The following is a 57,671-nucleotide window of genomic DNA, read 5'->3' on the forward strand; positions in this document are numbered from 1 at the left end:
TACGGAGATGAGCTCGATTACGGAAACAATCGAATTTGATAAAAAATTGTCTGAGCCGGAGCATTTCGCTGATATTTTAATCGGCATGGCTGACAAATACAGAGCGCCCGGCAAAACTTTGCTGCTGGTCGGCACGAACGATTTGTACGTGCGTTTGATTATTGAAAACGCTAAAGTGCTGCGTGAGCATTATGTCTTTAATTACCCGACTGAAGATTTAATGAACCAATTGCAGATGAAAGCGAATTTCTACGCATTATGCAAAGAGCATGGCATTGATACGCCGACTACTTATTTTTACGACTGCAGCAAAGACGTGCCATTCGACGACAGCGATATGATGTATCCGGTTGTTGTTAAACCGAGCAATGGCATCGAATACAGCCGCAACAAATTCGAAGGGCAGGAAAAAGTCTATAAAGTGGACAGCCCGAAAGAATTATTCGAAGTCGTTCAAAAAATCAAAGCAAGCGGCTACCGTGATGAATTGATCATTCAGGATTTTATCCCTGGCGACGATACATACATGTGGGATTCCGTCATTTATGCCAATGCGAAAGGCCAAACGCAATTGGTGACGTATGCACAAGTTGTCTTGCAGGAGCACACCGTCACAGCTATCGGCAATTACACGGCACTCATCACGCGCTTTGACAAAGAAATGATGGAAAAACTCCAGCATTTTCTCGAAGCGGTCGGTTATACAGGATTCGCTAATTTCGATTTGAAATACGATTCGCGCGATAAGAAGTTTAAAGTCTTTGAAGTGAATATTCGTCAAGGGCGGTCTAGTTATTATGTGACAGCGCTTGGCCACAATATGGCAAAGTACTTAGTCGATGATTTGATCTACAAAATAGAGAAGCCGATTACGTATTTGAACGAAGATTTCTTGTTCACGGTTGTTCCAAAAGTGGTGTTGCGCAATTTCGTTCAAAATCAGGCGGTCCAAAAAGACATTAAGCGCCTGATTAAGGAAAAGAAATACGGCAATCCGCTATTTTATAAAAAAGATACTCATATGAAACGCAAACTGTATCTGTTTGCGCGCCAAGTGAATTATTATAAAAAATATAAAAATAATCAATGGTAAGTTTACAAAGGCTTAACACTAGCTTCATAATGGGGTGCTATTCTTTAATAGAACCCCCTTCAACCGCATGACTTGAAAAAGAGCCCCTCCCCGGGCTCTTTTTCTATTTTCATGAAACTATTTCACAATCATTCCGTATACATAATTATAAAGAAAAAAGGGGGAAACAACATGACTACGAAACGAGTGCTATCGATTATCGGGCTGTCGGTCGTCGGCATACTTCTATTGGTCGCGGTCTTTACATCCTGGTATACAGTCGATGAGTCTGAACAAGCGGTCATCATTACATTCGGCGAGGCGGGAGAGCCGGTAACTGAATCAGGGCTCCACTTCAAGATGCCTTGGCCGATCCAAAAAGCGGAAGTGATGTCAAAAGAAACTTACAGCCTTCAATTTGGTTATGACCAAAATGCAGAAGGGGAAATTACTACATACGACAAAGAAACTAAAATGATCACGGGAGATGAGAACATCGTCTTGACGGATCTGGTCGTACAGTGGAAGATCACCGACCCAAAAAAATTCCTGTTCAATGCAGAAGATCCCCGGGAAATGCTTCACGATGCCACATCCGCCTCGATCCGTTCGATTATCGGCAGTTCGTTGATTGACGATGCGCTGACTTCAGGTAAAGCAGAAATCGAAGCGGAAACACGCGACCTCTTGTCTTCACTCATTGAAGAATACGATATCGGCATTTCTGTCTTAGCAGTGAAATTGCAGGATGTTGAATTGCCAAACGAAGAAGTCCGCGCAGCATTTACGAACGTAACAGATGCCCGTGAGACGATGAACACAAAAATCAACGAAGCGAATAAATACGAAAACCAGAAACGCAACGAAGCTTTAGGTGAGAAATCGGCCATCAATTCCCGTGCGGAAGCACAAAAAGTGGAACGCGTCGAGCAAGCAACAGGGGACGTTGCGGTATTCGATAAACTGTACGCCGAGTACGAAGGCAACCCCGAAGTAACGAAACAGCGCTTGATTATGGAAACTTTGGAATCAGTCCTGCCGGATGCCAAACTTTATATTATGAATGATGATGAAGGAACAATGAAATATTTGCCGCTCGGTGAAATGCAGACCGTCGTACCGCCGGCAGCTGAAGAAGAAACAGAAGAAGGAGGCGGCAACTGATGGATCCAAAACAACCATTTGGAAACTCCAACACGACAGATATTTTCGGCAATAAAAACCGTGCCAAAAACCCGAGAGAACCTAGAGAGCCAATCAATTTCCGTAAACACTGGAAAACCATTGTCATCTCGGCAATCGTCTTTTTCACCTTGTTGATAGTGCTGACCAATATTTATGTCGTGAAAGAAAATGAATACCGCGTCGTTCGCCAGTTTGGCGAAGTCGTTAAAGTTCAAGAAGATCCCGGCATCAAAATGAAAGTTCCGTTCATTCAAAGCGTGACGACCATTCCGAAGTATCAGATGACTTATGATGTGACGGAAGCAGAAATCAATACGAGAGACAAAAAGCGAATTCTCATCGATAACTATGCGGTTTGGCATGTGACCGACCCCTTAAGCATGATTTCAAATGCCGGCACGATCATCAACGCTGAATCGCGCATGGAAGAGTTTATCTATTCTGTCGTGCGCACGGAGCTTGGCCAATTGAATTACGATGAAATCATTAACGATGAAAACTCATCGCGTGGCAGCTTGAATGACACGGTGACGACACGAGTCAATGAATTATTGGAAACAGACCAATACGGCATCGAAGTTGTAGATGTCCGCATGAAACGTACCGATTTGCCTGCGGAAAACGAACAGGCGGTATTTACGCGCATGATCTCAGAACGCGATTCAACTGCGCAGGATTACCTGTCGCAAGGCGACGCACGCAAGCGTGAAATCGAAGCTCAAGCCGACCGTGAAGCGCAGGAGGTCATTGCGACAGCGAAGAAAGAGGCGGCCTTGATTCAAGCAGATGGGGAAGCGGAAGCCGCACAGATTTACAATGAATCGTTCTCGAAAGATCCTGAGTTTTATGAGTTATACCGTTCACTCGAATCGTATTCGAAAACGGTCGGTGAAGATACGGTCATCATCATGCCGTCAGATTCGCCTTACGCAAGATTGTTATCCGGAAATCTTGAATAGCTAGTGAGCCGTCATTTCTCTTCTATTTGCCTGCGTGGTAAAATAAAGGGAATGACGGCTTTTTTTATGGAAAGGGGTAATTTTATGTCAAAGAAAATCTTATTGCTCGACGGCAACAGCTTGGCATACCGCGCTTTTTTCGCGCTGCCACTACTGACTAATGACAACGGTGTACATACGAATGCAGTTTACGGATTCACGACAATGCTGCAGAAGCTATTGGAGGAAGAAAAGCCGACACATATGATGGTGGCGTTCGACGCCGGGAAAACGACTTTCCGCAACGAAGCCTATTCAGAATATAAAGGCGGGCGGCAAAAGACTCCGCCGGAACTGTCCGAGCAGTTTCCCTATTTGCGCCAGCTGCTTTCCGCATACCAAATCAAACAATACGAACTCAATAATTACGAGGCGGACGATATTATCGGCACGCTGAGCCTGCAGGCTGAACAAGCAGGTGACCAAGTCGTTGTCGTATCAGGAGACAAGGATTTAACCCAGCTTGCCTCTGATTCGACCGTTGTCTATATCACCCGTAAAGGCATCACCGATATCGAGAAATACACCGTGGAACATATCCAAGAGAAATACGGCCTGAGCCCGCTGCAGATCATTGATATGAAAGGTTTGATGGGTGATTCCTCCGATAATATTCCGGGAGTTCCTGGCGTCGGTGAAAAGACAGCTTTGAAGCTGCTCGCAAAACATGGCTCAGTAGAAGGCGTGTACGAAGCGATAGAAGAACAAAAGGGCAAGATGAAGGAAAAGCTTGTGGAAAACGAAGAGCTTGCGCATTTGTCCAAAAAACTAGCCACGATCGAACGACAAGCGCCGGTCGAAGTGTCGATCGGCGAACTCGATTACACAGGACCCGACCAAGACGAATTGGTGCGTATCTGGAATGAACTTGGGTTTAAATCTTTATTGGAAAAACTAGATTATACGGCGGAGGAAACCGAGAAGAAAGAACTGCATTTCGAAGTGCTTGAAAGGGTCGATAAGAGCTTGCTTGAAGACGGCATGGCGGTCCATTTAGAGCTATATGATGAGCACTATCACAGCTGCGATTTACTGGGCGTCTCTTTGGCATCTGAAACAGCAACATATGTTATCCCGATGGAAGTGGCGGAGCAATCCGACGAATTCAAAACTTGGCTAGAAGATCCATCCGCGGCTAAGTATATGTCGGATTCAAAAGCGGCCACTGCGGCGTTTCTTAGAAAGGGCATAAAAATCGATGGAGTGGACTTCGACTTGATGCTCGGGGCTTATATCGTCAATCCGTCACTAAAGTATACCGACCTTTCGGATATCGTCCGGGAATACGGTTATTCGGACGTGTCGACTAACGAGCAAGTCTACGGCAAAGGCGCAAAGAAAAAAGTTCCTGAAGCTGAGGATTTGAATGAGCATATGGCTAGAAAAGCGAGAGCCATTTTCAACGTGCGGCCTGTGGTTGTTGACAAATTAGAAGAAAACGAGCAATTTGACTTGTATGATAAATTGGAGCTGCCACTTGCGAAAGTGCTCGGCCAAATGGAATCGCTTGGCGTCAAAGTGGATCGTGAACAATTGGCAGACATGGGGGTAGAATTGAAACGTAAACTCGGCATGATCGAGCAAGAGATTTACGCACTTGCCGGACAGGAATTTAATATCAATTCACCGAAGCAACTAGGAGTTATCCTATTCGAGCAGCTTGGCTTACCAGCGATCAAAAAGACCAAAACCGGCTATTCGACGGCTGCAGATGTGCTCGAAAAATTGGAAGGCAAGCACGAAATCATTCATCACATTCTTATGTATCGACAGCTTGGAAAATTATTGTCAACGTATATCGAAGGGTTACTGAAAGAGATTCACGAGGATGGCAAAGTTCATACGCGTTTCCAGCAAGCCTTAACGACGACTGGCAGGCTCAGTTCCACAAACCCGAACTTGCAGAACATCCCGGTACGCCTTGATGAAGGCCGCAAAATCCGCAAAGCCTTCGTCCCATCACAACCGGGGTGGGTCATGGTTGCGGCAGATTATTCACAGATTGAATTGCGTGTGCTCGCCCATATGTCGAAAGACGAAAGTTTGATTGAAGCATTCCAATCAGATATGGATATTCATACCAAAACGGCTAGCGACGTGTTCAATGTAGCGCTTGAAGACGTGACTTCGGATATGCGCCGCGCTGCCAAAGCGGTCAACTTTGGCATTGTCTACGGAATTAGTGACTACGGCTTGTCGCAAAACTTGAACATCACGCGAAAAGAAGCGGCTGAATTTATCGAACAGTATTTGGCCAGTTTTCCAGGAGTCCAAGGCTATATGACATCAATCGTCGAACAAGCGAAAAAAGACGGATTCGTCACGACCTTGATGAACCGCCGCCGCTATTTACCGGACATCAATAGCTCGAATTTCAATTTGCGCAGCTTTGCGGAACGGACGGCGATGAATACGCCGATTCAAGGAAGTGCAGCCGATGTCATTAAACAAGCAATGATTGAGATGGATACGGCACTTGAACGTGAAGGGCTTCAATCGAAAATGATTCTGCAAGTGCACGATGAGTTAATCTTTGAAGCACCTGCAGAAGAATTGGAGAAGTTGATGGCATTGGTTCCAGAAGTAATGGAGTCAGCGGTTAAGCTCAACGTGCCTCTGAAAGTGGATATTGCCACAGGAGATACTTGGTACGATACGAAATAAGGAGGAATGTAAGATGCCGGAACTTCCGGAAGTAGAAGGGGTGGTCCGGCAAATCCGCCCCGTATCGATCGGCAAACGCATCGTCTCTGTTGATGTGTCCGAGACGATCCGAAAATCGAAACACTTGGGAAAAGAAGCAATCTTAAAGCGAATCGGAGCAGATAGCTTTCAAGAACGCTTAACTGGTGCCCAAATACTCGCTGTCGAACGACGAAGCAAATATATTTATATGACCTTGAAAAGTGAGCAGGAATTTTTGCTCGTTAATCATCTGGGCATGTCGGGGGCATGGTTTTTCGTCGATAGCCTGCTGTCCATTCCAGAAGACAAGTTCAGGCGACACGTTCATGTAGTACTGACGCTTGATGACGGCAATTTACTGGCATTCTCAGACATCCGGAGATTTGGGGAAATGCGTGTGCTGGAAACAGAAGCGGATTTCCCTCCCTTATTGTTGATGGCGCCTGAACCTTTTGTCGATGAAGCACTAGAGTGGTTTTTGCAGCAGGCGGAAAGTCCGAAGTTCCGCAACAAGCCAATCAAAGAAGTCATCATGGACGGTACGGTCATCTCAGGATGCGGAAATATCTACGCAACAGAAGCGTTGTTTCGGATGAGAATTCACCCGAAACGCGCAGCGAGTCGGATCAGCCGTAAGCGGAAAGTCGAACTATTCCAAGCAATAGCCACGATTTTACTTGAAAGTATCGATGCAGGCGGCAGCACAATTTCCGATTACCGCAACATCAACGGCGAATCGGGCAGCATGCAGAATCGCTTTGGAATGTATGGCAAAAAAGCGTGCTCATTTTGTGGAACAGAAACAAAAACAGTGAAAATTGCAGGGCGGGCCTCTGTCTATTGCCCGTCTTGCCAGAAATGAGGAAAGCAAATGATTATTGGATTGACCGGCAGCATCGCGAGCGGTAAAAGCACCGTCTCGCAAATGCTCCAAGAACTGGGGTATCCGGTTGTAGACGCGGATTTGGTCGCCAGACAAGTTGTCGAACCGGGAACTCAAACATTAAAGAGCATCGAAGAAGTATTTGGCCCAGAAGTCATCCGAGCTGATGGTTCAATGGACCGCGAGCGAGTGGGCGCGATTATTTTCAACGATCCGGCTAGCCGAAAAAAATTAAATGACATTATCCACCCGGCTATACGCCGGGAAATGCTCAGACAACGGCAGGTTTTTCTTGAGGCGGGAAATGAAACCGTTATCATGGACATTCCGCTGCTATTTGAAAGCAAATTACAGCATATGGTCGATAAAATATTGGTCGTCAGCGTTTCGGAACAAGAGCAATTAAAACGGTTGATGGAACGCAATGGCTTGACCGAGCAAGAAGCAAAAGCGCGCATCGCTTCCCAATTACCGATGAGTGTCAAAGAAGAAGGAGCAGATGAAGTGCTCGACAACAACGGATCAATCGCCGACACTAAACGCCAATTAATGCGCATATTAGATAGGTGGCAGACAATATTATAAAAAAGTATGCGCTTTCTTTTGTTTCCAGGTTCTCTAAAATGAATAATGTGTTATACTATATAACGAATTGAAAATATAAGTATGACTTATTTAATTGGGGGACAAATACATGACAGTTTCGATTGCAATTAACGGGTTTGGCCGCATCGGCCGTATGGTTTTCAGACAAGCAGTGTTAATGGATGACGTGACAATTTCGGCGGTCAATGCCAGTTATCCGGCAGAAACACTTGCCCATTTGATTAAGTATGACACAAACCATGGTACTTTCTCTGGTGATGTAAGAGCAGAAGGGAATGTGTTAGTTGTAAATGGTAAGCGCATACAATTGGTCAGTGAACGCGATCCGTTGAAACTTCCATGGGGAGAAATGGGCGTCGATATTGTCATTGAAGCGACCGGCAAGTTCAACTCACGTGACCAAGCTGCGCTTCATTTGGATGCAGGGGCGAAAAAAGTCATCTTGACTGCACCTGGTAAAAATGAAGACATCACAATTGTCATGGGTGTTAATGATGACAAATTGGATGTGGAAAAACATCACATCATCTCGAATGCCAGTTGTACAACCAATTGCTTGGCACCTGTCGCTAAAGTGCTGAATGATGCGTTCGGCATTGAAAATGGTTTGATGACAACTGTTCATGCGTACACGAATGACCAAAAAAACCTCGACAACCCGCACAAGGATCTGCGTCGCGCCCGTGCATGTGCACAATCGATTATCCCGACCTCAACGGGGGCTGCCAAAGCCTTATCTTTGGTTTTGCCTGAACTCGAAGGCAAATTACATGGTTTAGCGCTTCGTGTGCCGACACCTAACGTGTCCCTTGTGGACCTCGTGGTTGATGTCCAGCAGGATGTGACGATTGAAGACGTCAATCGTGCATTCACGGAAGCGTCAGAAGGCGCACTTTCGGGCATTCTTGATTTGACGATGGAACCGCTTGTATCGATCGACTTCAACACCAACCCGAGTTCTGCAATCGTCGATGGTTTGACGACCATTGTTATGGGAGACCGTAAAGTGAAAGTGCTTGCATGGTACGACAACGAATGGGGCTATTCTGCCCGCGTTGTCGACTTGATGAAAAAAGTAGCCAATTCTATGGCGGTCACTTCAAAATAATGCAAAAAGATTCCGCTTTTCTTCTTATTAGAAAAGCGGAATCTTTTTTTCATTATTACGAAAAAAAATGCCCGCTGGCGCATTTATTTATTGCAATTCGAAAACATTCATCATATACTATGAATCGTAGCCAAAAATGGCTGCCACTTCTCAATTTCTATTTACTTGAAGAGCAAGGAATTAGGAGCGTATATTATTATTCTTATGGCTGCTTAAAGGGTTAGGACCTCTCTGGACTAACTTTCCCCCGTGGTAGTCAACTTTGAATATTTTGCGCAAAAACAAAATGTTATCAAAGGGGGAAACGAACCATGGAAACTATGGGACGTCACGTAATCGCAGAACTTTGGCAGTGTGATTTTGACAAATTAAACGATATGGACTATATCGAAAAGACTTTTGTTGATGCAGCACTCAAATCAGGTGCGGAAATCCGCGAAGTCGCTTTTCATAAATTTGCACCACAGGGTGTCAGCGGCGTAGTCATCATTTCGGAATCACACCTGACTATCCACAGCTTCCCGGAACACGGATATGCAAGTGTAGATGTCTATACTTGTGGAGATCTCGATCCGACCATTGCAGCAGATTACATCGCGCAAGCTTTGAACTCAAAACAGAGCGAAGTAACGGAAGTGCCACGCGGCATGGGACCAGTCGGCGCCGGAGCGACAAAAGTATCACTGACGGTGTAATGGACCGCTAATAAGGCAAAACACAAGCAGAGGAGAAATTCCTCTGCTTTTTCTAATGTATAGAGAATATTTTTGTTATACTGTTACTACTAGAAAGAGAATTATCGGGGAGATGTCTACCATGAAATGTCCAGCTTGCCAGCATAACGGCACCCGCGTTGTAGATTCGCGGCCAATAGATGAAATGAAATCAATCCGTAGGCGCCGTGAATGCGAAGCGTGCGGTTACCGCTTCACCACATTTGAGAAAGTGGAGGAAATGCCGCTGATCGTTGTAAAGAAAGATGGCTCCCGTGAAGAGTTCAGCCGCGAAAAAGTATTGCGCGGTTTAATCCGTGCTTGTGAAAAACGCCCTGTCTCCCTCGATGTGCTTGAAGGCGTCGTTTTCGATATCGAAAAAGAACTTCGCCGGAGCGGCAACCCTGAAGTGAAATCAGAAGAAGTTGGAGAATTGGTCATGAACCGTTTAGCGGACATCGACGAAGTCGCCTATGTCCGCTTCGCTTCGGTCTATCGCCAGTTTAAAGACATCACAGTCTTCATCGACGAGCTGAAGGATCTGCTTGACCGCAATCCTGGCGACAAGGACAGCAAATAAGGCGGTGACGAAATGACGATATACAAAGAACTGCAGGCCGCTGACTTATACCGAATTCGCATGCCGTACCCGTTTTCCAATTATGACCGTCAATTGTTAACACTGCTCTATCAGCCAATGATCGGTTCGGAGGCAATCTCACTTTATTTGACGTTGTGGGCGGATGGAGAAATGCACACCGCCGATTCCACACATTACAATCTGATGAATACGCTTGGGAAACCAGCCAAGGTGATTTTTGAATCGCGTATTCAGCTTGAAGCTATCGGTTTGTTAAAAACTTACCGAAAAGACGGAGATGACCGCTCCTTTATTTATGAGCTATGCCCACCGCTCGATCCCAAAACTTTTTTTGCAGATCCGCTCCTGTCGATGTTCCTGTTCAGTAAAATAGGGGAATCTTCTTATCGCCGTGTTCGCGACCGATTTGTCATTCAAGCACCGATTGCCGAAGGATACGAAGAAGTATCTAGGACCTTCACGGATATTTTTCAACCCGTGCATGCAAAGTCTGGCTATCCTGCAGATCAAAAAGAGTTAGAGGCACGAACAGATGGGGAATACGAAATGGAGCAGGATTTCGATTTCGCACTGCTGCGCCAAGGCTTATCCGAACAACTCGTGCCAAAGCGTGTATTAACGCCTGGCATCCGTCATTTTATCGCCAAATTGTCTTTCCTTTATGGGTTCGGGCCCTTGGAAATGCAAAAAGTGGTGTTGTTGGCGATTGAAGATGACTACCGGATTGATGAGGACGGGCTGCGTAAAGCCGCTTCGGACTATTATAAAATGACCGTAACGACGACTGCACCGAAACTTGAGCCAATCAAAAAGGCAGAGCCAAAAGTGCAGGAGCAAAAGCTGGACTCGCAACAAGCGCCGATCAATAAAGAAGACGAATTGATTGCTTATTTGGAATCGGCATCGCCGCTCCAAGTGTTGCGCGATATTGCGAATGGCAAAGAGCCGCTGCCGGCCGATGTGCAATTGGCGAACCAGCTCGTGACACAGCATGGCATGGAGCCGGCTGTCGTCAATGTATTGCTTCAATACGTCTTATTGCGGACAGATATGAAACTGACAAAAGCGTATGTAGAAAAAATTGCATCGCATTGGCTCAGAAAAAATGTCACGACAGCTAAACAGGCGATGGAATTTGCACGCATCGAGCATACGCAGTACATGAAATGGAAAAACGAATCAGGCGCCACGCCTAAGAAATCGGCATCTTCCGGCCGGAAACCGATCCGCGAAGAAAAGCTGCCTGAATGGTTCAATAAGAAAGACGAAGTGGAAACGCCGTCTCAAGGAACATCAAGCGAACAACTCGAACAGGAAAAACAAAAATTGCTGGCGAAGCTTGCGTTGAAGAAAAGGAAGGGTGATTAGATGGAACCGATTCGTGAAACGATGAAGCGAGTGGTCAATGCGCCCTCATTTTCCGAGCGCTATGATGCGATGAAAAAAGAAGTGCTGGAACATCCAGGGGTCCTTAAATTCCTTAAAGAACACGAAGAGGAAATTGACGGCCCGACAGTGGAAAAAGGCATGGGCAAGCTTTACGAGTATATTGACCAGTCGCATGACTGCAATAAATGCCCTAATCTTGGTGGCTGCATCAATCATTTAAAAGGATTCGAACCAAACCTCGTATTGGAACGCGGCAATATTGGCATCTCGTACACCAAATGCCGCTTAAAAACTGCAGAAGACAACAAACGCCATGCATCCTCTTTGATCCACAGCATGTATATGCCAAAAGAAGTCATGGCGGCGCGAATTGAAAACTTTGAGCTGGACGACCGGCGTCTGCCTGCTTTCCGAGCAGTCGATGAATTTCTGGAAAAATCGACAGGCCCTGATTCGCTGCCGGAAAAAGGCTTATACCTGTACGGGAAATTCGGTACCGGAAAATCATATTTGCTAAGTGCTGTCGCGAATGAACTGGCGGAAATCAATGTCAAAACGGTTCTCGTATTCGTGCCGGAATTTATGCGCGAGATGAAGCAAGCAATCGGTGACCATACCTTGCAGGAGAAAATCGAATACGTTAAAAAAGCCGATGTGCTGATGCTTGATGACATCGGAGCTGAGGCAATGTCGAGCTGGACACGTGACGAAGTGCTTGGCACGATTCTGCATTATCGGATGGCGGAGAGATTGCCGACATTCATGAGCTCAAACTTCAGCTATTCAGAACTCGCGCACCATTTAACGTACTCACAGCGTGGCGAGAAAGAAGACTTGAAAGCAGCGCGCATCATGGAGCGTATCGAGACATTGACCGTCCCGGTAAAACTAGAAGGCGAAAACCGTCGCAACAAATAATAGAAACTATTGCCTTTTGATTTTTTTCATCGTATAGTAAGAAACATCAATATTGATTTACATGCATTGACAAGGACATGAGCCTTTTCGCGCGGCACACAGAGAGGGAAGACACGGCTGAAAGCTTCCCGGCACAGCGATTTGGTTTACCCCCTTCGAGCAGCGCCTGCGAACTCTAGTAGCAGGTGACGGTACCGGCCTGTTAGCCGATGCAGAGCTTCATTTCGCGCGCGAAAAACTTACGCGGAAGAGAAGAAGGGTGGAACCACGAACAGAGCTTCGTCCCTTTTGGGATGGGGCTTTTTGTGTGGAAAAAAAGAAAAGCGAAGGCAGCCGAAAGCAGAAGCTAAGCTAAGAACGCGACGTCCTGTCGCAACGCTTAGCTGACCCACATCCTGTGGGCCTCAGACAGGCTTAAGACGCATTGGCGAAGCGGCGCTTTATGCCGCACAGCCAGGGTGGCTTGAGATCCCGAGGAGCTAAGTGCTGAAGCTAGACACCAAGAAAACCGGAAGCGGCGAACCAGACCCTGTGGTTCGGCCCATCCACCCAAACCATTTAAAGGAGAGATTCACATGGCAGACATGATTCACTTAACATTCCCAGACGGCGCAGTAAAAGAGTTCGCCAAAGGAACATCCACTGAAGAAATTGCACAATCGATCAGCCCGGGTCTTCGCAAAAAAGCAGTAGCAGGAAAGCTTTCCGGCCAGTTGGTTGATTTGAAAGCTCCTCTTGAAGAAAACGGCGACATTGCAATCATCACACCAGAATCCGAGGAAGCGTTGGAAGTACTTCGCCACAGCTCTGCGCATTTGATGGCACAAGCAGTCAAGCGCCTGTATCCGGATGCCAAACTTGGTGTGGGGCCGGTTATTGAAAATGGCTTTTACTATGATATTGATACAGAGTCAGCCATCACAGCCGAAGACTTGCCAGTCATCGAAAAAGAAATGAAGAAAATCATCAACGAAAACTTGGACATTGTCCGTGTAGAAGTGTCCAGAAATGAAGCGCAGCAACGTTTTGAAGCAATCAGCGATCCTTATAAATTAGAGTTGCTTGAAGCGATTCCAGAAGATGAGCAAGTGTCGATCTACGAACAAGGCGAATTCTTCGACTTGTGCCGCGGCATACATGTCCCGTCCACTGGCAAACTGAAAGAATTTAAATTATTGAGTGTTGCTGGTGCATACTGGCGCGGCAATAGCGACAATAAAATGCTGCAGCGCATTTACGGCACTGCATTCTTCAAGAAAGAAGAATTGAAAGCACATCTTGACATGCTCGAGGAAGCGAAAGAGCGCGACCACCGTAAAATCGGCAAAGAACTCAATTTGTTCATGAACTCCCAAAAAGTTGGACAAGGCTTGCCGATGTGGCTGCCAAAAGGCGCAACAATCCGCCGCATCATCGAACGCTATATCGTCGATAAAGAAGAACGCATGGGCTATGACCATGTGTATACGCCAGTGATGGGCAGTGTCGAATTGTACAAGACAAGCGGCCACTGGGACCATTATCAGGAAAATATGTTCCCAGTTATGCAGATGGACAATGAAGATCTAGTCCTGCGCCCAATGAACTGCCCGCACCATATGATGATCTATAAACAAGGCATCCATTCTTATCGTCAATTGCCGATCCGCATCGCGGAACTGGGGCTTATGCATCGCTACGAGATGTCAGGTGCTTTGTCTGGACTTCAGCGCGTGCGCGGCATGACATTGAACGACGCTCACTTGTTTGTGCGCCCAGACCAAATCAAAGAAGAATTCAAACGCGTCGTCAATCTTGTTATCGAAGTTTATAAAGATTTCGATTTGAAGGATTATTCGTTCCGCGTGTCGTATCGCGACCCGGCCGATAAAGAGAAATATTACGATGATGATGCGATGTGGGACCGTGCACAATCGATGTTGAAAGAAGCGATGGACGAGCTTGGCCTTGATTACTTCGAAGCAGAAGGCGAAGCGGCGTTTTACGGACCGAAACTTGATGTCCAAGTAAAAACTGCGCTCGGCAAAGAAGAGACATTGTCGACTGTTCAACTTGATTTCTTGTTGCCGGAAAAATTCGATTTAACGTATATTGGCGAAGACGGCAAGCAGCATCGCCCGGTCGTCATTCACCGCGGCGTCGTCTCGACAATGGAACGTTTTGTCGCATTCTTGATAGAAGAATACAAAGGTGCATTCCCAACATGGCTCGCACCGGTCCAAGTGGAGATCATCCCGGTGTCGCTCGATGTCCACAGCGAATACGCAAAAGAGCTTCAAGAGAAAATGCAGCAGCATAAACTTCGCGTCGATATCGATGAGCGGGACGAAAAACTCGGCTACAAGATCCGCGAAGCGCAAATGCAGAAAGTTCCATATATGCTCGTTATTGGCGACAAGGAACTGGAAAGCGGATCCGTTAATGTCCGTAAATACGGCGAGCAGAACTCGGAGAGCATGCCATTTGAGGACTTCGTCAAACTCGTGCAATCCGAACTTCGCTAAAAGGCTTGACAGTAAAAAGACTGCGTGCTATTCTTATTTAGGTTATTGAATACTTATATGTGCAAGCAGGAGCGCCCGCTTCTCACCTGATCGACCGATTGTTGGCAGGTAGACACGATTTTGACTTTTACACGCTTAGCGTGCTGTCATATTACGGCGGGCGAACTCCTCGGGGTTCGCCCGCTTTTTGTTTGTACCTGTAAACCGGATCGACCGGTTCACACATTTAAGCTATTCGCGACACTACCCGGAGGTGGATCATTATTAGCAGAGACAACAATGTAAACGAAGGCATTCGTGCACGTGAATTACGAGTTATTGACCAAAATGGTGAACAGCTCGGTATTAAATCACGCAACGAGGCGCTCGAGATTGCAACCCGTGCCAACCTGGACCTAGTGCTTGTGGCTCCTCAAGCTAAGCCACCGGTCGCACGGATCATGGACCACGGCAAGTTCAAGTTTGAACAGCAGAAAAAAGAGCGCGAAATTCGTAAAAACCAAAAAATCATCAATGTGAAAGAGGTTCGTTTGAGCCCAGGCATCGATGATCACGACTTTAACACGAAGCTCCGCAATGCCATCAAATTCCTTGAAAAAGGCGACAAAGTGAAAGCTTCAATCCGTTTCAAAGGCCGTGCAATTACGCACAAAGAAATCGGACAACGCGTCCTTGAGCGCTTCGCAGAAGAGTGCAAGGAAGTCGCAACGATTGAACAGCGCCCGAAAATGGAAGGCCGCAGCATGTTCTTGATGCTGAACCCGGTTAACGAGAAGGAATAATAGCATAATTGTTTAGGAGGAACCCGAAATGCCGAAAATGAAAAGCCACAGTGGAGCGTCTAAACGCTTCAAGAAAACTGGAACTGGTAAAGTAAAACGCAACCGTTCCCACACAAGCCACTTGTTCGCAAACAAGTCTACTAAGCAAAAACGTAAGCTCCGTAAGGGCTCATTGGTTTCTGCAGGCGACTTGAAACGCATCAAATCATTGATCTACAACATGAAATAAGAACGAAAAGCGAAAACGGCCGGTTAGATTCGACAGGCATAAGACGAAGAGGCAAAGCAGCGCTTTTGCCGCACAGTCGCTTTGGCTTATGACCCCGAGAATCTAGGCGCTGCAGTCTAGACAACACCAACAACTACAAAAATCGAATTTTTCATATTCAAGCAGGAGGTAATTCAATATGCCACGCGTAAAAGGCGGAACAGTGACGCGCAAGCGTCGTAAAAGAGTATTAAAATTAGCTAAAGGTTATTACGGTTCTAAACACTTACTATTTAAAGTAGCGAACCAACAAGTCATGAAGTCAGGTAACTATGCTTACCGTGACCGTCGCAACAAAAAACGTGATTTCCGCAAATTGTGGATCACACGTATCAACGCAGCAGCTCGTTTGAATGATATTTCTTACAGCCGCTTGATGCACGGATTGAAACTTGCCGGTATCGACATCAACCGCAAAATGCTAGCTGAAATTGCTGTATCTGATGCAGCTGCTTTCACAGCTTTGGTTGACCAAGCGAAAAAAGCTTCTAACTAATTCACGCTGGGCCTTGCGCCTGGTTCGATAGAAAAAAGGTCGGCTTCTTAGCTGGCCTTTTTTTATTGATAGCACTCAGGAGGGGAAAGTATGATCACTTTGGCAGCTTATTTCGCGGCTATGTCGAGTTTTGCCTTTATCATGATGTGGGCCGATAAACGCCAAGCACAGTCGCGTGGTCCACGTATTCCTGAAAAACGTTTATGGTTGGTTGCGGTAATTGGCGGCGGCATCGGTGCATACGCAGGGATGATGCTATTCCGCCACAAGACCAAGCACACGAATTTCCGCGTTGGGTTTTTTATCCTTGCCCTGATACAGGCTAGCTTGCTCGTGTGGCTCGCGGTAGCATAAGAAAAGAGGGAGAAGCTCAGGCTTCTCCCTCTTTTCAGAGTGTTGAAGAAGTCTATGGTTCGCTCTCAACTATCAAAAAAAGTGTCTTTTTCTGTTTTCAACAGTCAATGACTTCTCTAAGTATTTGGAGAAGCGTTCGCTCGACTCCAGTGGTAAAGCGAGACGACCGAGACCCCGCAAGACGCGAAGCGGCTGAGGAGGCTTGGGCGCGAGCCCACGGAAAGCGAGCGATGAGCTTCGGAAAATACGGGTTCTTAGCTTTCTCGACAACATGGAAAAGAGGGAGAAGCTCAGGCTTCTCCCTCTTTTTTCATCAATTGTTCAATTGGGCTTTTCCATGAAATGTCTGCATCTGGATAATTCATGCGGATTTCCTTCTCCAAGAATTGAAAATCCTCTTTAGAGAAGCCAATAAGCTTGTCAGGCGATTCGGTCCAGACAAAAATCGAGACGACGTCAAATGCTTCTTTTGTGGTCCCTAAATATTTCTCTCCTTCGAAAAGAACACCTCGCAAAGCAATGAAAAAATTCTTGCGAACGTTCTTGACGTCGTCATGGAAATAATAAGTGCCGGATTCAAGCGCTGCGTCAAGCTTACGCTTCGGGTCGAAAATGAATTTGAGGAGACGGTAGAACATGTAAATGATCAAGGCGATGATGATCAAACGGATCAAAAATGCCATCGGATTGCCCCCTTATCAAGATAGTCTTGTGTATAATACGTAACAGAAGCTTGGAAGTTTCACTAATTTCAAGGAAAAGGAGAAAGTCTATGAACCTTCAAAAATTATTTCACATGCAACAAGAGCTCGACCGATACATCCAGTCAAACCGCAACGTAGAGGAATCGGTTTTTCGCAAGAAAGTGCTGGCCCTTCAAGTGGAATTATCAGAGCTAGCAAATGAAACAAGATGTTTCAAGTTTTGGAGCACAAAAGGACCGTCCGATAAAAGCACCTTGCTCGAGGAATATGTCGATTGCATTCATTTTCTCTTGTCGCTTGGCATCGAGAAAGGCTTTGATTCTTTGGAAGAATGGCCAGCTCCGCTGAAAGAACAAGATGTAACGGAACTGTTCCTGTTAGCGCATCAAGAGGTAAGTGGCTTTGCCGAACAAACGACAAATAAAGATTATGTAAACCTTTGGCGAACTTTCGGCGCACTGGCAGAGGCGCTCGGGTTTAGTTATGAAGAAGTGCTGGGAGCTTATCTTGATAAAAACGAAACGAATTATAAACGCCAACAACAAGGGTATTAAATGAATCTTTTGATAACGTAACCGCTTTCCTATATACTGAAAAAGCAATGACTATTTAGGAGGTCGAAATAATGTCGAAATTAGATGATACTCAACAAATGTTGAAAGAACTTACGGATGCGAATGGCATTCCCGGCAACGAACGCCAATCCCGCGAGGTCATGAAGAAATACATAGAACCGTTTGCGGACAGCATCGAAACGGACAACCTTGGCAGCTTGATCGCCAAAAAAGAAGGGCTCGCTGATGGGCCGAAAATTATGGTCGCTGGTCACTTGGACGAAGTTGGCTTCATGATTTCACAGATCGATGACAAAGGGTTTTTGAAATTCCAAACAGTCGGCGGCTGGTGGAACCAGGTTATGCTGGCACAACGTGTCACCATTACGACAAGAAGCGGCAAGGAAGTGACAGGCGTCATTGGTTCGAAACCGCCACATATCCTATCACCAGAAGCACGTAAAAAGCCGGTGGAAATCAAAGATATGTTCATCGACATCGGCGCATCTTCACGCGAAGAAGCAAAAGAGTGGGGCGTCACCCCGGGTGATATGGTCACGCCATATTTCGAATTCACGGTCATGAACAACGAGAAATTACTCATGGCGAAAGCTTGGGACAACCGCATTGGCTGCGCGATTGCCATTGACGTATTGAAAGGCTTGAAAGGCGTCGACCACCCGAACGTCGTATACGGCGTTGGAACGGTTCAAGAAGAAGTAGGTTTACGCGGCGCGAAAACGGCGACATCGTTCATCCAGCCGGATATCGGGTTTGCAGTGGATGTCGGGATCGCAGGAGATACGCCAGGCGTTACTTCTAAAGAATCCAACAGCAAAATGGGCGACGGCCCGCAAATCCTGTTGTTCGATGCCTCGATGGTATCTCACCGCGGCTTGCGTGAGTTGGTTGTCGATACAGCGGAAGCGTCAGGTATCCCGTACCAGTTTGAAACAATTGCTGGCGGCGGAACAGATGCCGGCTCGATCCATTTGACTGCAAACGGCGTACCTGCCTTGTCAATCGGTGTTGCAACACGTTACATTCATTCGCATGCAGGCATCCTGCACCGCGACGATTACGAAAATGCAGTCAAATTGATCATTGAAGTGATCAAGAAACTCGACCGCGACACAGTAACAAAAATTACATTCGACTGATTAATGAAGCCCCTCCAATTTTGTGGAGGGGTTTTTTATTGGGTAAAGCCGAAGCGAAATGGGCAAAAAAGCGTTTGTATTTCGCAAACAAAATAAGCCGATTGGCAAACAGCCAGAGAAATACCACAAAAAAATCAAAGGTTTTTGCAAACAACGGTAACTATTCCACAAACAAAATGATCGGAAAAGTCCATAAGCGCCAATTGGTGGTGAAGGAGGCCTCGCGGAATGCTATACTTCAACTATCATATTAGGAGGTGTTCAATGGGTAAAAAAGAACTAGCATTATTATCTGAAATAGAGTCGCTGGAGAGACTGTTGTATCGATTGCCTGACAATCATTCAAGCCGGGAATTTATCCAAGTTGAAATTTTCAAAGCGGTTGCCGGAAAAAGAGGCGAAGAGAGGCTGTTCCGGAAGATGATTGAATTTGAGATAGAGGAGCAGTACCGGTTTTTAAAAAATATTTGCTTGTCGAGAGGGCAATGGAAAGTCCAAATGGACGGATTGTTACTGACGGAGCGCGGGGCGATCGTCATCGAATCGAAAAATATTAGCGGCCAACTTTATTTTGATGATGACACCGGTGAATTTTCAAGAACCAATACAGAATGCGTAAAAACGATAATGGAGGACCCGACAATCCAATTGAACAAGCATATTCGTTTCTTGACCTTGTTTTTCAAACAGCAGAATATCGATTTGCCCATTTCAGGAATTGTCGTGTTTACATCTAAACAATGTGAATTTTTGGCAAAGCCCAAGAAACACCACATCTGCAAAACCTATCAATTGGTCGATTATTTGTTCGACATCCTTCAGGAATTCCCCCTAAAAAGCAAACCTCAAGATTTATCGGAAATTCAGAAACTCCTCGAGCAATCTCGTACCCCTTATAAGAGAAAACCATTGTGTCAATTATATTCAATAGAAGAAACCGAGCTGTTTACGGGCATCTTGTGCACAAGCTGTAAAAGTCTTAACATGATGCGAAAACATAAGAAAGGATGGTTGTGTGCCGACTGCCAAGCGGTAGATCTGCTCGCTTTTCAACATACAGTCCAGGAATATTTTTCGCTGATTAATACACAGCTTAGCAATAGGCAACTCCGGAAATTCTGCAAGCTCGAATCGCCTTATGTTACTTCCCGTCTGTTGAAAGCATATGATTTAGAGACTGCTGGTGCTTTGCGCAACCGGACATACTTTTTAAAGAAAAATGACTAGCTTTTCGCGAACTGCGGAAAGCTTTTTTGGGGGGGTTGCAAATAAATCGATGTATTCCGCAAAAAAAGAATCGTATTCCACAAATAACTTAACGAATTTCGCAAATAACTTAATACATTCGGCAAACAATCATCCCTATTCCGCAAACAAGTCGAAACTCCTCAATTAAAAAGTTGCTTCTACATCAGTTTCACTTGATATAATGTTAAGTTTAATGTACATTATGTAATGTAAAGATAACATTTTTGAAGAAAGGATGAAGCGGATGCTGAGGAACCGGGTGAAAGAGCTGCGGGCTCGCTATGGCTTTACACAGAGCGAGCTGGGCAAAAAAGTGGATGTGACAAGGCAAACCATTGCGTTTATCGAGAAAGGTGAATTTTCACCGTCGATCACCTTAGCATTAAAGCTCGCACAAGCCTTGCAGGTAGAAGTAGGCGACTTATTTTGGCTGGAGGAGGAGTAAAGATGAAACAGGATTTTCGCATGACGTACCCGCTTTGGAATATGGCATTTATCTTGATATTGGCAGTGATGGCTGTCGGGTTCACTTCAAGCTTCGTCAATGTCACAAAGACGGATTCGAGCTTGAGCATCGAAGCACAAGCGTTTGAAGGATTTGTCCTGTTTGCGGCATTGATCGCGTATTTGGTATTGATCACGATTTATTTGATTGCCTTAGGGTCGTATAACCGAAAAAATCCACAAAGGAAAATTTCAGCGTTCTCAATCCGGCCTCCAGAATACATGGAACAAGACGAAGGCATGACCTTTATCACGAGAAAAGCGGTCCAAAAAGTATATACGTTCATCACGTGGTCCTTGCCGTTTTTAGCAGTGATTGTCATGCTGGCGCCTGTTCCCAAACTGTTAATCATCTGGGGAATCCTCGCTATCGCATTCGGGCAAAACCTGATTTATTATTTGGAAATGCGCCGTCAGTTGAAAGGAGCGACTGAATGATTTACGAATATGCTTTAATTTTTTTGGGGGCAGCGATTCCTTGGTTCGAAATTGCGCTTGTCATCCCCCTCGGTATTATTTGGGGATTGTCACCTGTTTGGGTTATGATCACAGCGTTTGTTGGCAATATGCTGACAGTCATGATGCTCATTGTCGGATTTGATAAATTCCGTATTTGGTACGATAAACGCCAGCAAGCGAAAGGCAAGGAACCGTCGAAGAAAAACGAACGCGCAGTGCGCATCTGGAATAAATACGGGCTTCCGGGTCTGTCGCTATTAGGTCCAATTTTGATCGGTACGCACATCGCAGCGTTTATCGGGATGACACTAGGTGCGACAAAGCGCAATACGACCATCTGGATGATCATCAGCATAGGAGTCTGGACGCTCGCCTTTGGTATTTTAACGGCACTGGGCTTTGATTTCTTCACTGTCTAAAACTGGCCTATGCTATACTGAAGCTATTCTTTGAAAAAGTGGTGAACGGATTATGAAACGAATTGAATCATTGCAGAACTCGCTCGTAAAACATTGGAAGAAACTGAGCACGACCCGCAAAGAGCGTGATAAATTTGGGGAATTCTTAGTTGAAGGATTTCATTTAACAGAAGAAGCACTGAATAAGAAAGCCGATATCAAAGGCTTGATCGTCCGGGAAGGCACCGATATTCCGGATGCTTGGGACATTGAAGGCTTGGAATTATACGTGGTAACGGCGCAAATCGCAAAAGAAATTGCAGAAACCGAGCATACGCAAGGCATTTTTGCCCATTGCACGCAGCCAGAATATGATGAGGCCATGCAAAAACAATGGGAGACGCTGCTTTTGATCGACGCTGTGCAAGACCCGGGCAATGTTGGGACGATGGTCCGCACCGCAGCAGCAGCTGGAATTGATGCAGTCGTTCTTGGAAAAGGTTCGGCGGATGCGTACAATCCGAAAACGGTTCGCTCGGCACAAGGCGCGCATTTCCAAGTACCGATCGTCAAAGGCGATTTGTTCGAATGGGTGGACGGCTTGAAAGACCGCGCGATTCCGGTTTACGGCACTGCGCTTTACCAATCAGTGCCAATGTACGAAGCGGAGTCGAAAGAACGCTTTGCCCTCATCGTTGGCAATGAAGGCAGCGGCGTCGAGCCGCAGTTACTTGAGCAGACCGACCAAAACTTAATGGTGCCGCTTTACGGCCCTGCTGAATCGTTGAATGTGGCCGTAGCGACTGGCATTTTATTGTACAGCCTTGTTCCGAAAACTGGTGTTTGATTAACAGGCGAAAGTTCATTATAATAGAAGAGAAATAAACAAGCGTTGACCGGGAAAAGTACGTGGTCCCCCTGCATCCAAGGAAGTTCGCCCTCGACTGAAAGCGCGAATATGCAGGAACTCCGGAAGTTCACCCCGCGAGCTGCCTGACGGGGACCGGCCGAGTGCCGTAAAGTCTGGCCGGTGATGAGCCGTTATTCAATCGAGTGATCGCCAATGCGCGATAACTAGGGTGGTACCGCGAATCAATGCCTCGTCCCTTTTTGGGGGCGGGGCTTTTTTATGTTCAAGGAGGAGAGAAAATGGAAGCAAGATTGCAGGAGTTAAAAAATGAAGCGTTGGACAAGATCCAATCAGCACAAACGGTCAAGGAATTGACGGATGTGCGTGTCGCGTATTTAGGGAAAAAAGGGCCGATTACCGATGTCTTGAAAGGCATGGGCAAATTGCCGGCAGAAGAACGGCCGAAAATGGGCGCACTTGCAAACGAGGTGCGTGCAGAAGTAACAGAATCTCTCGATGCGCGCATGGTTATCTTAGAAGAGCAGGCCATCAATGAAAAGCTGAAGAGCGAAACGATTGATATTTCTTTGCCAGGCCGTCCGGCAAAATCAGGAAATCCACATCCATTAACACGTGTTGTCGAAGAAATCGAAGACTTATTTCTTTCAATGGGCTATGAAATTGCGGAAGGCCCAGAAGTCGAAAAGGATTATTATAATTTCGAAGCGCTCAACTTGCCAAAAGGGCATCCAGCGCGAGACATGCAAGATTCTTTCTATATAACGGAAGATATTCTACTGCGTACGCATACGTCACCGGTACAAGCACGCACGATGGAAGCGAAAGGCGGAGAGCCAATTAAGATCATCTGCCCGGGCAAAGTGTACCGCCGCGATAACGACGACGCGACGCATTCACATCAGTTCACGCAAATCGAAGGGCTCGTTGTTGGAGAAGACATCCGCATGAGCGATTTGAAAGGGACCTTGTCGGTTTTCGCTAAGAAAATGTTCGGCGATGACCGCGAAATCCGCCTGCGTCCGAGCTTCTTCCCGTTCACGGAACCTTCCGTTGAAATGGACATCTCCTGCTTTAAATGCGGCGGTGACGGATGTAATGTCTGCAAAAAAACCGGCTGGATCGAAATTCTCGGCGCGGGCATGGTACATCCGAACGTTCTGGAAATGGCCGGCTATGATTCGAAGCGCCTGACAGGATTCGCGTTCGGCATGGGGCCAGAACGCATTGCGATGCTGAAATACGGCATCGAAGACATCCGCCATTTCTACACGAACGACGTGCGTTTCTTAACGCAATTTCAACGGACGGAACTTTAAGGAGGAACTTTCATGTTAGTATCGACAAAATGGTTAAAAGAATATGTAAATACACAAGAATTGCCGCCGGCAGAACTCGGAGAGAAAATCACCCGGGCAGGCATCGAAGTCGACGCAGTGCTCGACCGTTCAGAAGGCTTGGCGAATTTAGTCGTTGGTTACGTGACGGACTGCGTGAAGCATCCAGAAGCGGATAAACTATCGATTTGCCAAGTGGATGTCGGAGGCGGGGAAATCGACCAGATCATCTGCGGCGCACCGAATATCGCTAAAGGCCAGTCGGTTATCGTAGCGCGTCCGGGCGCAAAACTTCCAGGCGGCATGAAGATCAAGAAAGCGAAGTTGCGTGGTGAAGTGTCGAACGGCATGATTTGTTCACTTCAGGAACTCGGCATCGAATCGAAATTGGTTCCGAAAAACTACGCAGAAGGCATTTATGTTTTACCGGAACAAGTGGCACCGGGTACGGATGTATTGTCCTATCTCGACTTGGATGACACGGTCCTTGAACTTGGCCTCACACCGAACCGCGCGGATGCGATGAGCATGCTTGGCGTGGCTTATGAAGTGGGCGCGATTTTGGAAGAGGACGTACGGTTGCCTGAAATCGACTACCCAGAAGCGGCGGATCGTGCAGAAAGCATGCTATCGCTCGAAGTGGATGCGCCTGAAGCGAATCCGCTTTATGTCGCGAAAGTAGTACGTAATATTAAAGTGAAAGAATCGCCGCTATGGTTGCAGCAACGTTTAATGGCAGCTGGCGTCCGTCCGCATAATAATGTCGTCGACGTGACGAATTATGTGTTGATGGAATATGGCCAGCCGCTTCACGCCTTCGATTATGATTCACTGGGCTCTGGAAATATTACTGTTCGCCAGGCAAAAGAAGGCGAAAAAATCACCACGCTGGACGATACGGAACGTACGTTATCCGCGCATCAATTGGTTATCACCAACGGTACGGATCCTGTTGCACTTGCGGGTGTCATGGGCGGCGCCAATTCTGAAGTGAGCGAAGAGACGACAACAGTTGTCATCGAATCTGCTTATTTCGCTGCCGATTCCGTTCGCCGCACATCGAAAGACCATAATTTGAGAAGCGATGCAAGCTCGCGTTTCGAAAAAGGTGTCGATCCGAACCGCGTGATCCCAGCTGCAGAACGTGCCGCGCAATTGCTGGCACAACTTGCAGAAGGCGAAGTGCTCGCAGGCTCGCTCATCTTTGACCAGCTCGATAAACAAGAGCGTACGGTCCAAGTCTCTCCTGACTTTATCAATAGCCGTCTCGGCATGAAAATTCGCTTGGAAGATATGCTCGATATCCTTAGCCGTTTGAAATTCAACACGGAAGCGGCAAATAACCAATTGATCATCGATGTACCGACTCGCCGCCAGGATATCCAAATCGAAGAAGACATCGTGGAAGAAATAGCGCGTCTTTACGGATACGACGAAATTCCGGCAACCTTGCCGCGTACCGATGCGACTTCCGGCGGCTTGAGCCCTTACCAGGCGAAACGCCGCATCGCACGACATTTTCTAGAAGGCGCTGGTTTGTTGCAAGCGACCACATATTCCTTGACCTCAGAATCCGCAGCGACGCAGTTTGCGCTTGAGCCGACAGAAACGACACGCCTGTTAATGCCGATGAGTGAAGAGCGCAGCACCCTGCGCCAAAGTTTACTGCCTCATTTGCTTGAGTCGCTTTCATACAATACAGCACGCCGTACCGATTCGGTCGCTTTGTATGAAACGGGATCGGTGTTCTTAAAAGGGCAGGACGAATTGCTCGATGAACAAGAGCATTTGGCGATTGTCATGACAGGACTTTGGGTTGATCATAGCTGGCAGGGCGAAAAGAAAGTGGTCGACTTTTTCGTAGCCAAAGGCATCGTAGAAGGCTTAGCTGAAAAATTGGGTCTTGAAGTGTCATTCGAACGTGGCGAAATGGATGGCTTGCATCCGGGCAGAACTGCCTTCATTCTACTTGATGGCAAGCGCATTGGCGTCATTGGCGCATTGCACCCATCTGAGCAGAAAAAGCGTGATTTAAAAGAAACCATTGTCGTGGAATTGAATTTGGCGACTTTGCTGACGCGTGAAACAGAGGCGCTTGTCTATACCCAAGTTTCTCGCTATCCGACAATTTCACGAGATGTGGCGTTAGTCTTGTCGAACATCGTGGAAGCGCAGACGATTGAAGGCGTCATCCGCAAAGCGGGCGGCAAGCTATTGAAAGATGTCCGCGTCTTCGATTTATATGAAGGCGATCGGATGGAAGAAGGCAAGAAATCCTTAGCGTTCTCGCTGAAGTACTTCGATCCAGAAAAAACACTGACCGATGAAGAAGTCAACGCAGTGCATGAGAAAATCATTCATGCGCTGACGGAATCAGGAGCAGAACTCCGCTAAAACCAAAAAGCTGTCTTGGACTCATGATGAGTTCAAGACAGCTTTTTTATGTGCGTTTTTTCTTTGATGCCAAGGCTTGTGCTTTTTTTGTGTTGGCAAAATGGGCTTTCGTGATGCTTTTTAGAAATTCTTCCCCGCGCGATAGCAGGATTTTCGCTGCAGCTTCGTCGACGATCGCCCCGGCGCCTTTAGGCAAGGTCACACCAGCCACTGCACTAAGTCGGTCCATTTCTTCAAGGAAGGCGACGCGGGCAATGATGGAGGCGCAGGCAACGGATACATGCAAGTTTTCCGCCTTCGTGGAGAACAACACATTTTCGCGAATAATGTCTTTTTCCTCAGCGATATGCCGGTAGTAGATGCCACGTTCTGCAAATTGGTCAATTAAAATCGCTTGCGGTTTTTCAGGCGCCATCTTCCGCAAGACGTGTTTCAGCGCTTGATTGTGGAGCAATGCTTTCATCTTGCCTTGAGACCAGCCCTGCGCCTGCACTTTATTGTATTTTTCATTGGACAAGGTCAAAACGCTGTGGGGGAATGCTGCTTTCAAATCGGGCGCGATTTTCCGCATATAATCATCCGTCAATTGCTTAGAGTCTTTAACACCGAGTTCCTTGGCGAGTTCTACTTGCCTTGCCGGGACAAAACAGGCGGCAACAGTGATGGGCCCAAAAAAATCGCCTGTTCCGGTTTCATCAGAGCCAAGTACTGAGTGTGTAGCAAAATCGGGTGGCAGTTCATCGCCTTTTGCTTTGGCCGTTTTTTCTTTAATACTGTCGACAGATCCCCATTTGGCCGTTTCGCGTTCGGCGCCAGCGCCTTGGAACATGACTTTGCCGGAGGAATAGACAGTAACCATCGTATCCGGCAATTTGGCGGCAAAACGCGCATGGGGATTCTTCGTGTTTATTTCCTTGTTTCGGTAATGTTCGATCAGCCGTTTCAAGCTTTCTTCCGGCAGTTTTAAAACGCTATTGGCCATAGGGAGTCCCCTTTCTTATGATTCACAATCCGCTCGTGTTCGTGTTATGATGGTCTATAGAATTCCAAAGGGGGAACGCGCATTGCAAGAGCAGCATAAAATTCGCACTGTCGTTGATATATATGGCCATACATATAAGATGCTTGGTACTGAGACATCCGGCCATATGAGGCTTGTCGCGTCCATGGTCGATAGCAAGATGCGGGAGATCAACGCCGCCAATCCATCGCTTGACCAGGCGAAACTAGCCGTATTGACTGCGGTAAATGCGACACATGAATATCTTAAACTGAAAGAGCAGCTAGAACAAATGGAAATTGAATTGAATAACTTGAAGGGCTGACGGATATGCTTGATTTAATCTTATTAGTATTGCTTCTGGCGGGAATTCTGGTGGGCTTCAAAAGAGGGCTGGTGCTTCAGTTTCTGCACATGGTCGGCTTTGTCGTCGCGCTTATTGTCGCCTACACCTATTATAAACCGCTATCGGAAAACTTTGTGTTATGGGTTCCATACCCAACGGTCGATGAGACATCGCGCTTTGCGATGGCTTTCGAACAATTGAATCTGGACGAAACGTTTTATCAGCTCTTGGCATTCGCACTCATCTTCTTTGCCGTGAAATTTTTGCTGACGCTGATTGCATCGATGTTCGATTTCATCAAATACATCCCGGTGCTTGGATTTTTGAGCCGCGTATTCGGCGCCATTCTCGGGCTGATCGAAGCGCATATCCTGTTGTTCATCGGTTTGTACGTATTTGCGCTATTGCCGATCGATGTGATTCAAAACCAAATCGAAAACTCCGGAATCGCACGTGCCATCCTGGAGCATACGCCTTATTTCTCTGAGAAAGTGAAAGAATGGTGGTATATTTATATGTAGTAGGAACTTCTCTCTTACGAGGGGAGTTTTTTTATGAACCGATTAGGGAGGTTTGTGTTTCATGAACAAGAAAATCATTATCCGCACTTTGGAAAATATCGCATTATATATGGAATTAAAAGGGGATAACCCGTTTAAAGTTTCGGCTTTCCGGAAAGCCGCCCAAGCACTCGAACTCGACCAGCGCAGCTTAGATGAAATCGAAGATGTGACAAAGCTGAAAGGCATCGGAAAAGGGACAGGGGATGTCATTACGGAACTGATTGCGGAAGGGAAATCCTCAGTCCTCGAAGAACTTCAGGAAGAAGTACCCAAAGGGCTTGTGCCGATGCTCAAACTTCAAGGCCTTGGCGGCAAGAAAATCGCCAAGCTCTATAAGGAACTCGGCGTGGATTCAATGGAATCTTTAAAACAAGCTTGCATCGACGGGCGTGTCCAGGCGCTTCCGGGATTCGGCGCGAAATCCGAGGAGAAAATCCTATTGGAGTTGGAAAACTTTGAAACGGACCCGGGACGCCACCCGATCTGGAAAACGGAAGAAACCGTGGCATTCATCGAAAACTTGCTGACGACGATTTCCGATGTTGCGGAGTTTTCAGTTGCCGGAAGCTTCCGCCGGACGAAAGAAACGAGCAAAGACCTCGATTTTATCGTAGCGACCGACGAACCGGCTAAAGTGAAGGAGCAGCTGCTCGCTGGACTGCCTGTCAAGGAAACGATCGCATCAGGCGACACGAAAGTATCGGTCGCCGTAGAAGTAGTCGAGCCGGTCGATGTCGATTTCCGCCTCGTTGCACCTAAAGAATTTGCGACGGCGCTGCATCATTTCACCGGATCCAAAGACCATAACGTCCGCATGCGCCAGCTGGCCAAAGCGAAAAAAGAGAAAATCAGTGAATACGGCGTGGAACAAGAAGACGGGTCCGTCTTGACTTTTGAGTCGGAAGAGGCCTTTTTCGCCCATTTCAACTTGCCGTTCATTCCCCCGACGGTGCGCGAAGATGGCCGGGAAATCGACCGGATTGATGAATTGCCGTCACTTGTCTCGCTCGATGATATCCGCGGCGACTTGCACATGCACACCACTTGGTCAGACGGGGCGCATTCGATCGACGAAATGATCCAGGCCTGCCGTGAGCGCGGTTACGAATACATGGTCATCACCGATCATTCACAATACTTGAAAGTCGCGAACGGCTTGACGCCCGAGCGTCTATTAGAACAAAATGAGACAATACGTGAAGCGAACGGACGTCATGACGGCATCGACGTACTGTCTGGTACCGAAATGGACATTTTGCCGGATGGCAGTTTGGATTTTGAAGACGAAGTGCTTGCGCAATTGGATTTTGTTATTGCCAGCATCCATTCAAGTTTCCAGCAGCCCCAAGAGCAAATCATGGCGCGCATTTTGACGGCGATGAAAAATCCGTACGTCCATATGATTGCGCATCCGACAGGCCGCATCGTCGGAAAACGCGATGGCTATAATCCGGACGTCGAGCAAATTCTCGACTGGGCCAAGGAATACGGCAAGATCGTAGAATTGAACGCCAGCCCTTACCGCCTCGACCTTGCCGTCGAATGGCTGGTCATGGCACAGGAAAAAGGCGTTCCGGTTGCCATCAACACCGATGCCCACGCTACTGAAGGGCTGGATGTTATGGCTACAGGGGTTCGCCATGCCCAAAAAGCGTGGCTGAAAAAAGACAATGTGGTCAATACGTGGCCGCTTGAGAAGCTAAGAGATTTCTTGAAACGATAAAGGAGGAGTTTATATGATCGCAGAGCGCGCATTACGAACTCTCGAATTCTATAAAATCCGCGAAGAAGTAGCGGCATTCTGTACTTCATCACTTGGAAAAGGATTAGTGAAGGAATTGCTGCCGTCTACTGACCTCGCGGAAGTAAACCGCTTGTTAGAAGAGATGGATGAAGCCGCGCAATTAATGCGCATCAAAAATAATGTGCCGATGGGAGGGATTTCCGATATCCGTCCTCACGCGAAACGTGCGCAGATCGGCGGTAGTTTGAGCCCGGTGGAATTGATGGAAGTTTCTTCAACGATCCGTGCGAGCCGGATCTTGCGCCATTTCCTTGAAGCCATCGATGCAGAAGAGGATATCGCCATTCCCCATTTCATGGAGAAAAAAGAAAGCATGCCGATTTTGACGCAGCTCGAACACGACATCAATGCGTGCATCGATGACAACGGGTCAGTGGTCGACAGCGCGAGTTCAGAACTGCGCAGCATTCGCCAGTCACTTCGCGCGCAGGAGGGGCGTGTGCGTGAAAAGCTCGAAAGCCTCATTCGCGGGCGCAATGCATCGAAAATGCTGTCGGATTCGATTGTCACGATCCGCAACGACCGCTTCGTCATTCCGGTCAAGCAAGAATACAGAAGCCATTACGGCGGCATCGTCCATGACCAGTCATCTTCCGGCCAAACGCTTTTCATCGAACCGGACGCCGTCGTACAGGCGAACAATGAAGTACGCCGGCTGAAGCTGAAAGAACGCGAAGAAATCGATCGCATCTTGCTGATGCTATCAGCCAAAGTACAAGAAGTCGCCCACGAACTATTCACTTTGGTCGGGGTGTTGGCGGAAGTCGATTTGATCCTGGCAAAAGCGAAATACGGGCAAGCCCATAAATGCTCGAAACCCAATATGAACACAGAAGGCTATATCAAATTGAAAAAAGCGCGCCATCCGCTTATCCCCCAAGATGAAGTGGTGCCAAACGATATCGAATTCGGCCGGGATATTACGGCGATTGTCATCACCGGGCCCAACACGGGCGGGAAGACCGTCACTTTGAAAACGGTCGGCTTGTCGACTTTGATGGCACAGGCGGGACTTCCGGTTCCGGCGCTTGAAGGGTCGGAGCTAGCCGTATTCGACCAAATTTTCGCCGATATCGGCGACGAACAGTCGATTGAGCAAAGCTTGAGTACTTTTTCATCCCATATGGTGAACATTGTCGACATATTGGAGAAATTTGATGAAAACTCACTCGTCATTTTTGATGAACTCGGTGCCGGCACGGATCCGCAGGAAGGGGCAGCACTTGCCATCTCTCTATTGGACGAAGTGCACGGAAGAGGCGCGCGCGTCATCGCAACGACTCATTATCCGGAACTGAAAGCTTATGGCTACAACCGGGAAGGTGTCGCGAACGCCAGTGTCGAATTCGATGTCGAGACCTTGAGCCCGACATACCGTCTCTTGATCGGAGTGCCGGGACGCAGTAACGCATTTGAAATTTCCAAGCGTCTTGGCTTGCCAGAGCATATTATTTCTCATGCCAAAAGTTTCACCGGGACAGATCGCAAAGAAGTCGATTCGATGATCGCCTCGCTAGAGAAGAGTCGCCGTGAGGCTGAGCAAGATGCGGACCAAACGCGATCTGTACTCGAAGAATCCGAGAGCTTGAAAGAGGACTTGGCTAAACGCTTGGCGGAATACGAGAGCCGCAAAGAGCTGTTAGAAGACAAGGCCAAAGAAAAGGCGCGTAAAATTGTTGATCAGGCACGCGCTGAAGCGGAAACCGTCATCAAAGAGCTGCGTCAAATGCAGTTGAACCAGCAAACTGGCGTCAAAGAACATCAACTAATTGATGCGAAAAAGCGCTTAGAATCGGCCATGCCGGAAAACCGCGTGTTGAAAAAAGCGAAAAAGAAAAACGAACCAGTCGCTTTAAAGCAAAACGATGAGGTGAAAGTGCTGTCCTACGGGCAAAAAGGGACATTGGTCGAGAAAGTCTCCGATACGGAATGGATCGTGCAAGTCGGCATCCTGAAAATGAAGTTGCCTGAATCCGATCTCAGCTACACCAAACCGGAGAAGCAAAAAGAAACGCGTACGATGACCAGCTTGAAGGGCCGGGAAGGCTATACGAAGATGGAATTGGACCTGCGCGGGGAACGTTACGAGGACGCGCTGTCACGCGTAGAGAAATATTTGGATGATGCGTTGCTGTCGAATTATCATCAAGTCTCCATTATCCACGGAAAAGGAACCGGTGCACTTCGTCAAGGAGTGCAGCAGTACTTGAAAAAACATCCGCGCGTCAAAAGCTATCGCTTTGGGGAGCCGGGTGAAGGCGGCTCAGGCGTAACAGTCGCTGAACTGAAGTAAGGGTGGAAGGGGAGCTTGGACATGCTTGAAGAAGGATTCTGGACACATCCGCTCGTAGAGACGGCTGGCTATTTCAGTGTCGTAGTATTATGCCTGATTGTAGCGATGGTCATTTTTGAGATCGTGACGAAGTATAAAAATTGGGAAGAAATCAAGAGCGGCAATTTAGCAGTGGCAATGGCGACGGGCGGGAAAATTTTCGGCGTCACGAATATTTTCCGTTTTTCCATCGAACAGCATACGACACTTTTTGAAATGATCGGCTGGGGTTTTTTCGGATTCGTGCTATTGATCTTTGCGTATCTTCTCTTTGAGTTTTTGACACCTAAATTCAAAGTGGACGAAGAAATTGCCCGCGACAACCGTTCGGTCGGTTTGATATCGATGACCATTTCGGTTGGGTTATCATATGTCATCGGAGCGAGTATTTCATAGGAGTTGGAGCGAATGGAAAACCTCATTAAAATTTTAATCGTTTTTTGTATCTTGTTTGTACTTGTAGGAATTGTTTTCTTATTCATCTTTTAAAAGCGGCCAGTGTGCCGTTTTTTTTATGGAGTAAAAGAAGAAGGAAAATAATGTTTGAAAGCGTTATCATAATTCTTTATAATTAAAATAGGAATATTCTCACGATTCCGACAAAAGAGGGGGAGGTAGAAAGTATGTCCGAAAAACCATGGTTAGCCCATTATCCGGAGGAAGTGCCGCACACGCTCACATACCCAAGCATGCCGGTTCAGGAATATTTGACGAAAGCCTATGAAGACTTTCCACAGAAAACCGCCATTCATTTCCTAGGCAGGGAACTTAGCTACGAAGAGTTATACGAGTCTGCTATGAAGATGGCCAATTACCTTCAAAAGCTCGGTATTCAAAAAGGCGATCGGGTCTCCATCATGCTGCCAAACTGCCCGCAGGCGGTCATCAGTTTTTACGGAATTCTTTACGCTGGGGGAGTCGTCGTCATGACCAATCCGCTTTATACCGAGCGGGAAATCTCCTACCAAATGAAAGATTCCGGTGCTAAGGCCATCATTGCGTTAGATATTTTATTTCCGCGGATTAACAAAGTGATCAAAGAAACGGAACTTGAAAATGTTATCGTCACGGGCATCAAGGATTATCTGACATTCCCGAAAAATCTAGTGTATCCGTTCATCCAGAAAAAACAATACGGGATGACGGTGAAAGTCGAACATCGGGGAATTAATCACCTCTTTACGGAAATCATGAAAACAGCCTCACCGCAAATTACGAAGCCGCCATTCGATTTTGATGAAGATCTCGCGCTATTGCAGTATACCGGAGGCACAACCGGATCGCCAAAAGGCGTTATGCTAACCCATCGAAACCTCATCTCCAATGCAACGATGTGTGACGCATGGTTGTACAAATCGACGCGCGGAGAAGAGACCATCATGGGAATCATCCCATTGTTCCATGTATATGGCTTGACGACAGTCTTGATCTTATCCGTGATGCAGGGCAATAAGATGGTGCTATTGCCAAAATTCGATCCGGAACAAGCCCTGAAAACCATCAATAAGCAAAAGCCGACATTGTTCCCTGGCGCACCGACGCTTTACATCGGATTATTAAACCATCCGGATATTCAAAAATACGACCTCTCTTCCATTGAAGCATGCTTGAGTGGCTCAGCGCCGCTGCCAACGGAAGTACAGGAGAAATTTGAACGCATTACAGGAGGCAAGCTTGTCGAAGGTTATGGCCTAACTGAGACATCTCCAGTAAGTCATTCAAATCTCGTCTGGGGCGACCGGACAAAAGGTTCGATCGGCATGCCTTACCCAGACACAGACTGCGAAATTTTCCTTCCTGGAACAACCGATCCAGTGCCGAACGGGCAGATCGGGGAAATCGCCATCAAGGGTCCTCAAGTGATGAAAGGCTATTGGAACCGGCCGGATGCGACAGCAGCAACAATTGTCGATGGCTGGTTGTTGACCGGAGACCTTGGCTATATGAATGACGAAGGGCAATTCTTTATCGTCGATCGGAAAAAAGACATGATCATCGCTGGAGGGTTCAATATTTATCCGAGAGAAATCGAAGAAGTGCTGTATGAACACGAAGCGATACAGGAATGTGTCGTCGCCGGAATCCCGGATCCGTACCGTGGCGAGACGGTTAAGGCATACATCGTGCTAAAAGAAGGGTATACTGTGACAGAAGAACAACTGGATAAACATTGTCGCGAAAACCTGGCTGCCTTTAAAGTGCCGCGCATCTACGAGTTCCGTAATGAACTTCCGAAGACGGCAGTGGGCAAGATTTTGCGCAGATCCTTAGTGGATGAAGAAATCGCTAAACGCGATGAAGCAATTCCTTCCTGACCTAGGCAAAAGCTTGACACAAATTAAACTAAACGATAATATGAAAATATGAATGAATCGCCATTCATATTTTCATATTTTTTTTGGGTGGTGACAGGATGGTAAAAAAGGATAAACCGAAATATAAGCAAATCATCGACGCTGCGGTCATCGTCATCGCAGAGAATGGTTACCACCAAGCGCAAGTTTCGAAAATTGCCAAGCAAGCAGGTGTAGCAGACGGGACAATATATTTGTATTTCAAGAATAAAGAAGACATTCTCATTTCTGTCTTCGAAGAGAAGATGGGCGTATTCGTCAGTGAGTTGGAGAAAATTATCGCGAAAGACGAAAGCGCCGCGGATCAGCTTGGCATGATGATCAATAGCCATTTCAATTTGCTCGCGAGCGATCTTCACTTAGCGATTGTGACACAGCTTGAATTGCGGCAATCCAATCACGACATCCGCATGAAGATTAATAATGTATTGCGAGGCTATTTAAAATTAATGGATCGGATTTTGGTCAGCGGCATCGAGTCGGGAGAATTTGATCAAAATATGGATATTCGTTTAGCTCGCCAGATGGTTTTTGGTACAATGGATGAGACCATTACTACATGGGTGATGAACGATCACAAATATGATTTGGTCGAACTCGCACCGAAAGTGCAGCGCTTATTGCTTAAAGGCATGCAAGCGTAAAAGGGAGGGGATGAGCAGGTGGAATTTATCAGCTGGAAAAAAGAAGACGGGGTTGCGATTGCAACAATCAACCGGCCGCCGGCAAATGCGTTGTCTCGCGCGCTGATTTTAGAAGTCGATGCACTTCTAGATGAAGTGGAAAATGATTCAGATGTTCGTGCCATCGTTTTGCACGGGGAAGGGCGCTTCTTCTCTGCTGGAGCCGACATCAAAGAGTTCACGCAAGTAACATCAGGGGAAGAATTTTCAAAACTGTCGGCTAGTGGCCAAGCTGTTTTTGAACGCGTGGAAACCTTCCACAAGCCGGTCATCGCAGCTATCCACGGGGCAGCGCTCGGCGGAGGTTTAGAGCTTGCGATGAGTTGCCATATGCGTTTTGTTACAGAAAATGCTAAACTGGGATTGCCGGAACTTCAACTGGGTTTGATTCCAGGATTTGCCGGAACACAGCGCTTGCCACGTTACGTCGGAGTGGCTAAGGCTGCTGAAATGCTCTTAACGAGTGATCCGATTACAGGCACAGAAGCGGTGCAGCTTGGCCTTGCGAACCGTGCTTACGGCGAAGAAGAACTTTTTTCGCAAACGCTTTCAATTGCGAAGAAAATTGCGAAAAAAAGTCCGGTATCTGTCAAAGCAGCGATCGACATGCTTCAGTATTCGAAGCGCGGCGCTTTTGAAGAAGGAGTCAAGGCGGAAGCGGACTCATTTGGTACAGTTTTTGTATCAGAAGACGCGAAAGAAGGCATTAGCGCTTTCCTGGAAAAACGCGAAGCACAATTTAAAGGGAAATAATACTTGGGAGGTTTACGTTCATGAACATTTATGTATTAGTAAAACGTACGTTTGACACAGAAGAAAAGCTGGTTGTTTCCGGTGGCCAGATTCAAGAAGATGGCGCTGAATTCATCATCAACCCATATGACGAGTATGCGATCGAAGAGGCCATTACGGTCCGCGACGCTCACGGCGGCGAAGTGACAGTGGTCACGATCGGCGACGAGGAAGCTGAAAAACAATTGCGCACAGCACTGGCGATGGGCGCTGACAAAGCGGTCTTGATCAATACAGAAGACGATGTGGAGGAAATGGACCAGTCTACGGCAGCTTACATACTGGCAGAGTACTTGAAAGACAAAGAAGCGGACTTGATCCTTGCAGGGAACGTAGCGATCGATGGCGGTTCCGGACAAGTCGGGCCGCGTGTAGCAGATCTTTTGGACATCAACTATGTGACAACGATCACGAGCCTTGAAATCGAAGGCGAAACAGTGAAAATCGTTCGTGACATCGAAGGGGACGCAGAAGAGTTGGAAACTTCTTTGCCTCTATTGGTTACAGCTCAGCAAGGCTTGAACGAGCCGCGCTATCCTTCACTTCCAGGGATCATGAAAGCGAAGAAAAAGCCGCTTGAAGAGCTGGAACTCGATGATTTGGATATCGATGAAGAGGATGTAGAAGCGAAAACGGAAACAATCGAAGTTTACTTGCCACCGAAAAAACAAGCCGGCCGTATTTTGGAAGGCGAAATTCCAAGCCAAGTTTCTGAACTTGTCAGCTTGCTTCGCTCTGAAGCGAAAGTTATATAAACGTACGCCACATTTATTTTTCACATCTACTTAGGGGGTTAACGGACTATGTCGAAAAAAGTATTAGTATTGGGCGAAACGCGTGAAGGCGCTTTGCGCAACGTATCATTTGAAGCAATTGCCGCAGCCAAGAAAATTTCAGGCGGCGGAGAAGTCGTCGCTGTCCTGCTCGGTGAAGCGGTAAGCGAATTTGGAAACGAATTGGTAGCATATGGCGCAGACCGCGTCATCACTGTTGAACATCCACACTTGAAATCCTATACATCTGACGGCTATGGCCAAGCATTCATGGCGGTCGTTGACCAGGAACAGCCAGAAGCGATTGTCTTCGGTCATACGGCAGTTGGAAAAGACCTATCGCCGAAAATTGCATCGAAATTGCAAACTGGTTTGATCTCAGATGTTACGGATATCGAAGGGGAAGGCGCTGACGCTGTCTTTATCCGCCCGATCTATTCCGGGAAAGCTTTTGAAAAAGTGAAGCTGAAAGAAGACGGTGTAGTCTTCATCAGCGTGCGTCCGAATAACATTGCGCCACTTGAGCGCGAAGAGCGTTCTGGCGACGTATCGAGCTTGTCAGTCGATATCACGAACTTACGCACGATCATCAAAAACGTCGTCCGCAAATCCGCAGAAGGCGTAGATCTTTCTGAAGCGAAAGTCATTATCGCTGGCGGACGCGGCGTCAAGAGCAAGGATGGCTTTGGCCCATTGCAAGAACTAGCTGACCTTCTCGGCGGCGCTGTCGGTGCATCACGCGGTGCGTGTGACGCAGATTATTGCGATTATTCCTTGCAGATCGGACAGACGGGGAAAGTCGTTACACCAGATTTATACATCGCAGCAGGTATCTCCGGCGCGATTCAGCACATGGCGGGAATGTCCAACTCCAAAGTCATCGTCGCAATCAACAAAGACCCTGAAGCGAATATCTTCAAAGTAGCCGATTACGGAATCGTCGGAGACCTATTCGACGTTATCCCGTTGCTCACAGAAGAGTTCAAGAAAGTTATGTAATCACAGCAGCCCGCAAATTAGCGGGCTGTTTTTTTCTGCCACTGTAGCGGAATCTCCCTGACTTTAAATACATGGACCGCATCAATTCCAGGCAGTTTAACGGCATCGACAGCCGGGTATGGAAGGACTAGGCAAATAAATAGCTAGCGGAAATCACGTCTGCTATAATCGAAATATAGTTTGGTTATCACTTAAGGAGGAATTATACATGGCAATCGTTAAAGGTACAGATCAGAATTTCAAACAAGAAGTTTCAGAAGGACTCGTATTGGTAGACTTTTGGGCTGCATGGTGCGGACCTTGTAAAATGATCGCTCCAGTTCTTGAAGAACTTGATTCAGACATGGACGACAAAGTGAAAATCGTAAAAGTGGATGTTGATGAAAACCAACAAACAGCTAGCGAATACGGCATCATGTCCATCCCGACACTTCTTTTCATGAAAAACGGCGAAACGGTCGATAAAGTTGTCGGCTTCCGTCCAAAAGAAGCTTTGGCTGAATTGGTTGAAAAACACGCATAATTCCAAAACCGGGTCCCATTCGTGGAACCCGGTTTTTTAAATAGGGTGAGAAAATGAAAAATGAGATGATTCAACATAAATTAGCGGTATTGCCGGATCAGCCGGGTTGCTATTTGATGAAAGATCGACAAGGGACAATCATCTATGTGGGCAAGGCGAAAGTGCTGAAAAACCGTGTGCGTTCTTATTTTACGGGCAGCCACGATACAAAAACGCAGCGCCTTGTTAACGAGATCGAGGATTTCGAATACATCGTTACGTCTTCTGACAAAGAAGCCTTGATTCTCGAATTGACCTTGATCAAAAAGCATGATCCGAAATACAATATCCGGTTAAAAGACAATAAGACCTATCCGTATTTGAAAATTACGGGCGAGCGGCATCCGAAACTGGTCATTACCCGTCAAGTCAAAAAAGACAAAGGTAAATATTTTGGCCCTTATCCGAATGCCTACGCTGCTAGCGAAACGAAAAAGCTGCTGGACCGGTTGTATCCGCTCCGCAAATGCCATACGATGCCGGACCGTGTTTGTCTGTACTATCATCTCGGCCAATGCCTAGCACCTTGTGTTAAGCCGGTGGAGAAAGACACGTATAAGGAAATGATCGATGGCATCAGCCGTTTTCTCAACGGCGGCTTTCGTGAAGTCAAGCAAGACCTGACGGAGAAGATGAGTGAGGCGGCGGAGAATCTGGAGTTCGAACGGGCAAAAGAATACCGCGACCAAATCAGCCACATCGAATCGGTCATGGAAAAACAGAAAATGGCGATGAACGATTTCACCAACCGTGACGTTTTCGCTTACGCGGTCGATAAAGGGTGGATATGCATACAGGTCTTCTTCGTGCGACAAGGAAAGCTGATCGAACGCGAAGTTTCGATGTTTCCTTTATACCGAGACCCGGATGAGGAATTTTTGACTTTCCTTGGACAGTTTTATGAAAAACCGGACCATATCAAGCCAAACGAAATCTTGCTGCAAGAAGCTGAAGATGAAGAATTCCTGAAAGAATGGCTCGGGGCGAAAGTACTTGTCCCGCAACGTGGCAAGAAAAAAGATTTGGTGCAACTCGCGCAAAAAAATGCGGAAATTGCCATCAAGGAAAAATTCCAGCTGCTCGAGCGCCAGGAAGAGCGGACGGTCGGTGCTTGCAACGAACTGGGCGAAGCAATGAATATCCACACGCCTTTGCGTATCGAAGCATTCGATAACTCTCATATTCAAGGAGCGGATGCCGTATCTGCGATGGTTGTCTTCATTGACGGCAAACCATCGAAGAAAGATTACCGCAAATATAAAACGCGCTCTGCCCAAAAGCCCGATGATTATGCAGCCATGCGTGAAGTGGTTCGCAGGCGTTATAGCCGCGTGCTGAAAGATGGCCTGCCCTTGCCTGACTTGATCATTATCGACGGTGGCAAAGGCCAGATTGAATCGGCACGCGAAATCGTTGAAGACGAACTCGGCCTCGACATCCCAATCGCAGGTCTCGCTAAAGATGCCAAGCACCAAACTTCCCAGTTGCTGTACGGCAACCCAATCGAGATGGTGGAACTTAAACGCACAAGCGAAGCATTTTATTTATTGCAGCGCATACAAGATGAAGTCCACCGATTCGTCATCACGTTCCACCGCCAATTGCGCGGCAAGAATTCGATTCAATCCGCACTCGACGGTCTGCAAGGTGTCGGGCCGAAGCGCAAGCAACAATTGTTGAAGCATTTTGGGTCGGTGCGAAAAATCAAAGAAGCGAATGCTGCGGAAATCCAACAGGCAGGTATTCCCGAGAAGCTGGCCGCAGAAATCGAACAGCATTTTAAGGAACAGCCGTTGCAACAAGAATAACTTCATGGTATTGTAAGAACACAATTGAATCACTTTTGAAAAGTGATGATAGAGGAGCGGACGTCAAGAGTAAGCATTCCGAGATTTGCAGAATCTGCGAAGGATGCCGAAAGGGACGCCCGCCGAAGTTTACGTCGCACTGCTTGCGCGTATGCTGGTTCTGCATTTAAGAAATGCAGGGCTGTCAGAGTTTAACTCTGGAGGGCTATCTCACATGGACGTTTGAAATCGTACATGAGAAGAGAGGTAGCTTGCCGGGCATTCGGCGAGTTGCCTCTTTTTTGTTGAGGGCCACTTATCTTAAGTGGGAGTGGAGAGAATGACAACAATCGTAATGAAATTTGGAGGGACGTCTGTGGCGTCACCTGACAAAATCGTAGGCGTCGCAAAACGCGCCATCCGTGAAAAACAACAAGGCAAACGCGTCGTCATCGTCGTTTCCGCGATGGGCAAGACGACTGACACGCTGCTAGGCCTGGCGGGAGAGATTTCTGCTGAGCCGCCAAAGCGTGAAATGGACATGTTATTGGCAACTGGCGAACAAGTAACCATTTCGCTATTAGCGATGGCCTTTAAGCAGCTTGGCCATGATGCATTAAGCTTTACCGGGTGGCAGGCGGGAATCGAGACGGAATCGGTTCCGCGCAATGCGCGCATCGAAACCATCCACACTGAGCGTTTGGAAGAAGCGCTTGACCTGGGCTTGTTCTGCGTGGTCGCAGGGTTCCAAGGCGTCGATAAGAGCGGCAATATCACAACACTCGGCCGCGGTGGCTCCGATACAACTGCTGTGGCGCTTGCCGGCGCACTAGGCGCGGAAAAATGTGAGATTTATACGGACGTTGACGGAGTTTATACATCCGATCCCCGTTATGTCACAGGCGCCCGCAAGCTCGAACAGATTTCATATGACGAAATGCTTGAACTGGCGAATTTGGGTGCGGGTGTACTTCATCCGCGCGCCGTGGAATTTGCTAAGAACAATCAAGTGCCCCTTTCTGTACGGGCCAGCTACTCGGATGAACCGGGGACTATCATTCAAGAGGTGATCACTGTGGAAAAAAATCTAATCGTGCGCGGTGTAGCATTTGAAAAAGACATCGCCCGCATTACTGTTAGTTACACGAAGCCGTTTAACGGGTCGCTCGCCAATATTTTCACGATCTTAGCGGATCATTTGATCGATGTCGATATTATTGTACAGAGCATTAGCGAAGAGTTCCCGCCATCTGTTTCGTTCTCCATCAAAGAAGACAGCCTGGCAGAAGCGCAGCGCGTGTTGTCGGAAGCGCAAGAGCATATCGGCTATAACGCCATCGATATCGAAACCGGCTTGGCGAAAGTATCCATCGTCGGCTCTGGAATGGTATCGAATCCAGGTGTCGCGGCGAAAATGTTCGACATTCTTCGCACGCAGGATGTGCCAGTGAAAATGGTCAGCACTTCAGAAATCAAAGTCTCTGTTGTCGTGCCGGCAAGCAAAATGGAGAGCTCAGCGAATGCGCTTCACGACGCATATGAACTAACGCCAGCCTCTGTCACATAAGCGAAAAGCCCAGCCGAGCTGGGCTTTTTTCTGTTACTGATTGATTGTGTAAAGATTCACATTTTGTTCAAATTTGAAATCATGTCGCAGTGGTCCTATACGAGCTTATAAATACTCGAAACGGATGCCTGTATCTCGGCTGTTTCGAAATAAAAATATAGCTTTTCATGAATTCTTTCCTATTTACTATTTGCAAAAGACCCCTTAAACCCTAGATAGGAAGCGCTTAAAAACGCTCCCTTGCCTTGACGCTCCTAGAGGGGGGGAGTACAATAAATATGTCATATTCTTGTACATGATGCTTACAGTGACGTGAAGATATTTTCCTGATATAGGGAAATGTTTACGTTGCCAACAAATGTTTTTGAGGGGGGTAAAATTTTTGGATAACAATCGTGAATTTTTAATGCGCAGGCTGCACTCTTTACTCGGGGTCATTCCAATCGGATTGTTCTTGACGCAGCATTTGATCGTCAACCATTTCGCTACGCAAGGCGTGGAAGCGTTTAACCAAGCTGCCCACTTCATGGCAAATCTTCCATTCGTCATTTTCCTGGAGATTTTCGTCATCTACTTGCCGCTAATGTATCATGCTTTCTACGGATTATACATAGCGTTCACGGCGAAAAACAACCCGGGACATTACAGCTACATGCGCAACATGTTGTTTGTTGCACAGCGCTACACCGGGGTTTTCCTAGTGGTCTTTATCGCATGGCACATTTTTGAGACAAGGTTCCAAGTGGCGATTGGCGCAGGTGAAGCAGATTTCAACATGATGGAAAACATCTTGTCGAATCCGTTGATGTTTGCGTTTTATGTTGTCGGTGTCTTGTCTGCAACGTTCCACTTTGCGAACGGATTGTGGTCTTTCTTTGTAACGTGGGGAATCACGGTTTCAGCGAAAGCACAGCGCTACTCAACTTATTTCACACTTCTAGTCTTTATTGTATTATCGATCATTGGTATCAGAGCATTGTTTGCATTCATTTAAGAATGTCCTAAACATTGGTGAATTAAAAGAGGAGTGAACACTACAATGGCGAAAGGCAAAATTTCTATCGTCGGTGGGGGACTAGCTGGCTTAATGGCAGCGATCAAAGTTGCCGAAGCAGGAGCACCTGCCGATCTATTTTCCATCGTTCCCGTTAAACGGTCTCACTCTGTGTGCGCACAGGGCGGCATTAACGGAGCGGTGAATACAAAAGGTGAAGGGGATTCCCCAGCAATTCACTTGGACGACACCGTTTACGGCGGTGACTTCCTAGCGAACCAAAGACCGGTTAAAGCGATGGCCGATGCAGCACCTGGCATCATCCGCCTGCTTGACCGCATGGGCGTCATGTTCAACCGTACACCAGAAGGCTTGCTCGATTTCCGTCGTTTCGGCGGGACGATGCACCACAGAACAGCATTTGCCGGCGCAACGACTGGCCAACAATTGCTTTATGCACTTGATGAGCAAGTCCGCCGCTATGAAGTAGCAGGACTCATCACGAAGTATGAAGGTTGGGAATTCCTTGGCCTCGTTATCGATGATGAAGGCGCATCAAAAGGAATCACGGCACAGAACTTGACGTCAATGGAGATCAAATCGTTCCGTTCAGACGCTGTTATTATGGCGACTGGCGGACCTGGGATTATCTTCGGAAAATCCACAAACTCAGTCATCAACACAGGTTCTGCTGCATCAATCGTTTATCAACAAGGCGCTTATTATGCAAACGGCGAATTCATTCAAATCCACCCTACAGCGATTCCTGGCGACGACAAGCTCCGCTTAATGTCAGAATCTGCACGCGGTGAAGGCGGACGGATTTGGACGTATAAAGATGGCAAGCCTTGGTACTTCCTAGAAGAAAAGTATCCGGCTTACGGAAACTTGGTTCCTCGTGACATCGCGACACGCGAAATCTTCGACGTGTGCGTTAACCAAAAGCTCGGCATCAACGGCGAGAACATGGTGTACTTGGACCTTTCCCATAAAGATTCGAAAGAACTCGACATCAAATTGGGCGGCATCATTGAAATTTACGAGAAATTCACAGGCGACGATCCACGCAAAGTACCGATGAAAATCTTCCCGGCTGTCCACTATTCAATGGGCGGACTATGGGTTGACGATCATCAGATGACGAACATCCCTGGCGTTTTGGCAGCAGGAGAATGTGATTATTCCCAGCATGGTGCAAACCGTCTCGGAGCCAATTCACTCCTGTCAGCTATTTACGGCGGCATGGTTGCTGGGCCGAATGCTCTTGACTATGTCAAAGGCTTGGAAGTTCTTGCAGAAGACTTGCCAAACGACATTTACGACAAGCATGAAGCTGAAGAACAGCGTAAATGGGATGAAATTCTTGCGCTTGACGGAACAGAAAATGCTTACGTCCTGCACAAGGAACTAGGCGAATGGATGACGGACAACGTGACGGTCGTGCGCTATAATGACCGCCTCGAAGAAACAGACCGCAAAATCCAGGAGCTGCTTGAACGCTTTAACCATATCAGCATGACGGACACGCAACTTTGGAGCAACCAAGGGGCAATGTTTACTCGCCAGCTGAAAAATATGCTACATTTAGCACGTGTCATCACCATTGGGGCATTAAAGCGCAACGAAAGCCGCGGCGCTCATTACAAACCGGAATTCCCGGAACGTAATGATGAGGAATTCCTGAAGACGACTATGGCGAAGTTCAATGGCTACGAAGCGCCTATCTTCCATTATGAAGAAGTCGACACTGGCTTGATCCCGCCACGCAAACGCGACTATTCCGCGAAAGCATAGCATTATAGAAGGGAGCTAATTCACTATGGGTGAAGCAGCAAAAACGGTTATTTTCGAAATCGAACGCCAAAACTCCACAGACGAAAGTTCGTACTGGGAAAAGTTCGAATTGCCATATCGTGCCAACATGAACGTCATTTCTGCGTTGATGGAAATTCGACGCAACCCGGTCAATATGGACGGGAAGAAAACAACTCCAGTCAACTGGGACATGAACTGCCTTGAGGAAGTTTGTGGGGCTTGTTCTATGGTCATTAATGGCAAAGCACGCCAGTCATGTACGGCACTTGTCGACCAATTGGAACAACCAATCCGTCTTCAGCCGATGAGCACATTCCCGGTCGTCCGCGATTTGATCGTAGACCGCAGCCGCATGTTCGATTCATTGAAGAAAGTCAAAGCGTGGGTGCCAATCGATGGTACGCATGATCTTGGCGAAGGTCCACGTATGCCTGAACGCAAACGCCAATGGGCTTATGAATTGTCTAAATGTATGACGTGCGGTGTATGCTTAGAAGCCTGCCCGAACGTTAACGATAAATCTGACTTTATCGGCGCGGCGCCTCTTTCTCAAGTACGTTTGATGAACGCGCACCCAACAGGCTCCATGAACCGTGATGAGCGTTTGAACGCGATCATGGGCGAAGGCGGCCTTGCGGATTGCGGTAACTCACAAAACTGTGTGGAATCTTGCCCGAAAGGCATTCCATTGACAACATCAATCGCAGCTTTGAACCGCGATGTCAGCATCCAAATGTTCCGTAATTTCTTCGGAAGCGATCATATGGTCGACTAATCCAAACTCCGCCTTTATGGCGGAGTTTTTTTGTATCAATGGAAAATCGATGAGCTTGGCTGAAACAGATGTCCTTTGCGCTAGTTTTTGCTATACTATCAAGATGACAAGCGTTTTACAGGGGGAACTGAAATGACAGCGGCATACATAGAAGATTTCGATCAATGGCAGCAAGGATTTAGTTTTTATGCACCGGTCCATGTTCGTTTTTCAGAAACGGACATGTTCGGGCATGTCAATAACACAGTGCCGATTGCTTATTTTGAGTACGCACGAATCGAGTTCATGAAAGAAGTCGGTTTGATGCAGGCTTGGCTTTCAAAAAACAGCGATTTAATACCTGTCGTAGCAGATATGCAAGTCGATTTTGTCAGCCAAGTGTTTTTCGATGAGCAATTGAAAGTGTTCGTAAAAGTAGAGTCAATTGGAAACTCGTCCGCCGATATACATTATTGGGCAGTAAATGACAAGCATGAAACTTGTTTCACCGGCAGAGGCGCCATTGTCCAAATCTCGAAAGCAAGCGGCAAAGGGCATCCGTGGAGCGATCAAGATAAGGCAATGTTGCGAAATGGAAGCCTGACTTCCGCCGGCAATAAAAACTAGCCGTGCCTGACGGATTCAAAAACTTTACGATGAAACAAATACCAGTAGCTAGGGAGTGAGCCAAGCCAATGACCGAAGACAACTTAAACCATCGCCACGATTTAGAGCATGTGGCATTTATGGAAAAGGAATTGCGTTATATATCAGGAATCATCAAGCAAAAAGGCCGTGAAATCCTCAATTCGTATACCATCACGCCGCCACAATTCGTGGCATTGCAATGGCTATTCGAGCACGGCGATATGACCATCGGCGATTTGTCGAACAAAATGTTTCTGGCGTTCAGCACCACGACTGATTTGGTCGACCGAATGGAGAAAAATGACTTGGTCGTACGTATTCGCGAGGAACAAGATCGCCGCGTCGTACGTATTAAGTTATTAAAAGAAGGCGAACGGATTATCGAAGAAGTAATCAAGAAACGCCAAGGTTATTTAGAAGCAGTGCTGGATGACTTCAGTGAAGAAGAAGTCGAGCAATTTTCAAGTTTGTTGGAGAAAATGCATATCAACATGAAATAGGAGCGGGGCTATGACATCGAATGCGCCAATCGGAGTAATTGATTCAGGCGTCGGCGGGTTAACCGTCGCCAAAGAAATCATGAAACTTCTACCTAATGAAAAAATTTGTTACATCGGCGATAATGCCCGCTGCCCGTATGGCCCGCGCCCTCTTGCGGAAGTTCGGCGCTATACGTGGCAAATGGCAGAAGCGCTCATGAAAATGAATATTAAAATGCTCGTCATCGCGTGCAACACAGCGACCGCTGCAGCGCTCAATTCCTTGCAAAAAAAATTACCGATTCCAGTCATCGGCGTCATTTTTCCGGGAGCGCGTGCAGCGATCAAGTCATCTTCGACTAAAAAAATTGCTGTTCTCGGCACTTCAGGGACCGTCAAAAGTGGGGCGTATGAAAAAGCGATCAAGTCGCTCGTTTCTGCGTCTGACGTCATCCAATTGGCATGTCCGCGTTTTGTTCCGCTTGTGGAAAGTGATGAGTATGAAGGGGAGTTTGCCCGCCGCATGGTAGCGGAGACTTTATCGGCGATTAAATCAAAGGAGTTCGATACCGCTATCCTTGGCTGCACCCATTATCCATTATTGCAGGGCTTTATTGAAGAAGAGCTTGGCAGTACGGTGACGGTTTTGTCATCAGCGCAGGAAACTGCGAAAGATGTAGCTCGTCATTTGAGTTTCGCGGACAAATTTGCGGATCGCCGCAAACCACCTGTCCATCAGTTTTATACATCCGGTTCGACAGCGATTTTCCGTACGATTATCAAAAAATGGCTCGCCATTGAAAATCCGTGCATCCATTCAATCCAGTTCCCGAAACCCTGACGGCATAGCCTCCGGGTTTTTGTCGTCAAAGAAGAATTATGGTAAGATTTTTTGAGTACATGAGGAGGATTCACTAATGATGAGAATTGATAATAGACAAGCAAACGAACTGCGTCCAGTAGAAGTGGAAACGGATTATTTAATCCACCCCGAGGGCTCGGTCTTGATTACAGTCGGCCAAACCAAGGTTATTTGCACGGCGACCATTGAATCGCGCGTTCCGGGCTTTTTGAGAGGACAAGGCAAAGGATGGGTCACGGCGGAGTATTCTATGCTGCCACGCGCCACCAACAGCCGCAACCAGCGCGAAGCGACACGCGGCAAGCTCGGCGGCCGTACGATGGAAATCCAACGCCTGATCGGCCGGTCTTTACGCGCTGTCGTGGATCTAGAAAGAATCGGTGAACGCACGCTATGGATCGACTGCGATGTCATCCAAGCAGATGGCGGAACACGCACAGCTTCCATAACCGGTGCTTTCATCGCCATGACCATCGCGCTTGGCAAATTGGATGTGCCGGTATTCCCGGTGACGGATTATTTAGCAGCGACAAGCGTTGGCATCAACAGCGACAAGCAAGCCATCCTGGACTTGAACTATGAAGAGGATTCAACAGCAGACGTCGACATGAACTTGGTCATGACGGGATCGGGTGAATTTGTTGAAATGCAAGGAACTGGAGAAGAAGCGACCTTCAGCCGCAAAGAATTGAACGAAATGCTTGATCTCGGTGAAGCGGGAATCCAGCAATTGATTCAAATCCAGAAATCGGCGATTGGGGAATTGTCTTCGCGGATCGGCGAAAAGGCGGAATCTACCCTATGAAGAAGATCGTCATTGCCACACAGAACAAAGGAAAAGCAAAAGACTTCGAAACTTTGCTATCTCCACTGGGTTATGAAGTATTGACCTTGCGGGACGTCGCAAAAGACCTCGATATCGAGGAAACCGGCACGACCTTTGAAGCCAACGCTATCTTAAAAGCAGAAGGTGTTGCCAAGGAACTCGGCATTCCGGTCATTGCCGATGATAGCGGGCTCGAGATTGATGCATTAGACGGAGAGCCAGGGGTCTATTCTGCACGCTATGCAGGAGGCGACAAGAGCGACGAGGCCAATATCGAGAAAGTGTTGGAGAAGCTGTCTGATGTACCCGATGGCGAGCGTACAGCGCGCTTTCGCTGCGTCTTAGCGGTTGCGGCGCCCGGAGAACAAACACAAACATTCGCTGGTGCGTGTGAAGGCGAGATCCTGCGTTTGCGCAGAGGCGAACACGGTTTTGGCTACGACCCGATTTTCTACGTTCCTGTCCAGGAGCGTGCCATGGCGGAACTTGAACCTGCAGAAAAAGCTACCATCTCCCATCGCGGACAAGCTTTGCGTAAGCTCAGCGAAGCGATGCCAGAGTGGCTATAGTTTTTCCAATGAAACTATAAGTAATTGGGCATTCTAAAGATATGGAACAAAATAGCGTAGGAAAACATGCTGCTCAACAGTGTAATACACTGCTTCGCAAAGACTTGAACTCGCAAGCATCGTTCAAGTCTTGTCTGCGGGATAGCGAGACAGATGAGACCCTGCAAACGAATAAGCGAAGCATGGCTTAGCTTGTTCGTTTGCGATGCTTGAGTCTCGCGAGAGTAGAGCAGGGGTTTTAAAGCTATTTTGTGTAATATCGTTACGAGAAGAACTATAATTTATACTTTATGAGATATTTTTTTGAAATAGCATTGACTTTTCCTCAGATGATTTCTATAATTAAAATTGTCTTTCGTGAGGAAGTCATGTCTCAGTAGCTCAGCTGGATAGAGCAACGCCCTTCTAAGGCGTCGGTCGGGGGTTCGAATCCCTCCTGGGACGTCCTAAAACCTTGTTTTCCCCATTCGGGAAAGCAAGGTTTTTTTATTGCCGTAAACCGATTGTGAAGAAATGATGGACATTTGATTTTTCACTGTTTATTTGCGCGCCATATCGTATAATGGAAAAAGATAGAGAAAAAACAGACCTAAAGGTGGAAATCATACGTGTTCAGAAACAATTGGAAGCGGATTTTGCTTGTGCTATCACTAATACAAACGATATTGATTGCGGCAACGGCAACGAGCATTTGGACATTCGCTGGCGAATCGGAATTATTGGAAGCCGATGCGGCGATCGTGCTTGGCACAAAAGTCATCGGTAATGAGCCTTCACCGGTGTTGGAGCAGCGCATAAAGCACGCCATTGATTTATATGAAGCGGGCTATGTAGAAAAAATCATTTTTACAGGCGGCACGACGGACGGAGCGGCTATTGCCGAGTCAGAGGTGAGCCGGGATTTCGCTATCCGCCATCATATCCCTGAAGAAGATATATTGATCGAAACCCAATCGCTCATCACTGAAGAGAATTTTCTCTTTGCCGGTGAAGTAGCTGAAGAAAATGGCTTATCGAGCTTTCTCGTTGTCAGTGACCCCCTGCATATGAAACGGGCCTTGCTTATGGCCGAACACGCTGGAATCGATGCACATTCCTCGCCGACACCGTCGACCGAGTTCAAGGGGTTTACGAACATTGCGCCGTTCTTCGCCCGTGAAGTCGTTTGTTATATGGCGTATGTGGCGGTACACGCCGTCATTTAGGAAAACTGCCCAAATAGACGGGCAGTTTTTTTTGTTTAACAGATGAACGCACAGGCTCTGAGTGATACACTGATAAAAAGCTGTGAGGGGTGTATTGTCTATGGAAACTGATCAACTAAAGCTCAGCACGAAATGGCAAGGGAATTTTGTATTTGAAGCTGCGGGTCAAGGCGGACACACGCTACGGATGGATGCTCATCAGGGAGTCGGGAACGACCAAGGGTTGCTCCCGATGCAGGCGCTGCTCGGCTCTCTTGCTGGATGCGTCGGCATGGACGTCGTGATGATTTTGCGTGCCAAAATGACAGAGATACGCTCTATCGAAATCGTCACGGAAGGAGTTAAGCGTAGAAGTCTGCCGAAGGAATTTTTGGCGGTTACGGTAACTTTTATTGTAGAAGGTGATATTGATGTGGATAAAGTCTGGCATGCCATCGAAGTGAGCGGGGAGAAATATTGCCCGGTCGCACATTCATTAAAAGCAGACGTCACTTACAAACTGGTTTTGAACGGCGAAGAGGCTGGCGCAAAATAGCGCCGGCTTTCGTTTTCACAGCGTATTTCCCTATGGTATGATGAATGGACAAAGAGGTGGTAGGATGCGGAAGAAATTTGGGGATTTGAAGCGTAAGGGCAATGTTATTGTTTTTCCGACAACGGTCACACGGCTTTTATCGGAAGGGATGACCAGTTTAAAGAATGAGCAATATGCTGATGCGCGCGATAAATTATACCAAGTGCTCGTTTACGAACCAGAAAATGCAGCGGCGCTTGGCGGATACGCATATAGCTTGTATGAGCTAAGTGAATTCGAGGAAGCGCTTGAAGTGGTGCAGGAATTGCTGCGCATTGGCCCGATCCATTATTTGGAGACGATGGAGCTATACATAAGTATTTTAATGCAAGTGAAAGAATTCGAAGAAGCCGAGAAGATGATCGAGGTACTTATCGAAGAAAATGTTTTGCCGAAAGAACGCTTGGAGCAATTTCATCAACTCCGCGATCTGAACGAACGGATTGCCGAAAGTGCAGCTACTGCACAAAAAGAAACAGGCCAGTTCAGCCTGGAGCAGTTTTTGTCGCTCAGCGCATCTGAGCAAGAACAACGCGTGACCGAATTGCCAAAAGAGGCCTATGGTGCGATGAAAAAGCAGTTAATCAAGCTGATTGGTCATCCGGAAGTGGATTGGGTAGCAAAATCCTATTTACTGCTCATGCTCCGAGAACAGCAAATCAGCGGAACGGTGAGCGTGAGTAAATTCCATTATGCAAAGGAACTGTCGATTGAAGAATTGCCTGAGCCTTTAAAAGACGCACGGCTTCTTGGGATTCGCAAGCGGTTAGAAGAGGCGCTGGAGAAAGAACCGGCCAAACTACAAATGGTGATGGAATTGGTCGACCGCCACATCTATCTATTGTATCCGTTTTTTTGGGAAGAGTTTGAGGAAGCAGAAATCGCTGAAGCCTACCACGCCTACCTCGATAGTTTATTTAGTGGAGAAGCGGAAGCAAAAGCCGATCCAAAATTGTTGGAGTGGCTAATGCAGGCCGAAACATACATAGAATTGCGCAATGGGTAGAAATAGTTGAACCTGCTCACATGTATGATATAATGTGGAGGTTGTCAAAAATCGTACAAATATCGTACATGACTTTGTAAAAAAATGTTTGGAGGGCTTATACATGTCAGCAAAATGGGAAAAGCAAGAAGGTAATGTCGGAGTTCTTACAGTAGAAGTACCGGCTGAAGAAGTAAACGGCGCGCTTGATAAAGCGTTCAAAAAAGTCGTTAAAGAAATTAACGTACCAGGATTCCGTAAAGGGAAAATGCCACGCCAAATGTTCGAAAAACGTTTCGGTGTAGAATCTCTTTATCAGGATGCACTTGATTTCATCCTACCAGACGCTTACGCGAACGCAGTCGAAGAAGCAGGCATCAACCCGGTTGACCGCCCTGAAATCGACATCGAAAAATTGGAAAAGAACGAGCCATTGGTTTTCACTGCTAAAGTAATCGTGAAACCTGAAGTAGAACTTGGCGAATACAAAGGGCTTGAAGTTTCTAAAGAAGACACTAACGTGACGGATGAAGAAATCGAAGCTCAATTGAAAGAAAGCCAAGAACGTATGGCTGAATTGACTGTTAAAGAAGACGGACAAGTTGAAAACGGCGATACAGCTGTCATCGATTTCGAAGGATTTGTAGACGGCGAAGCGTTTGAAGGCGGAGCAGGCAATGACTACTCCCTAGAAATCGGTTCAAACTCATTCATCCCAGGCTTCGAAGAGCAATTGGTCGGCGCTAAAACAGGCGAGCAAAAAGACGTTGAAGTTACTTTCCCTGAAGAGTACCACGCTGAAGAGCTTGCTGGAAAATCAGCAACGTTCAAAGTAACGGTAAACGAAGTGAAAGCAAAAGAATTGCCTGAACTTAACGACGAGTTTGCTAAAGAACTTGACGAAGAAGTCGAAGGCCTTGATGCACTTCGCGCAAAAATGAAAGAAAACTTGAAAGCGGAGAAAGAAAACGCTTCTGAAACACAAATGCGTGATCAGCTTGTACAAAAAGCGGCAGAAAACGCAACAGTTGAAATCCCGCAAGCAATGATCGATTCTGAAATCGACCGCATGATGCAAGACTTCGAGCAACGCCTTAGCCAACAAGGCATGAACAAGGAATTGTACTTCCAGTTCTCAGGCCAAGACGAAGATGCACTTCGCGAGCAAATGACTGCTGACGCTGAAACACGTGTACGCGTATCATTGACGCTTGAAGCGATCGCGAAAGCGGAAAACATGGAAGTCACTTCTGAAGACATCGACAAAGAGCTTGAGAAAATGGCTGGCCAATTCAACATGGACGCTGAACAAATCAAAACAGCTCTAGGCGGCACTGAAATGCTTGAGAACGACATCCGTATGCAAAACACGGTTGAGTTCCTTGTAGAGAACGCTAAAGTTTCTGACGCAAAAGCTGCAGAATAACACATAAGATTTCCAATAAAACAAGGTGCGGCAACCGCACCTTGTTTTCTATACATAACGGCAAACAAAAATGGGATGGCTTATGCCAGATCATAAGTGATTAACACTTATGATGAGTCTATATCAGCCGTAATACTACGAAGACTCCCGCGGGATAGCGAGACAGACGAGACCCCGCAAGAAGCATAGCTTCTGAGGAGGCTTGGCGCTCGCCCGCAGGAAAGCGTAGTAGTTTTACGGCGATTTTACCAGATGAAAAGGTTTGGTTTTCTAAACAACTGAGTTAGGACACTGCTGACAAATTCACGTTCCTACATAATAAAGGCAGTTTCTTTGGCATAGTTCTAATTAGTTGATACAATCAAAATAATCTTGTAACATAATGGCTTGAATAGGGGTGACTACATTGTTCAAATTTAACGATGAAAAAGAGCATTTAAAATGTTCATTTTGCGGTAAGCCGCAGGAACAGGTTCGTAAACTGGTCGCAGGGCCAGGTGTATATATTTGCGACGAATGTATCGAACTTTGCACAGAAATCGTAGAAGAAGAACTCGGCACGGAAGAAGAAACTGAGTTCAAAGAAGTACCAAAACCAAAAGAAATCATGGATATCCTTGGTGGCTATGTAATCGGCCAAGACAAGGCGAAAAAATCCTTGGCAGTAGCAGTTTATAACCATTACAAACGGGTCAATTCGCAAAGCAAAATCGATGACGTTGAACTATCGAAATCGAATATTGTGTTGATTGGACCAACAGGTAGCGGGAAAACTTTGCTTGCGCAAACACTCGCACGCATCCTGAACGTACCATTTGCCATTGCAGATGCCACTTCACTTACTGAAGCTGGATATGTCGGGGAAGATGTCGAGAACATCTTGCTTAAATTGATCCAAGCTGCAGATTATGATGTGGACCGTGCAGAAAAAGGCATCATTTATATCGATGAAATCGATAAAGTGGCGCGTAAATTCGAGAACCCGTCGATTACACGTGACGTTTCTGGCGAAGGCGTACAGCAAGCCTTGCTGAAAATCCTGGAAGGCACAACAGCAAGCGTTCCCCCGCAAGGCGGACGCAAGCATCCTCATCAGGAATTCATCCAAATCGATACGACGAATGTCTTGTTCATCGTAGGCGGTGCGTTTGACGGAGTCGATCAAATCATCAAACGCCGTCTCGGCAATAAGATCATTGGCTTCGGCGCAGACCCGAACAAAGAAGAAATGGATGAGAAATCGCTTCTTAGCCAATTGATTCCAGAGGACTTGTTGAAATTCGGCTTGATCCCAGAATTTATCGGCCGTCTGCCAGTGCTCGCAAGTCTTGAGCAATTGGACGAAAATGCACTTGTGCAAATTCTGACAGAGCCGAAAAATGCACTTATCAAGCAATATCAGAAGATGATGGAACTTGATGGCGTGACATTGACATTCGAACACGATGCACTGATCGAAATTTCCCGCCTCGCGATCGAGCGGAAAACAGGCGCACGTGGATTGCGCTCAATCATCGAAAACATCATGCTTGACGTCATGTATGATTTGCCGTCCCGTGAAGATATCGTCGAGTGCATTATCACGAAAGAAACAGTGACGGAGAACTCGCAACCGAAACTGATGTTAGAAGATGGCACTGAGTACGATAGCAATAACGAAAAAACATCTGCTTAATTGCTTAGTGGATGCACAAGAATAGGATGATACGGGCTGACTCTGAATCGTGCACATCCGCGCGTATGGGGGTCAGCCCTTTTTTTACGAAAAATGCAATAGTTTTCCTGTATATGAGGCAAACTGATAGAGAGAAAGAGAATTGACGGAGGTGCACTTAAATTATGGCGAAGAAAAAAGTGACTAAACAAGTTCCGCTCTTGCCGCTCCGCGGGTTGCTCGTCTTCCCGACGATGGTCCTGCATATTGATGTCGGCCGGGAGCGTTCAGTAGCTGCGCTTGAGCAAGCGATGATGGATGACCAAATCGTCTTTTTGGCCACTCAAAAAGACATGGCAGTGGAACAGCCAGACAAAGATGATTTGCACAAAATCGGTACTTTGGCATATGTGAAGCAAATGCTAAAATTGCCAAATGGTACAATTCGTGTGCTAGTGGAAGGTCTAGAACGCGGGCAATGGGGCCAATATGAGGACGGCGAAAAATTCACGCAAGTGGAAGTGACTTCGTTCCCTGATGAACCTGAACGCGATGCCGAACAGGATGCCTTGATGCGGATCTTGCTCGAGCAATTTGAAATCTTTGGCAAGGGCTCGAAGAAAGTGACGACTGAAACTTTCAATACAGTAGCAGATATCGAAGAGCCGGGCCGTTTAGCAGATATGATTGCCTCGCATCTTTCCTTAAAATTGCCGGCCAAGCAGGAAGTACTCGAAACTTTCGATGTCACGAAACGCCTTGAGCTATTGATTAGCCGTTTGCATAACGAGCAAGAAGTGGCAGATATTGAGAAACGCATCAACGACCGTGTAAAAAAAGCGATGGAACAAACCCAAAAAGAGTTTTATTTGCGCGAACAAATGAAAGCGATCCAAACAGAACTGGGCGATAAAGACGGCAAAGGCGCAGAAGTCGCCGACTTGAAAAAACGCATTGAAGAAGCGGGTATGCCTGAATCAACCGAGAAAACAGCGTTCAAGGAATTGGACCGTTACGAGAAATTGCCTTCAGCTGCAGCGGAAAGTGGCATCATCCGTAATTATATTGAATGGCTTGTAACGATTCCATGGTCTGAAACGACAGAAGATCGTTTGGACATTAATTACGCTGAAGATGTGCTGAACCGCGATCACGACGGTCTTGAAACAGTAAAAGAACGCGTGCTTGAGTATTTAGCTGTCCAGCAAATGACCAAATCGCTGCGCGGGCCGATTCTTTGTCTTGTAGGTCCTCCAGGCGTCGGGAAAACTTCACTTGCCCGTTCGATTGCTGATTCACTCGACCGTAATTTTGTCCGTATCTCACTCGGTGGTGTGCGCGATGAATCCGAAATCCGGGGCCATCGCCGCACATACGTGGGGGCAATGCCAGGACGCATCATTCAAGGGATGAAAAAAGCCGGCACCGTTAACCCGGTCTTCTTGTTAGATGAAATTGACAAAATGTCTAACGATTTTCGCGGTGACCCGTCGTCTGCAATGCTCGAAGTATTGGATCCGGAACAGAACAATTCCTTCAGCGACCATTACATCGAAGAAAGCTATGATTTGTCGAATGTGTTGTTCATAGCGACAGCGAATGACCTTGGATCGATTCCAGGTCCATTGCGTGACCGCATGGAAGTCATTTCGATTGCCGGCTATACGGAACTGGAGAAGAAATTGATCGCCAACAATCATTTGGCGCCTAAACAATTGAAAGAACACGGCTTAACGCCGGAGCAATTAGACTTCCAAGAAGACGCGTTCGTCTCGATGATCCGCTATTACACACGTGAAGCCGGCGTGCGCGGATTGGAGCGTCAAATTGCTTCTGTATGCCGAAAAGTGACCAAACAGATCGTCTCGAAAGAAAAAGAGCAGGTGACGGTCGGCGCGGAAGAAGTCGAGAGTTATCTCGGCAAGAAAAAATTCCGTTACGGCGTGGCTGAAACGCAAAATCAAATTGGCGTGGCAACGGGTCTCGCATACACCGCTGTCGGTGGAGACACTCTGCAAATCGAAGTGTCATTGTCTGCAGGTAAAGGCAAGCTGCAATTGACAGGCAAACTGGGCGATGTCATGAAAGAGTCCGCGCAAACGGCGTTGTCATTCGTCCGTGCTCAAGCGGAGTCGCTCGGTATCGATCCGAATTTCCAAGAAGCGCATGATATCCATATTCACGTGCCGGAAGGAGCCGTTCCAAAAGACGGCCCATCTGCCGGTGTGACAATTGCGACAGCGCTCGTTTCGGCGCTGACGAAGCGGCCAGTGCGCCGTGATGTCGGCATGACAGGTGAAATTACGCTCCGCGGACGCGTCTTGCCGATTGGCGGCCTGAAAGAGAAAACATTGAGCGCTCATCGTGCAGGATTGAAGACAATCATCGTTCCTGCAGAAAATGAACGCGACCTCGACGATATTCCGGAGACCATCCGCGAAGAATTGGAATTCCATCTCGTCAGCCAAGCGGAACAAGCGCTCGAAATTGCGCTGGAAGGAGCTAAACAATGAAGGTTCATAACGTAGAACTGGTGATCAGCGCGGTTCGTCCAGCGCAGTACCCGGAAACTGAACTTCCCGAGTTTGCACTCGCAGGACGTTCAAATGTCGGGAAATCATCTTTTATCAATAAGTTGATCGGGCGTAAAAGCATGGCGCGTATTTCGTCCAAGCCGGGCAAAACACAAACCTTGAACTTTTACAAAATCGAAGAGGACTTATTTTTTGTCGACGTTCCAGGATACGGCTATGCGAAAGTATCGAAAAGTGAACGCGAGGCCTGGGGCAAGATGATTGAGACGTATATCACAAGCCGTGAGCAATTGCGCGCAGTAATTCAAATCGTCGACTTGCGCCATCCACCGAGCAAAGATGATCAGATGATGTACGATTTCATGAAGCATTACGACATCCCGTGTATCATTATCGCGACAAAAGCGGACAAGATCCCGAAAGGCAAATGGGACAAGCATAAGAAAATCGTCCGTGAAGGACTGGATATGGAGAAAGGCGATCCATTAATCGTCTTTTCTTCCGAAACTGGGCTCGGCCAAGAAGCCGCCTGGGAGGAAATCGAAAAACGCATGTAAGCTAGCAAGCTATTTGTATGGCTGGCTTTAAATAAAACA

The 57,671-nt window shown here is 47.1% G+C and carries 55 protein-coding genes, 1 tRNA gene, 1 riboswitch and 1 other annotated feature (1 of these 58 cut by a window edge); of the genes, 54 read left to right on the plus strand and 2 right to left on the minus strand.

Annotated elements, in window-relative coordinates; translation table 11 throughout:
* The 16 genes from BBI11_RS06600 to BBI11_RS06675 all read left to right on the plus strand — a co-directional run.
* A protein-coding gene (locus tag BBI11_RS06600) for a carboxylate--amine ligase (RefSeq protein ID WP_068461682.1) crosses the window boundary here: on the plus strand, positions 1–1,093 show its 3' portion. The gene continues 128 nt to the left of window position 1, outside the view; 1,093 of the gene's 1,221 nt are visible here — the last part of the coding sequence; its start codon lies beyond the left edge, outside the window; it ends in the stop codon at positions 1,091–1,093.
* Positions 1,094–1,264: 171 nt separating this feature from the next.
* Entirely contained in the window at positions 1,265–2,236 is a 972-nt protein-coding gene (hflK, locus tag BBI11_RS06605) for an FtsH protease activity modulator HflK (protein ID WP_068461684.1), read from the plus strand.
* Entirely contained in the window at positions 2,236–3,216 is a 981-nt protein-coding gene (hflC, locus tag BBI11_RS06610; protein ID WP_068461686.1) for a protease modulator HflC, read from the plus strand. The genes hflK and hflC overlap by 1 nt, the downstream gene beginning before the upstream one ends.
* Before the next feature lie 84 nt (positions 3,217–3,300).
* Positions 3,301–5,919 (plus strand): DNA polymerase I, encoded by a 2,619-nt coding sequence (polA, locus tag BBI11_RS06615; protein ID WP_068461688.1) that lies wholly within the window; start codon positions 3,301–3,303, stop codon positions 5,917–5,919.
* 13 nt (positions 5,920–5,932) lie between these two features.
* Entirely contained in the window at positions 5,933–6,802 is an 870-nt protein-coding gene (gene mutM / locus BBI11_RS06620; RefSeq protein ID WP_068461690.1) for a bifunctional DNA-formamidopyrimidine glycosylase/DNA-(apurinic or apyrimidinic site) lyase, read from the plus strand.
* Positions 6,803–6,811: 9 nt separating this feature from the next.
* Complete coding sequence (coaE, locus tag BBI11_RS06625) at positions 6,812–7,408, plus strand: dephospho-CoA kinase (protein WP_068461693.1); 597 nt, start codon at positions 6,812–6,814, stop codon at positions 7,406–7,408.
* Between the two features lie 109 nt (positions 7,409–7,517).
* Positions 7,518–8,537 carry a glyceraldehyde-3-phosphate dehydrogenase gene (locus BBI11_RS06630; RefSeq protein ID WP_068461694.1) on the plus strand — a complete coding sequence of 340 codons (1,020 nt, stop codon included), beginning with the start codon at positions 7,518–7,520 and terminating at the stop codon, positions 8,535–8,537.
* A gap of 311 nt (positions 8,538–8,848) precedes the next feature.
* On the plus strand, positions 8,849–9,232 hold the full coding sequence (speD, locus tag BBI11_RS06635) for an adenosylmethionine decarboxylase (protein WP_068461696.1): 384 nt from the start codon (positions 8,849–8,851) through the stop codon (positions 9,230–9,232).
* Positions 9,233–9,353: 121 nt separating this feature from the next.
* Complete coding sequence (gene nrdR, locus BBI11_RS06640; protein WP_068461698.1) at positions 9,354–9,830, plus strand: transcriptional regulator NrdR; 477 nt, start codon at positions 9,354–9,356, stop codon at positions 9,828–9,830.
* A 12-nt stretch (positions 9,831–9,842) separates the two neighbouring features.
* On the plus strand, positions 9,843–11,219 hold the full coding sequence (locus tag BBI11_RS06645) for a replication initiation and membrane attachment family protein (protein ID WP_068461700.1): 1,377 nt from the start codon (positions 9,843–9,845) through the stop codon (positions 11,217–11,219).
* Positions 11,220–12,158, plus strand: coding sequence for a primosomal protein DnaI (dnaI, locus tag BBI11_RS06650; protein ID WP_068461702.1), 939 nt, complete (start codon positions 11,220–11,222; stop codon positions 12,156–12,158).
* Positions 12,159–12,733: 575 nt separating this feature from the next.
* A complete protein-coding gene (gene thrS, locus BBI11_RS06655) occupies positions 12,734–14,662 on the plus strand; it encodes a threonine--tRNA ligase (RefSeq protein ID WP_068461704.1) in 1,929 nt (642 codons plus the stop codon).
* Between the two features lie 260 nt (positions 14,663–14,922).
* Positions 14,923–15,444, plus strand: coding sequence for a translation initiation factor IF-3 (gene infC / locus BBI11_RS06660; protein ID WP_068461706.1), 522 nt, complete (start codon positions 14,923–14,925; stop codon positions 15,442–15,444).
* 28 nt (positions 15,445–15,472) lie between these two features.
* Positions 15,473–15,673: a 50S ribosomal protein L35 gene (rpmI, locus tag BBI11_RS06665; RefSeq protein WP_058381064.1), complete on the plus strand. Its 201-nt coding sequence runs from the start codon at positions 15,473–15,475 to the stop codon at positions 15,671–15,673.
* Between the two features lie 178 nt (positions 15,674–15,851).
* Positions 15,852–16,208 carry a 50S ribosomal protein L20 gene (gene rplT / locus BBI11_RS06670; RefSeq protein WP_068461708.1) on the plus strand — a complete coding sequence of 119 codons (357 nt, stop codon included), beginning with the start codon at positions 15,852–15,854 and terminating at the stop codon, positions 16,206–16,208.
* Positions 16,209–16,298: 90 nt separating this feature from the next.
* Complete coding sequence (locus tag BBI11_RS06675; protein WP_068461711.1) at positions 16,299–16,562, plus strand: DUF1294 domain-containing protein; 264 nt, start codon at positions 16,299–16,301, stop codon at positions 16,560–16,562.
* Positions 16,563–16,852: 290 nt separating this feature from the next.
* Here the strand turns inward: BBI11_RS06675 and BBI11_RS06680 are convergent, their stop codons facing one another.
* Positions 16,853–17,245: a sigma-w pathway protein ysdB gene (locus BBI11_RS06680; protein WP_068461713.1), complete on the minus strand. Its 393-nt coding sequence runs from the start codon at positions 17,243–17,245 to the stop codon at positions 16,853–16,855.
* A gap of 89 nt (positions 17,246–17,334) precedes the next feature.
* On the opposite strand from BBI11_RS06680, the gene BBI11_RS06685 reads away from it, so the two are divergent.
* From BBI11_RS06685 to pheT, 9 genes are all read left to right on the plus strand, one after another.
* On the plus strand, positions 17,335–17,820 hold the full coding sequence (locus BBI11_RS06685) for a dUTP diphosphatase (RefSeq protein WP_068461715.1): 486 nt from the start codon (positions 17,335–17,337) through the stop codon (positions 17,818–17,820).
* Positions 17,821–17,891: 71 nt separating this feature from the next.
* Positions 17,892–18,980, plus strand: coding sequence for a M42 family metallopeptidase (locus tag BBI11_RS06690; RefSeq protein WP_068461718.1), 1,089 nt, complete (start codon positions 17,892–17,894; stop codon positions 18,978–18,980).
* A gap of 264 nt (positions 18,981–19,244) precedes the next feature.
* Positions 19,245–20,207 (plus strand): nuclease-related domain-containing protein, encoded by a 963-nt coding sequence (locus tag BBI11_RS06695; protein ID WP_068461719.1) that lies wholly within the window; start codon positions 19,245–19,247, stop codon positions 20,205–20,207.
* Positions 20,208–20,472: 265 nt separating this feature from the next.
* Positions 20,473–20,673 (plus strand): helix-turn-helix transcriptional regulator, encoded by a 201-nt coding sequence (locus BBI11_RS06700; protein WP_068461721.1) that lies wholly within the window; start codon positions 20,473–20,475, stop codon positions 20,671–20,673.
* Positions 20,674–20,675: 2 nt separating this feature from the next.
* Positions 20,676–21,170, plus strand: coding sequence for a hypothetical protein (locus BBI11_RS06705; protein WP_068461723.1), 495 nt, complete (start codon positions 20,676–20,678; stop codon positions 21,168–21,170).
* Positions 21,167–21,610 (plus strand): small multi-drug export protein, encoded by a 444-nt coding sequence (locus BBI11_RS06710; RefSeq protein ID WP_068461725.1) that lies wholly within the window; start codon positions 21,167–21,169, stop codon positions 21,608–21,610. Before BBI11_RS06705 ends, BBI11_RS06710 begins: the two co-directional genes overlap by 4 nt.
* 52 nt (positions 21,611–21,662) lie before the next feature.
* Entirely contained in the window at positions 21,663–22,436 is a 774-nt protein-coding gene (locus BBI11_RS06715; RefSeq protein ID WP_068461727.1) for a TrmH family RNA methyltransferase, read from the plus strand.
* Positions 22,437–22,472: 36 nt separating this feature from the next.
* Positions 22,473–22,700 (plus strand) — a binding site (T-box leader).
* A gap of 38 nt (positions 22,701–22,738) precedes the next feature.
* Positions 22,739–23,776 carry a phenylalanine--tRNA ligase subunit alpha gene (pheS, locus tag BBI11_RS06720; protein WP_068461729.1) on the plus strand — a complete coding sequence of 346 codons (1,038 nt, stop codon included), beginning with the start codon at positions 22,739–22,741 and terminating at the stop codon, positions 23,774–23,776.
* A gap of 12 nt (positions 23,777–23,788) precedes the next feature.
* Complete coding sequence (gene pheT / locus BBI11_RS06725) at positions 23,789–26,188, plus strand: phenylalanine--tRNA ligase subunit beta (RefSeq protein WP_068461731.1); 2,400 nt, start codon at positions 23,789–23,791, stop codon at positions 26,186–26,188.
* Positions 26,189–26,234: 46 nt separating this feature from the next.
* Here pheT and rnhC read toward each other — a convergent pair whose 3' ends face one another.
* Entirely contained in the window at positions 26,235–27,170 is a 936-nt protein-coding gene (gene rnhC / locus BBI11_RS06730) for a ribonuclease HIII (RefSeq protein WP_068461733.1), read from the minus strand.
* Positions 27,171–27,252: 82 nt separating this feature from the next.
* Between rnhC and zapA the strand changes: the two genes are divergently transcribed.
* The 29 genes from zapA (at position 27,253) to yihA (ending at position 57,632) form a co-directional block, all read left to right on the plus strand.
* Positions 27,253–27,513: a cell division protein ZapA gene (gene zapA, locus BBI11_RS06735; RefSeq protein ID WP_058381052.1), complete on the plus strand. Its 261-nt coding sequence runs from the start codon at positions 27,253–27,255 to the stop codon at positions 27,511–27,513.
* 5 nt (positions 27,514–27,518) lie between these two features.
* Positions 27,519–28,055, plus strand: coding sequence for a CvpA family protein (locus tag BBI11_RS06740; protein WP_068461735.1), 537 nt, complete (start codon positions 27,519–27,521; stop codon positions 28,053–28,055).
* A gap of 61 nt (positions 28,056–28,116) precedes the next feature.
* Complete coding sequence (gene polX, locus BBI11_RS06745) at positions 28,117–29,820, plus strand: DNA polymerase/3'-5' exonuclease PolX (protein WP_068461736.1); 1,704 nt, start codon at positions 28,117–28,119, stop codon at positions 29,818–29,820.
* A 13-nt stretch (positions 29,821–29,833) separates the two neighbouring features.
* A complete protein-coding gene (locus BBI11_RS06750; protein ID WP_068461738.1) occupies positions 29,834–32,194 on the plus strand; it encodes an endonuclease MutS2 in 2,361 nt (786 codons plus the stop codon).
* Between the two features lie 21 nt (positions 32,195–32,215).
* Entirely contained in the window at positions 32,216–32,629 is a 414-nt protein-coding gene (locus tag BBI11_RS06755) for a DUF350 domain-containing protein (protein WP_068461740.1), read from the plus strand.
* A gap of 227 nt (positions 32,630–32,856) precedes the next feature.
* Positions 32,857–34,548, plus strand: coding sequence for an AMP-binding protein (locus tag BBI11_RS06760; RefSeq protein ID WP_068461742.1), 1,692 nt, complete (start codon positions 32,857–32,859; stop codon positions 34,546–34,548).
* Between the two features lie 98 nt (positions 34,549–34,646).
* Positions 34,647–35,231, plus strand: coding sequence for a fatty acid metabolism transcriptional regulator FadR (locus BBI11_RS06765; RefSeq protein ID WP_068461744.1), 585 nt, complete (start codon positions 34,647–34,649; stop codon positions 35,229–35,231).
* 18 nt (positions 35,232–35,249) lie between these two features.
* Entirely contained in the window at positions 35,250–36,023 is a 774-nt protein-coding gene (locus BBI11_RS06770; RefSeq protein ID WP_068461746.1) for an enoyl-CoA hydratase, read from the plus strand.
* Positions 36,024–36,043: 20 nt separating this feature from the next.
* Complete coding sequence (locus BBI11_RS06775; protein WP_068461747.1) at positions 36,044–36,817, plus strand: electron transfer flavoprotein subunit beta/FixA family protein; 774 nt, start codon at positions 36,044–36,046, stop codon at positions 36,815–36,817.
* A 48-nt stretch (positions 36,818–36,865) separates the two neighbouring features.
* Positions 36,866–37,834 carry an electron transfer flavoprotein subunit alpha/FixB family protein gene (locus BBI11_RS06780; RefSeq protein ID WP_068461749.1) on the plus strand — a complete coding sequence of 323 codons (969 nt, stop codon included), beginning with the start codon at positions 36,866–36,868 and terminating at the stop codon, positions 37,832–37,834.
* 208 nt (positions 37,835–38,042) lie between these two features.
* Complete coding sequence (trxA, locus tag BBI11_RS06785; protein WP_068461751.1) at positions 38,043–38,357, plus strand: thioredoxin; 315 nt, start codon at positions 38,043–38,045, stop codon at positions 38,355–38,357.
* 53 nt (positions 38,358–38,410) lie between these two features.
* On the plus strand, positions 38,411–40,204 hold the full coding sequence (uvrC, locus tag BBI11_RS06790; protein WP_068461753.1) for an excinuclease ABC subunit UvrC: 1,794 nt from the start codon (positions 38,411–38,413) through the stop codon (positions 40,202–40,204).
* A gap of 41 nt (positions 40,205–40,245) precedes the next feature.
* Positions 40,246–40,420, plus strand: a riboswitch (Lysine riboswitch).
* Between the two features lie 103 nt (positions 40,421–40,523).
* Entirely contained in the window at positions 40,524–41,750 is a 1,227-nt protein-coding gene (locus BBI11_RS06795) for an aspartate kinase (protein WP_068461756.1), read from the plus strand.
* 382 nt (positions 41,751–42,132) lie between these two features.
* Positions 42,133–42,744, plus strand: a complete 612-nt coding sequence (locus BBI11_RS06800) for a succinate dehydrogenase cytochrome b558 subunit (RefSeq protein WP_068461759.1) — start codon at positions 42,133–42,135, stop codon at positions 42,742–42,744.
* Between the two features lie 45 nt (positions 42,745–42,789).
* Positions 42,790–44,538, plus strand: a complete 1,749-nt coding sequence (gene sdhA / locus BBI11_RS06805) for a succinate dehydrogenase flavoprotein subunit (RefSeq protein WP_068461761.1) — start codon at positions 42,790–42,792, stop codon at positions 44,536–44,538.
* Between the two features lie 25 nt (positions 44,539–44,563).
* The gene (sdhB, locus tag BBI11_RS06810) at positions 44,564–45,334 is read left to right on the plus strand and encodes a succinate dehydrogenase iron-sulfur subunit (protein ID WP_068461764.1); all 771 of its coding nucleotides are present in this window, start codon (positions 44,564–44,566) and stop codon (positions 45,332–45,334) included.
* Between the two features lie 132 nt (positions 45,335–45,466).
* Positions 45,467–45,940, plus strand: coding sequence for an acyl-CoA thioesterase (locus BBI11_RS06815; protein WP_068461765.1), 474 nt, complete (start codon positions 45,467–45,469; stop codon positions 45,938–45,940).
* Between the two features lie 68 nt (positions 45,941–46,008).
* Positions 46,009–46,461 carry a MarR family winged helix-turn-helix transcriptional regulator gene (locus BBI11_RS06820; RefSeq protein WP_068461767.1) on the plus strand — a complete coding sequence of 151 codons (453 nt, stop codon included), beginning with the start codon at positions 46,009–46,011 and terminating at the stop codon, positions 46,459–46,461.
* A 10-nt stretch (positions 46,462–46,471) separates the two neighbouring features.
* On the plus strand, positions 46,472–47,281 hold the full coding sequence (gene racE / locus BBI11_RS06825; RefSeq protein ID WP_068461769.1) for a glutamate racemase: 810 nt from the start codon (positions 46,472–46,474) through the stop codon (positions 47,279–47,281).
* A gap of 76 nt (positions 47,282–47,357) precedes the next feature.
* Positions 47,358–48,107, plus strand: coding sequence for a ribonuclease PH (gene rph, locus BBI11_RS06830; protein ID WP_068461771.1), 750 nt, complete (start codon positions 47,358–47,360; stop codon positions 48,105–48,107).
* Positions 48,104–48,697, plus strand: coding sequence for an XTP/dITP diphosphatase (locus tag BBI11_RS06835; protein ID WP_068461773.1), 594 nt, complete (start codon positions 48,104–48,106; stop codon positions 48,695–48,697). The genes rph and BBI11_RS06835 overlap by 4 nt, the downstream gene beginning before the upstream one ends.
* Before the next feature lie 370 nt (positions 48,698–49,067).
* A tRNA-Arg gene (locus tag BBI11_RS06840) sits at positions 49,068–49,141 on the plus strand.
* A gap of 197 nt (positions 49,142–49,338) precedes the next feature.
* Positions 49,339–49,902, plus strand: a complete 564-nt coding sequence (locus tag BBI11_RS06845; protein ID WP_237150328.1) for a YdcF family protein — start codon at positions 49,339–49,341, stop codon at positions 49,900–49,902.
* 100 nt (positions 49,903–50,002) lie between these two features.
* Positions 50,003–50,437, plus strand: coding sequence for an OsmC family protein (locus tag BBI11_RS06850; protein ID WP_068461777.1), 435 nt, complete (start codon positions 50,003–50,005; stop codon positions 50,435–50,437).
* Between the two features lie 64 nt (positions 50,438–50,501).
* Positions 50,502–51,482, plus strand: a complete 981-nt coding sequence (locus BBI11_RS06855) for a tetratricopeptide repeat protein (RefSeq protein WP_068461778.1) — start codon at positions 50,502–50,504, stop codon at positions 51,480–51,482.
* Positions 51,483–51,585: 103 nt separating this feature from the next.
* The gene (tig, locus tag BBI11_RS06860; protein ID WP_068461780.1) at positions 51,586–52,887 is read left to right on the plus strand and encodes a trigger factor; all 1,302 of its coding nucleotides are present in this window, start codon (positions 51,586–51,588) and stop codon (positions 52,885–52,887) included.
* A gap of 406 nt (positions 52,888–53,293) precedes the next feature.
* Complete coding sequence (clpX, locus tag BBI11_RS06865) at positions 53,294–54,562, plus strand: ATP-dependent protease ATP-binding subunit ClpX (protein ID WP_068461782.1); 1,269 nt, start codon at positions 53,294–53,296, stop codon at positions 54,560–54,562.
* Between the two features lie 164 nt (positions 54,563–54,726).
* Positions 54,727–57,054 carry an endopeptidase La gene (gene lon, locus BBI11_RS06870; protein WP_068461784.1) on the plus strand — a complete coding sequence of 776 codons (2,328 nt, stop codon included), beginning with the start codon at positions 54,727–54,729 and terminating at the stop codon, positions 57,052–57,054.
* Positions 57,051–57,632 carry a ribosome biogenesis GTP-binding protein YihA/YsxC gene (gene yihA, locus BBI11_RS06875; RefSeq protein WP_068461786.1) on the plus strand — a complete coding sequence of 194 codons (582 nt, stop codon included), beginning with the start codon at positions 57,051–57,053 and terminating at the stop codon, positions 57,630–57,632. The genes lon and yihA overlap by 4 nt, the downstream gene beginning before the upstream one ends.
* Positions 57,633–57,671: the final 39 nt, after the last annotated feature.

This window comes from Planococcus maritimus, from assembly GCF_001687625.2.
Classification (GTDB): Bacteria; Bacillota; Bacilli; order Bacillales_A; family Planococcaceae; genus Planococcus; species Planococcus maritimus.

Bases quoted from the DNA above. Each gene is read 5' to 3' on its own strand.
- hflK (WP_068461684.1), top strand. From the start codon at position 1,265: ATGACTACGAAACGAGTGCTATCGATTATCGGGCTGTCGGTCGTCGGC.
- hflC (WP_068461686.1), top strand. From the start codon at position 2,236: ATGGATCCAAAACAACCATTTGGAAACTCCAACACGACAGATATTTTC.
- polA (WP_068461688.1), top strand. From the start codon at position 3,301: ATGTCAAAGAAAATCTTATTGCTCGACGGCAACAGCTTGGCATACCGC.
- mutM (WP_068461690.1), top strand. From the start codon at position 5,933: ATGCCGGAACTTCCGGAAGTAGAAGGGGTGGTCCGGCAAATCCGCCCC.
- coaE (WP_068461693.1), top strand. From the start codon at position 6,812: ATGATTATTGGATTGACCGGCAGCATCGCGAGCGGTAAAAGCACCGTC.
- BBI11_RS06630 (WP_068461694.1), top strand. From the start codon at position 7,518: ATGACAGTTTCGATTGCAATTAACGGGTTTGGCCGCATCGGCCGTATG.
- speD (WP_068461696.1), top strand. From the start codon at position 8,849: ATGGAAACTATGGGACGTCACGTAATCGCAGAACTTTGGCAGTGTGAT.
- nrdR (WP_068461698.1), top strand. From the start codon at position 9,354: ATGAAATGTCCAGCTTGCCAGCATAACGGCACCCGCGTTGTAGATTCG.
- BBI11_RS06645 (WP_068461700.1), top strand. From the start codon at position 9,843: ATGACGATATACAAAGAACTGCAGGCCGCTGACTTATACCGAATTCGC.
- dnaI (WP_068461702.1), top strand. From the start codon at position 11,220: ATGGAACCGATTCGTGAAACGATGAAGCGAGTGGTCAATGCGCCCTCA.
- thrS (WP_068461704.1), top strand. From the start codon at position 12,734: ATGGCAGACATGATTCACTTAACATTCCCAGACGGCGCAGTAAAAGAG.
- rpmI (WP_058381064.1), top strand. From the start codon at position 15,473: ATGCCGAAAATGAAAAGCCACAGTGGAGCGTCTAAACGCTTCAAGAAA.
- rplT (WP_068461708.1), top strand. From the start codon at position 15,852: ATGCCACGCGTAAAAGGCGGAACAGTGACGCGCAAGCGTCGTAAAAGA.
- BBI11_RS06675 (WP_068461711.1), top strand. From the start codon at position 16,299: ATGATCACTTTGGCAGCTTATTTCGCGGCTATGTCGAGTTTTGCCTTT.
- BBI11_RS06680 (WP_068461713.1), bottom strand. From the start codon at position 17,245: ATGGCATTTTTGATCCGTTTGATCATCATCGCCTTGATCATTTACATG.
- BBI11_RS06685 (WP_068461715.1), top strand. From the start codon at position 17,335: ATGAACCTTCAAAAATTATTTCACATGCAACAAGAGCTCGACCGATAC.
- BBI11_RS06690 (WP_068461718.1), top strand. From the start codon at position 17,892: ATGTCGAAATTAGATGATACTCAACAAATGTTGAAAGAACTTACGGAT.
- BBI11_RS06695 (WP_068461719.1), top strand. From the start codon at position 19,245: ATGGGTAAAAAAGAACTAGCATTATTATCTGAAATAGAGTCGCTGGAG.
- BBI11_RS06700 (WP_068461721.1), top strand. From the start codon at position 20,473: ATGCTGAGGAACCGGGTGAAAGAGCTGCGGGCTCGCTATGGCTTTACA.
- BBI11_RS06705 (WP_068461723.1), top strand. From the start codon at position 20,676: ATGAAACAGGATTTTCGCATGACGTACCCGCTTTGGAATATGGCATTT.
- BBI11_RS06710 (WP_068461725.1), top strand. From the start codon at position 21,167: ATGATTTACGAATATGCTTTAATTTTTTTGGGGGCAGCGATTCCTTGG.
- BBI11_RS06715 (WP_068461727.1), top strand. From the start codon at position 21,663: ATGAAACGAATTGAATCATTGCAGAACTCGCTCGTAAAACATTGGAAG.
- pheS (WP_068461729.1), top strand. From the start codon at position 22,739: ATGGAAGCAAGATTGCAGGAGTTAAAAAATGAAGCGTTGGACAAGATC.
- pheT (WP_068461731.1), top strand. From the start codon at position 23,789: ATGTTAGTATCGACAAAATGGTTAAAAGAATATGTAAATACACAAGAA.
- rnhC (WP_068461733.1), bottom strand. From the start codon at position 27,170: ATGGCCAATAGCGTTTTAAAACTGCCGGAAGAAAGCTTGAAACGGCTG.
- BBI11_RS06740 (WP_068461735.1), top strand. From the start codon at position 27,519: ATGCTTGATTTAATCTTATTAGTATTGCTTCTGGCGGGAATTCTGGTG.
- polX (WP_068461736.1), top strand. From the start codon at position 28,117: ATGAACAAGAAAATCATTATCCGCACTTTGGAAAATATCGCATTATAT.
- BBI11_RS06750 (WP_068461738.1), top strand. From the start codon at position 29,834: ATGATCGCAGAGCGCGCATTACGAACTCTCGAATTCTATAAAATCCGC.
- BBI11_RS06755 (WP_068461740.1), top strand. From the start codon at position 32,216: ATGCTTGAAGAAGGATTCTGGACACATCCGCTCGTAGAGACGGCTGGC.
- BBI11_RS06760 (WP_068461742.1), top strand. From the start codon at position 32,857: ATGTCCGAAAAACCATGGTTAGCCCATTATCCGGAGGAAGTGCCGCAC.
- BBI11_RS06765 (WP_068461744.1), top strand. From the start codon at position 34,647: ATGGTAAAAAAGGATAAACCGAAATATAAGCAAATCATCGACGCTGCG.
- BBI11_RS06775 (WP_068461747.1), top strand. From the start codon at position 36,044: ATGAACATTTATGTATTAGTAAAACGTACGTTTGACACAGAAGAAAAG.
- BBI11_RS06780 (WP_068461749.1), top strand. From the start codon at position 36,866: ATGTCGAAAAAAGTATTAGTATTGGGCGAAACGCGTGAAGGCGCTTTG.
- trxA (WP_068461751.1), top strand. From the start codon at position 38,043: ATGGCAATCGTTAAAGGTACAGATCAGAATTTCAAACAAGAAGTTTCA.
- uvrC (WP_068461753.1), top strand. From the start codon at position 38,411: ATGAAAAATGAGATGATTCAACATAAATTAGCGGTATTGCCGGATCAG.
- BBI11_RS06795 (WP_068461756.1), top strand. From the start codon at position 40,524: ATGACAACAATCGTAATGAAATTTGGAGGGACGTCTGTGGCGTCACCT.
- sdhA (WP_068461761.1), top strand. From the start codon at position 42,790: ATGGCGAAAGGCAAAATTTCTATCGTCGGTGGGGGACTAGCTGGCTTA.
- sdhB (WP_068461764.1), top strand. From the start codon at position 44,564: ATGGGTGAAGCAGCAAAAACGGTTATTTTCGAAATCGAACGCCAAAAC.
- BBI11_RS06815 (WP_068461765.1), top strand. From the start codon at position 45,467: ATGACAGCGGCATACATAGAAGATTTCGATCAATGGCAGCAAGGATTT.
- BBI11_RS06820 (WP_068461767.1), top strand. From the start codon at position 46,009: ATGACCGAAGACAACTTAAACCATCGCCACGATTTAGAGCATGTGGCA.
- racE (WP_068461769.1), top strand. From the start codon at position 46,472: ATGACATCGAATGCGCCAATCGGAGTAATTGATTCAGGCGTCGGCGGG.
- rph (WP_068461771.1), top strand. From the start codon at position 47,358: ATGATGAGAATTGATAATAGACAAGCAAACGAACTGCGTCCAGTAGAA.
- BBI11_RS06835 (WP_068461773.1), top strand. From the start codon at position 48,104: ATGAAGAAGATCGTCATTGCCACACAGAACAAAGGAAAAGCAAAAGAC.
- BBI11_RS06850 (WP_068461777.1), top strand. From the start codon at position 50,003: ATGGAAACTGATCAACTAAAGCTCAGCACGAAATGGCAAGGGAATTTT.
- BBI11_RS06855 (WP_068461778.1), top strand. From the start codon at position 50,502: ATGCGGAAGAAATTTGGGGATTTGAAGCGTAAGGGCAATGTTATTGTT.
- tig (WP_068461780.1), top strand. From the start codon at position 51,586: ATGTCAGCAAAATGGGAAAAGCAAGAAGGTAATGTCGGAGTTCTTACA.
- lon (WP_068461784.1), top strand. From the start codon at position 54,727: ATGGCGAAGAAAAAAGTGACTAAACAAGTTCCGCTCTTGCCGCTCCGC.
- yihA (WP_068461786.1), top strand. From the start codon at position 57,051: ATGAAGGTTCATAACGTAGAACTGGTGATCAGCGCGGTTCGTCCAGCG.